The following is a 57,671-nucleotide window of genomic DNA, read 5'->3' on the forward strand; positions in this document are numbered from 1 at the left end:
CTTACGCACCAGCGGACGATGCTCGTCCAGCGCACGCGTCACCTCCGTGCCGCTCGCATACGGATGCTCGAACAAACCGAGCGCAAACTTCACACGCAACACACGGCGCACGGCCTCATCGACCACGCTCATCGGCACCTTGCCGCTCTTCACCAACGTCGGCAACTCCGCGTCATAGTAGTGCGACATCATGTCCACTTCCACGCCCGCTTCAAGCGCCTTCTTCGTTGCATCCGCTGCGGTCAGCGCAACGCCATGATGCGTCAACTCCATCACCGCGCTGTAGTCGCTGACCACGAAGCCATCGAAGCCCCATGTCTTCCTCAGCAGGTCCGTCATGATGTACGGATTCGCCGTCGAAGGCACACCGTTCAAGCTGTTGAACGCCGACATCATCGTCGCCGCTCCCTCCTGCACCGCCGCACGATACGGCGGCAGATACACCTGGTGCATACGGCTCAACGACATGTCCGTCGTGTTGTACTCACGTCCACCTTCGGCCGCTCCATACGCCGCGAAGTGCTTCACGCTCGCAGCGACATGCGAGGTGTCACCAAGGTTCGTGCCCTGATAGCCGTCAATGTAAGCACGCGCCATCGCCGAGCCAAGATACGGGTCTTCGCCCGCGCCTTCGACGATGCGGCCCCAGCGCGCATCGCGCGCCACGTCCACCATCGGCGAGTAGAACCAGCGAATGCCACCGGTCGTCGCCTCCGCTGCAGACATCGCAGAAAGATCGCGCACCAGTGCTGTGTCCCAAGTGGAGGCCAGACCCAGCGGCACCGGATAAATCGTGCGGTAGCCATGGATCACATCCGCGCCGAAGAGCAGCGGAATATGCAGACGCGACTTCTCCATCGCCGCCTGCTGATAGATGTGCGTCTTCTGCGCGCCAACGATATTCAGCATCGAACCGATGCCGCCGTTGCCCGCGAGCTTCAGAGGATCGATCCCCAGCTTCGCATCCGGGTTATCGGCCACCTGCTTGTTGTCCGCCGAAGGCAGCACGTTCTGCCCCATATCGTTGTACTGCACGAGCTGGCCGATCTTCTCTTCCAGCGTCATCTGCTTCAGCAACGCGTTCACGCGACGCTCAATCTCCGGCGACGCCAACTGCGCGTTCGCAGGCTTCACCTGCTGCGCGGCCAGAGACAACGAAACACACACCGCCGAGGTGGCCACGACTCCACGCCAATTCCACTTCATACCCGATACGCTCCTGAGAAATGAGACGCTTCACTCCCGGCACCTCGCGCAAGCGAGGCGAAGCCAGTTTGCAGCAATCTCCAACGCATAGCATTGTGAACGCTCCGACGTACATTAGGCAAACGTTTGCTCCAGATTGCCCGATCCCCCAAACGTTGCAGCCGCTTTGCCAGAAATTTGCAGCGCTTCACACCGCCTCTCGCTACTCTGTCCGCAGACACACCCGCAATCCCAATTCAACGAACAAAGAGGTCCTGTGAAACGCTGGTCCCTGCATGTCCTGTTGTCTTCTGTCGTGGCGATGTTCTTCTCTGCGCTCTCCGCGCAGAGCCAAACCGTTTACACCTTCCCCGATGACGGCTTCACGCCCGTCTACACCTTCATCAACTCAGCCACCAAAACGCTCGACATGACCATGTATGAGCTCGTCGATACCACCGCGCAGAATGATCTGATTGCGCTCGCACAAAAGGGCGTCGTCGTTCGCGTCATCCTCGACCAGAACCTCGAGAAGACCAAGAACACGCCCGCCTACAACGCGCTTACTGCCGCAGGCATTAGCGTTCACTGGGCCAACACCACCTATCACGCGACGCACCAGAAGACCATCACCGTCGACAAGACCACGTCGATGATCCTCAGCGCCAACCTCACAAGTCAGTACTACTCCGACACGCGAGACTTTGCCGTCGTCACGACAAACTCCTCGAACGTCTCGGCGATCGAAGCCACCTTCAACAAGGACTTCACCGACACCGCCTGGACACCCAGCAAGGCGTACTCGCTCATCTGGTCGCCGACCGACTCCGACGCCGATCTGCTTGCGATCATCAACAGCGCCAGCTACACGCTGACCGTGGAGACCGAAGAGATCAGCGCATCGGACATCGTCACGGCGCTCGAGAATGCAGCCAAGCGCGGCGTCGTCGTGAAGCTCATCATGACCAACGATGACAACCAGTACGCCTCGGAGTTCAACGCACTCACCGCCGCAGGCGTCAGCGTGCACACCTTCAAGGACAGCACCTCAGTTCTTTACATCCACGCCAAGGTGACCATCGCCGACGCTGGCTATAGCGGTGCACAGAACGTTTTCTGCGGATCGGAAAACTACTCCACGGCATCGCTCAAGGAGAACCGCGAACTCGGCATCGTGATGGCGACCAGCGCGCTCGTGACGAAGTTCAACAACGTGCTGCTGACTGATTACGCGAACTCGACAGTGTGGGTGCCGACAAGCTAGAGCCGTTGTAAATATTCAGTCGCAAATAGAAAGAACGGAGGCCGCCGATGATCGGGCGGCCTTCGTTCTCTACTTATGACTTACGACTTCCCACGTACGACTCTGCATCAATCCAAATCGAAATCCCGCAACGGCTTGCCCGTCAGCGGCGACTCCTTGGCCTTTTTCACGGCTTCGGCGAACTTCTTCGCCATCAGGTCGTCTTTGTTCTTCTCCGCGTGAACGGACTGCGCGAAGAGCGACTCACGACGAGCATCCTGTTCCTTCAGCGCGCGGGCCGCAGCGCCAAGATCGTCGAAGGTCTTCTTGCGCGGCGCGGCCGTGTGCGAGATCACCGAACGGCTTACCGGGTCAATCTTTAACATGCCACCACAGTCCGGGCACATCACTTCAAATGGCTGGTCACTCAATCCCATCGCACACTCTCCGAGAGCTAGTGTAGCTCTCTCGGTTTTTCCGCATCCGCATGTCGCCAAAAATCTCTATCAGGCACAAACGATGGGTCGGTCTACGCAGGGCACGAACTGTAGTTCAGGTCTGTGCGTGAATCACGAACGATCGCTCAATCTGTATCAATCACGAACGAACTCTCGATCCGTATAAATCACGAGCCTTCATTCAATCTGTGAGAATCACGAGCGATCACTCAATCTGTGAGAATCACGAACGGCCGTTCTATCTCCGCGAGAATCACGGACGGCCGTTCTATCTACGCGAGGTGCGAATGGTAGGTCGGGGCTTCAGCCCCGACATTTGAGTTTGGGTAAGAAAGCGGCTTCAGCCGCTGAGGTAGCGCCCGCCCCAGAGGGCCGCGCTACATCGCACAGCACTAGTAGCGACGATAGCCCTGCGGCACCGGCACGTATACGTAGCGGGGCGTCGAACGCAAAGCCCATACCAGCGCAAAGATCCAGCCGATCACCGTCCAGCCAAAAAACAGGTTGATGAGAAAGATCGCGAACTTATGCTGCGAGTCACGCAGCAACGCGATGATGGTCGGCAGAAAGTGGATCGCTCCAAACGGCAGAAGAAAGATTGCAAACAGAACGTGCATTACGTTCTCCTCTCAGCCATCTATACGCAGACTCGCGACGAACAGTTCCCTAGAGGAAAAGTACGCGATGCCCCGGACACTCCAGCCCGGCGTACTCGACGAGGGTGTCGAGCAGTGAGCCCTCGTCCTTCGCCAGGAACCACGCGCCCGCGAGTACGCGTTCCTGCAAGTGGCCGTCCGGTAGCAAATGCAGCATGATCGCTGCCGCGTGCTTGCGCAGCGAAGCTTCCTTCTGCAGCTCGAAGCTCGCCGCCATGCGGCGCAGACGGTTCATCTGGTACCGCATCTTGCTCGCCGAAACACCAGCAGCCTTCGCCAACTCGGCGTTCAGACCTTCAGCATATTCGGTCAGCGCGGTCAGCTCCGCGTCCATCGCATTGCCCACGGCGGCGAGCTTGCGCTTGGCCTCGATCGGCAGCGCGCGCGCGCCAAACTTCAGCGCCAGTGCATCCACCGTCTTCGCGTCCCACACGCCGCGCACATCGACTTCATGCTGCTCCATCACCTTCGCGATGGTGGGCTCGATTAGCGTCGCCGACAAGCGCGGCAGCACCGGCGTGATGCGTCCGAGCAACTGCTCGAAGACCACAGCGGACTGCGCAAAGTACGCAACCTCGGCCGGTCCGCCGACATAAGCGGCGGTCGGCAGAATTGTGTCCTGAAACACCGGACGCAGCAGCGCGTTCGGGCTGATGCGCTCGGGCTCAGCGGCGAGAATCGCGAGTAGGTCGGCGGTCGAATACGTCTTCGCGCCGGCCTTCCATTCATCACCACTGCGCTTCAGCGCCTGGCGGGCGCCGGTCTCGGCGTCAAGCAGGAAAAGCAGAGAATGCCCCGCCGCGACAAGCACCTGCGCGTGGAAGCCCTGCGACTCCAGCTCGCTCGTGCGCGTCAGCAGCGCAGCTTCCAACTCCGCAGCGTTTTCGATCGCGCCACGTAGCGCCTTCGCGCCCAGCGCATGAAACTCTCGTCCGGCCGCGTCCATCACGATCAGGCCGAACGGCGCGAACACCTTCGTCAGCAGCTTGCCGAAGGCCGACGCCAGCGTTTCGCCCGCGGCATAAGCCTCGCGCAGCGTGTCGGCAAACGGCCCCCACGCAAACAGGTCGCAGGCATAATCGAGGCGCGCATCCAGCGTTCCTTCCGCGTCGATGGGCAAACCACCCACCGGCACAGGACGCTCCGCCTTCAGGTCGAGCGAGATCGTTTCCACCTCAGTCTTCGTCAAAAACGCAGCCTGATCGACCTCCGCGAGATCATGGTCTTCGCTCGCCAGCCAGAACACCGGCACATGCTCTCGACCACTCGCTTCGGTCGCATCCTTCGCCTTACGAATCGCCGTCGAGGCCTTCAGCAGCGTGAGCAGCGGACCACCAAACAAACCTACCTGCTGGCCGGTCACCACGGTTGCCGCGCCTTCGCGCAGCTTCTCGATGTTGGCCAGCGCCGCTTCGCCCGCCGCAAACTTCGTCGCCTGGATCTTCAGCGCATCGGCAAGCGCCCCGCGGTGCTCCGCAGGCAGCGTGGGCGACTGCATCGCCCAATCATTTGTGAACGGTTTGGCCGGATACCACTCCGCGAGCGATTGACGCGCAGCATCATTCGTCGCGCCTTCACAAAAGGCACGGAAAAGCGCGCTCGTTCCTGGTACATGCGAAATGGGGAAACACTCAGCCGTCATCGTTACTAGTTTCTCATCCTGTCCACGTTTGGATGCACCCGATGCGGTCGCGATGCGAACATTTTCAGGGCCATCTAAGGGTGACGCATCGTTTACGGTATCTGCATGGCGAAAACATCGACTCCCCCCGCAAAGAAGCAGGCCAAGAAGACCGCGCGCAAGCCCGCAGCCGTTACCTCGAACGACAAACCGCTGGCAGGAAAGACCTTACGCGGCAAGGCCAAGGTGCTCTCCAGCAAGAATGTCTATCAGGGCAAGGTCTTCTGGGTAACGCGCGATGAAGTGCAGGAGCCCGGCGGCGTCACCGCCACGCGCGACGTCATTCGCCACAACGGCTCGGTCGTCATCCTGGCGGTGGACACGAAGTCGAACCCCAGAGACCCCGGCATTCTGCTCATCCGCCAGTACCGCCACGCCGCCGACCAGTTCCTGCTCGAACTCCCCGCCGGCCGCATCGAGAAGGGCGAGAAGCTCATCCCCGCCGCCAAGCGCGAGCTGATCGAAGAAACCGGCTACCGCGCCAAGAAATGGTCGGTCCACACGAAGTACTTCGCCAGCCCCGGCTTCCTCTCTGAGGCCATGCACATTCTGCTGGCCGAAGACCTTACGCTCGGCGAAGCCAAGCCCGAAGAAGACGAGAAGATCGAGCTGCACATGACTCCCCTGAGTGAAGTGCTGCGCCTCATCCATGCAGGCAAAATCCACGACGGCAAGACGCTCATCGGCGTGCTGCTCTACGCCTCGCTGCGTCGCAAATAAGGGTTCCAGCAGCTCGCGTACAACGACCTATTGGATTGTGCCAATTTTGTTGCCTCCAAAATTGGCATCCTGAAAACAATTAGCGTTTTCTTACATTGCCAAGCAACCAGATATGCCGAAACCCGTCATGCTTATGCACAGTGAGCGGCTTTGCCGCTTGCTGACACATAGCATGACGGGACAAGGCACTCCGATGGCGCAATACAAAGGCACGGTCAAGTGGTTTAACAACGCAAAAGGGTTTGGTTTCCTCGGCCGAACTGAAGGTCCGGACGTTTTCGTCCACTACAGCTCCATCCAAATGGACGGCTATCGCGGTCTGAAGGAAGGCGATGAGGTAGAGTTCGACATCATCCAGGGCGAAAAGGGCCCGCAAGCCGATCAGGTCATCGTGATCAAGGCCGATTAGTTCGCGATCCACATAGGTTTTGGCGAAAGCCCGGGAGCCGCATCCTACAATCACAGGATGCGCCGCTGCCGGGCTTTTGCCGCGTCTGCGCGCCGATGGAACTATGGACAACATCACGCTCGCACGCCTGCTCGACGAAACCGCTGCCCTGCTCGAAATCGACGCAGCCGATCCCTTCCGCATCCGCTCGTATCGCCGCGCCGCTGAGACGGTGGAGCAGCAGACCACGCCGCTCGAAACGCTGATCGGCCCCGATGGCGACGTGAAGCAGCTGCTCGCGATTCCCGGCATCGGCAAAGGTATGGCCGCCAACATTCGCGACCTCGCCGCCACCGGCACCATGCCTCTGCGCGAGGAGTTGCTGACCAAGTACCGAGCGTCGATGCTTGAGCTGCTACGCCTGCCCGGCATGGGCCCCAAGACCGTCGCGCTGCTCTACTCCGCGCTGCAGATCGAGAACATCGACCAGCTTGAAGAAGCCGCCAAGCGCGGTGACCTGCTGCCGCTCCCGCGCATGGGACAAAAGTTCACCGACAAGCTGCTGAAAGGCATCGAAGACTATCGCCGCAACGCTTCGCGCTTCCGCATCGACGACGCGCGCCAGCACGCCGAGCGCGTCAGCGAACTCATCCGCCAGTTCCCCGGCATCGAGACGATCACGCCCGCAGGCTCCCTTCGCCGTGGCAAGGAGAGCGTCGGCGATCTCGACCTGCTCGTCACCGGCCCAGCCTGCGAGCCCGATGTGGTCGCAGCAGCGGTCGAACACGTTGCCACGCTGCCGCTCATCGACAAGCTGCTCGCCCGCGGACAGAACAAGGTCAGCTTCAATCTGCGCAACGGCCTGCAGGTCGACGTGCGGCTGCTGCCTCGAGCAAGCTACGGCGCGGCGCTGCAGTATTTCACCGGCTCCAAACACCACAACGTCACCTTGCGTCAGCGCGCCATCAAGCGCGGCTACACGCTCAGCGAGTACGCGCTGATGCGGCTTGAGGACAACAAGATCATCGCCGCAGCCAGCGAAGAAGAGATCTACAACGCGCTCGAGCTCGACTACATCGCGCCCGAGCTGCGCGAGAACTGTGGCGAGATCGAAGCCGCTGCCAGACACGAACTGCCGAAGCTCATCACGCGCTCCGACATTCGTGGCGACTTGCACATGCACACCACCGAGTCCGACGGCTCAAACTCCATCCGCGAGATGGCTGAAGCCGCTATCGAACGCGGCCTCGAGTACATTGCAATCACCGATCACTCCAAGCTGCTCACCATGACCGGCGGCATGGATGACAAGCGCGCCATCGCTCACGCCGCTCGCATCCGCGCCGAAAGCAATCGTCTTGCGGAAGAGTTTGCCGCAAAGCGCGGCCCGCAGTGGGCGCGCTACGAACGCCGCCTGAAAGCTGGCGAACCGAATACGCACGAGCCGACAGTCCCCTTCCGCATCCTCGCAGGATGCGAGTGCGACATCCTGCTCGACGGCGCGATGGATCTCGAAAACGATACGTTGGCACAGCTCGACGTCATCGTGGCGAGCGTTCATTCAGGCTTCAACCAGACGCCGGAAGAAGTCACCGAACGCGTGCTGCGTGCCTGCGAGAATCCGTTCGTGCAGATCCTCGGCCACCCCACCGGCCGCAAGGTGCTGAAGCGCGAACCCTACAAGGTCGATGTGCCGAAGATGCTCGCCGCTGCTGCGAAGTACGGCATCGCCGTCGAGCACAACTCGAACCCCGCACGCAGCGATCTCAGCGATCTGCAGCTGCGTCAGGCCAAAGAGCTTGGCTGCAAAATCATCGTCAATACGGATGCGCACGCCATCGAAGAGCTCGACCAGATCGATAACGGCATCGTGCAGTTACGCCGCGCGTGGCTCAGCGCCGCCGACCTCATCAATACGCAGCCCATCGATGCGTTTCTCGCCGCGCTGCGCCCACGCCCTTAGCCTCGATTACGGAGTTTCCCGCATGGCCGCAACGCAGTTCGTCCAGGAAGAAAAGTCCTCACCGCTGAAGCCCGTCCTGATTGCCGTCGTCGCTCTCGCGCTCGCGGCCGTAGCCGTCTTTGCGCTGTATCCGAAGCGCTCTTCGCAGCTCACCGTCACGCACGCAGAGGTCTTCGCTCCGCACACGCAGACGAAGGACACAGCTCAGAGTTCCAATGTGAAGGTGCTCGATGCGCCGCCCGCGGTCGAAGACGACGTCTACGTGGCGACCACGCTGAAGCTCGACAACAAGCTTCATGTGCCGATGTATTTTTCTGGGGTAACAGCCACCGCAACGCTCGCCGACGGTCAGCAGGTAGACGCGACCGTCGTGCACTCCGATAGCGACCTGCGCAACGTGCAGCTCAGCTTCCCGCAGCTGCACGCCATGCTGCCGCATCCGCTGCATGACAGCGACGAAGCCCCCGCAGGCGGCGCGCTTGATGGCCAGGTGCTGCTACTCTTCGGCAACATTACCGGCGAGCAATGGAAAGCAAAACGGTCAGCGAGCCTGACGCTAAACCTCATGCATCAGGACCCGATGACCGTCGCTCTTCCCTAAGCTTTTACTTTGCCAGTGCAGCTTCCACGGCCGAGATCAACTCCGGCGACTCGGGCGTGATGCCCGAAGCAAAGCGTGCGACAACTTCGCCATCACGGCCGACAAGGAACTTCTCAAAGTTCCACAGCACCTCGGGTGCTTCCGTAGGACCGGGCAAACCGTTGTCCTTGGAGAAGGTCGCGAGCTGTCCGCGGAAGACGTCATCGTCGCCGGTGGCCTTGGGCTGTGCAGCCGTCAGCGCGGCGTATAGCGGAGCTTCTCTTCACCCACGACGGTGATCTTCTCGAAGATCGGAAACTGCACGCCGAAGTTCAGCTGGCAGAACGACGAAATCTCCGCGTTCGTGCCCGGCTCCTGCGCGCCAAAATCATTGGCTGGAAACGCCAGCACTTCAAACCCTTGCGCCTTATATTGCTCGTACATCTTCTCGAGGCCGTCGTACTGCTTCGTAAAGCCGCACTTGGAAGCCACGTTCGTTACCAGCAGGACTTTGCCCGCATACGCACCCAGCGAGGTGGTCTCGCCGGAGTTCAGGTTCACCGGAATATTGGCAATCGTCGACATGGTTTTAGTCTACGTCGCATCTTCGCGGCCCAGGTTGCGCAGGGGCAAAATCCCCCTGAATAGCACACATAACCCATTGCGCGTTTGACAGGTAGGCGTATCCTAATCAACGGTGCGTTTTACGCGCAGCCGAGGTTTAGCGAGGCCCATGAGCGTCTTTGACGTAGTTTTTGGCAAACCGCTGGCGACCAGTGCCGAGCATGATGAGCACATTGGCGTAGCGGCAGGAATCCCGATTTTCGGCCTAGACGGCCTCACCAGTGCAGCATACGGACCGGAAGCAGCCATGCAGCTTCTCGTGCCGCTAGGCATCGCCGGCGTATCGGCTTATCTTCTTCCCGTATTCAGCTGCATCCTGGTGTTGCTGGCGATCGTATATCTGTCCTACCGACAGACGATCGAAGCCTACCCGAACGGTGGCGGCTCCTACACCGTAGCCAGCGAGAACCTTGGCGATGGAGCTGGCCTTCTGGCTGCAGCCGCGCTGATGATCGACTACATCCTGACCGCTGCCGTGGGTATCTCTGCAGGCGTTACAGCGCTGGTCTCGGCCTCCGACGGCACACGCATCAGTCACACGATGCACCACTATCAGCTGGCGTTCTGCTTGCTGATCCTGATCATCATCGCCACCGTCAACATGCGCGGCATGAAGGAGTCTGGCTTCGCATTCATGCTGCCGACCTTCATCTTCGTCGGCACACTCGTCACCACCATTGCCTGGGCCGCCTACCAGTATTGGGCCACCGGCGGACATCCGGTTGCGGTCGCGCCTCCACCGCCGCCTGAAGTCGGCGTATCCACCTTCACCAAGGTCGGGCTCGTCTGGCTGCTTATGAAGACCTTTGCTTCGGGCTGCGCCGCGATGACCGGCGTCGAAGCCGTATCCAACGGCGTCACCGCCTTCCGCGAACCGCGTGCGAAGAAGGCCAACCAGACGCTGACGATCATCATCGGCATGTTGATCGTGATGCTCTACGGCCTCTCGTGGGTCGCGAAGATCTATCACGTTACGGCGATGAACCCCGACGCGCACAACTACCAGAACGTGCTCTCGATCGAGGTCGCCGCCGTCTTCGGTCGCGGTTGGTTCTACTTCCTCACGATGGGTGGCGTGCTCGCTGCGCTGTCGTTCTCTGCGAACACCGCGTTCGCCGACTTCCCCCGCATGGCTCGCGCCATCGCGCTGCGGGATTACCTGCCGCATGTCTTCATTCTGCGTGGTCGCCGCCTGCTCTTCTCGCACGGCATCTACGCGCTGACGGGCTTCACTGCGCTCATCCTCATCATCTTCAACGGCGTCACCGATCGCCTCATCCCGCTTTACGCCATCGGCGCGTTCCTCGCGTTTACGCTGTCGCAGGCGGGCATGGTGGTGCACTGGCTGCACACCAAGGACGCCAAGCACCGCTTCGTCAAACTCTTCTTCAACGGCCTCGGCGCTGTCGCTACGGGCATCACGCTGATCGTCGTGCTGGTGGCGAAGTTCACCTCTGGCGCGTGGGTAACGGCGCTGCTCGTGCCCTTCCTCATCATCATCATGACGACGATCAAGCGCCACTATCGTCGCGTGAAGCTTGAGACCGCAGACCCCACACCGCTGCGCCTCTCCGGCCTCGAAGACCCGATCGTCATCATCCCGATGGCGCGCTGGGACAAGATCAGCGAGAAGGCCATGCGCTTCGGCCTGCTGATGAGCGAGACCGTAAAGGTTGTGCACATCCACGGCGACGAGCAGGACGCGCTCGGCTGCGTCTGGGACAAGATGGTCGCGGACCCTGTCCGCGAAGCCAACCGTACACTGCCGGAACTCATCACCGTCAGCAGCAACTACCGCACGATCCTCTCGCCGCTTATGGACTACATCCTGAAGCTCGAGGACGAGAACCCCGGTCGCAAGATCGCCGTGCTCCTGCCTGAACTTGTTGTACGCCACTGGTGGGAGAACCTGCTGCACAACCAGCGTGTGCAGATTCTCAAGCTGCTCTTGTTGCTCAAAGGCAACCAGCGCATCGTGGTCGTCAACATCCCCTGGTATCTCTAAACAATCGTCCGCACACGCAAAGGCCGCTCATCACGAGCGGCCTTTGTTGTTTCGCCGTAGAACAGGGTGCCCCCTGTTTCGCTTCACCGACGGGCGGCTGGATCAACCAAGCTCTACCCTAGCGCGCTCATTCTCCGCGCCACCGCCACGATCCTCTGCACGGCCTCATCGACATCCGCATCAACCGCATCCCGTGTCAGCGAAAAGCGCAGGCTCGCACGCGCCTGCTTCGGCTCCATCCCCATCGCGAGCAACACATGCGAAGGCTCGGTCGCTCCCGACATGCATGCCGATCCAAAGCTCGCGGCGATCCCTTGCATATCCAACGCAATCAGCAGGGACTCCGCGTCCATCAAGCCGAAGCGAAGGTTCGTAGTGTTCGCCACACGCCGCGCGTCGACGCCGTTGATCTGCACATCGCTCAACGTTGCCACGATGCCCTGCTCCAGGCGATCACGCAACGCTGCCAGTTGAGCCGCGCCCTCACCCGCGAGCCACACAGCAGCAAGCTCGGCGGCCTTGCCCAACGCTACGATGCCCGGCACATTCTCCGTGCCCGCGCGGCGCTGTCGCTCCTGCGGGCCGCCATGTTGCACCGCTGCAAGCTGCACGCCCTTGCGCACAAACAACGCGCCGGTGCCCTGTGGCGCGTAGAGCTTGTGGCCAGAGATCGACAGCAGATCGACATTCTTGAACTCACCCGACATATCGAGCGAAAGCTTGCCTGCCGCTTGCACCGCGTCCGTGTGCACCAACACACCACGCTCTTTCGCGAGGCGCGCAATCTTGCCCACAGGCTGCACGACCCCGGTCTCGTTGTTTGCGAGCATGATGCTGACGAGCTTCGTCTCTGGCCGCATCGCTGCAGCGACATCTTCCGCCAGCACCGAGCCATCCGCCTTCGGCGCAACATACGTCACCGCGACGCCACGCTTCTCCAGAGCCTCAGCCGCGTAGAGCACCGCATGATGCTCGATCTGCGTAGTGACAAGATGCGCCGGTTCGTTGCGCTCAAGGAACGGATCAAGCACTCCACGCAGCGCAAGATTGTCGCTTTCCGTGCCGCCGGAGGTGAAGACAATCTCCTTCGCCGTCGCCTGCAATAAGCGCGCTACCTGCTCGCGCGCACGCTCCACCGCAGATCGCGCTCGCTGCCCTGCCGCATGAGCAGCACTCGGGTTTCCAGAGCGCTCCGCGAAGTATGGAAGCATCGCTTCCAGTACTTCAGGCGCGACCGGCGTCGTCGCATTGGCGTCAAGATAGATTGCCTTCATCGCAACACGCCTTCATCAAGTAACAGGCTGCGGCGACGCTTCGGACGGTTCGACTTCAGCGTAAACGTGATGCCCATTGAGACCGTATCGAGCTCCAAGCGCAGGCTGCGGTTGTAGTAGCTCTGCAGCGTCACATGCGAGTTCAATGGCACGACCAGCGAGTTCGTGAAGCCGTTGTCCTCACTCACGCTGCGCCCGGTCACAAAGGTGCGATCGGGATATCCAGGCCGCGACAAGGTCGTGTAAATCTTGCCATCGCCAAGCGGCAACTGCTCATACGCCACCGACTGAAAAACCATCCGCAACGGCAGAAACACTTGGCCGCCCACCGAGAAGTGCGCCAGCGGCCCGAGCGAGGTGTAGTCCTTCGTCACCAGCCGATTGAAGAGCGAGGATGAGTCGCCACCACCAAGGTCGAGCAGGAACCCACCACGCGATGATCGTGTCTCAAAGTGGTTGTTAATGTCGAAGGTCACGCGGCCGGTGCTGAGGCCATGGTCCACATCGCCTGTCGGCACGGTCATCGAAGGCGTCAGCGTGTAGCGAAACCATTTCGGCGAGAGATTCATATGCGCCGCCAGCACGAGATCACCCAGTTCGCCGCGATGAGGCCGCAAGTCGGTCGTGTAGGTGTCCTGCACCGGCTGCGGATTCGGCTGCCCCGGCGACGGTTGCTGTTGCCGCGTCGTCGTCACCTGGTCTGCCGCCAGGCGATAGAGGTACACCGCGATGTTCGCGTCGAAGCTATAGTGCGGCGACACCGCATACGAAACCGCAGGCGTATAGAGCGTGTACCAACCTGAAGACGAGTCATGCACAGAGGTGAACGTGCTCGCTACATTGAAGCCGCTGAGGCGCGCCTTCAGGCCCGGCACATTCGGCACCGGCGACGCCAGCAGACTCGGAAGATCGGGGTCGTCCTGCGGCAACTGTTCGCTCTTCTGCGCCAGCAGCGGCGCACAGCCGAGCAACAACACGAATTGGAGTCCACGCAGGCGCAATAGAAAAGGCTCGCATCCGATTGTATCGAGTGCGAGCCTTGATTTGCTGCGGCTTAAGCTTAGGCGCTGGGCTTCGGCGGCCATTCCTTCGCCTGCGACTGACGGCTCTTGATCTCGACATAAGGCGCCGGGTAAGCAGGTCCCGTGTAGTCGGCACGCGGACGGATCAAACGGTTGTCATCGTGCTGCTCGATCACATGCGCGCACCAGCCAGCGATGCGGCTCACCGCGAAGATCGGCGTGAACAGATCAATGTCGATTCCGAGCGTCGTGTACGTCGAAGCCGAGTAGAAATCAACGTTCGCGTTCAGCTTCTTCTCTTCCTTGACGAAGAGCTCGATCTTGCGCGACATCTCATACCACTTCGGATTCGCGTCCTTACCGAGGTCTTCGCTCATGCGGCGCAGATGCGTCGCACGCGGATCTTCCGTGGTGTACACGCGGTGCCCGAAGCCGGAGATCTTTTCCTTGTTCTCCAGCATGTGCTTCACGTGCTCTACCGGGTCCTCGCCAGCCTTGTCGATGTCATAGAGCAGGTGCATCACGGCCTCGTTGGCACCGCCGTGCAGCGGTCCCTTCAGCGCGCCGATCGCGCCAGTGATCGCCGAATGCATGTCCGACAACGTCGCCGCAATCACGCGCGCTGCGAAGGTGCTCGCGTTCAGCTCGTGGTCCGCGTGCAGGATCAGCGCAACATCCAGTGCCTTCGTTGCGGTCTCGCTCGGCTTCTCGCCGTTGAGCATCCAGAGGAAGTTCGCCGCATGGCTCAGCGACGTGTCGGGCAGAATCAGTTCCTTGCCCTTGCGGATGCGGTCGAACATCGCCACAATCATCGCGATCTGCGCAGTCAGGCGGAAGCTCTTGCGCACGTTCGCGGTGTGGAAGACCGACTTCTCATCCGGGTCGTAGATCGAGAGCAGCGACACCGCCGTGCGCAGCACCTCCATCGGAGCGGCGGTCTTCGGCACGCTGCGCAGGAACTCGATGACGTCGTCAGGAATCTGGCGTGCGGCCGCGAGCTGGTGCGAGAAATCCTTCAGCTCCGCCGTCGTCGGCAGCGCTGCATTCCACAGCAAAAAGGTGATCTCTTCGAAGTTCGACTTCTGAGCCAGCTCATGGATGTCGATACCGCGATACGAGAGAATGCCCTTCGCGCCGTCGATGAAACAAATCGACGACTCGTTGGCGATGACGTCTTGCAAGCCCTTAGCCATAACGAAATACGCTCCCTACGTGGCTTATTCCACGCAACGAGAAAATTATCGACACAGGCTATAAGCTTTGTCACTCACATCGCCCGATTATCGTTCACGATGTGCGGGTTTTGCTTATCGCGGGATAAATCTTTTCACTACCTGCGGCAGCCCCTTGCCTTCGAGCGCATCGGCCATCGCCACGGCGGTGCCCGGCGCGAGCAAGATGCCGTTCCGGAAATGTCCGCCGGCGATCCACTGCTGCGGCTTGCCCGGAAGCCCACCGATCACGGGCAGCAGGTCACTCGCAGTTGGCCGAAGCCCCGACCACACCTCGATCACTTCAGCATCACGTACCGCCGGCACAAGCTCTGAAGCCTGCTGCAACTGCCGCTTGATGGTCGCCTCATCGATGGTCGTATCAAAACCGACATCCTCCACGGTGGCACCGACGAGCGCTGTCCCGGCTTGCTCCCCGAAGTGCCGCGGAGCAATGTACATTGCCGCACTCCGATGAACGTCTTCCAGTGCGAGCCGCACACGCAACATCTGCCCCTTGCTCGGCTTGATCGCCGGAGCGCCTGCATACCAGGCGCCCGCAGCATGAACGATGCTCCTGGCAGAGATCGCGCCGCCGTCCGCGTCAAAGACACGAACCGCATCTGCATCATCCTCGACGCGAACGACGCGCGCACCACGAACGACGGTCACCCCGCTCTGCGGCACAGCCTGCTCGAGCGCGCGCATCAGCTCACGCGGATTCAACGACTGCTCCGCCAGTTCGATCACCCGATCATCATCGGTCCACTGCCGTGTGCGCTGTGTTTGAAACGGCACACACAAGCCCGAAAGCCCTTCCACGCGAGCGATGAACTCGTCATAGAGTCCTCGGCTCCAGCGTGAAAAATCATGCAGCGCTGTAGGGTTGTGCGGGTCATCGACCGCGAGCATGCCCGCAGCAGCCCACGAGGCCTGCCCTTCAGCACGCGTCGCCGACTGCTCGAGGACAACGACCTTCGCGCCGCGCCGTTGAAGCTCCAGCGCAAGCGAAAGCCCTATGATGCCCCCTCCGCAAATCACGATGTCCGTGGAGGCTGGCATCGCGGAAGATAGTTTTGGCATCACAGTAAACTCCGAACGAAATCCGTATCACTACAATTCTAGTTCGAGAGATTGAAACCTTCTGTTGCCCGGGAACGTTCCAAGGAGTGATCCTCCGGCCACACCATCCACCGCCGATCACATAGAAGGAGATCGTATGAACGAAGTTCGTGAAACCGTCGTGGAGCAGCGCACCCCGGGTTGGCTGGCGCCTGTTGCTGTTCTGGGTCTTGTCCTCGGGCTGGGCGCACTCATCTTCGCGCTCGTCGTACAGAACAAGCTCACCACGACCGAGCAGCAGGTTGCGGAAGCTAACAAAATCAATGCGTCCCTGCAGGAGAAGCTCGAAGACACCAACGCTCGCCTGAAGGCGCAGGGACAAGCTCTCGGCCAGTCGATGGGCCTTACTCAGAAGCAGCTTGAGGACAAGTCCGAACAGCTGCTGGCAGCGCAGAAAGCAAACTCCGCCGTGACGCAGAAGCTTGCGCATGACCAGGAGCAGACCGCCAAGGAAGTCGGAGCAGTGAAGACCGACGTCACCGCCGTGAAGACGGACGTGGGCGGCGTGAAGAACGACGTTGCGACGACGCAAGCGGACCTCGCCAACACCAAAACGCAGCTCACGCGCGTCGTCGGCGACCAGGGCGTAATGAGCGGACTCATCGCCACCAACCACGATGAACTCGAAGAGCTGAAGCGCCTGAATCAGCGCAACTACTACGAGTTCACGCTGCAGAAGGGTGGCCCGCTGCAACTCGTCGGCACCATCAAGCTTCAGCTCAAGAAGGTGGACGCGAAGAAGTCGAAGTTCACCCTCAACGTAAGCTCCGACGACAAGATCATCGAGAAGAAGGACAAGAACCTCGACGAGCCGATCCAGTTCTACTCCGGCAAGTCGCCGATGCTCTACGAGATCGTCGTGAACAGCGTGGGCAAGAACAGCGTCAGCGGCTACCTCAGCACGCCGAAGAACGCGCCGACGCCGATGAATGTTCCTTAGTCCCTCAACAGCCGATAAACGAAAGCCACGCCGTCATCGTACGGCGTGGCTTTTTGCTGCGCGTATGCTGGTTGTAACACTCTGCTCAAGCAGATGATTTTTCAGGAGTCCCACAATTCTTACGATGCAACGTCGATGGATTGCCCTTGCCTCTTGCGCGCTGTTTGCCGCGCCCGCCTTCGCGCAGCAACAGCCTATTCGCATCACTGCGGACTTCACCGACACCTCGCGTCATCTGTATCACGCTGAAGTCGATCTGCCCGTGAAGCCTGGCCCGAACACCTTCGTCACACCGAAGTGGATCCCCGGCAACCATCGCCCCACCGGCCCGGTTGAAAACATCACCGGCGTCGTCTTCACGGCGAACGGCAAGGTGCTGCCGTGGCGCCGCGATGATGTGGACCTCTACGAGTTCCACGTTGACGTCCCTGCCGGCGTTACATCGATCCACGCGCACCTCGACTGCATTGAAGGCGAGCATCTCTCCGATCGCCTCGCCATGCTCGAGTGGGAAAAGCTGCTGCTCTACCCCGCGCACAAGCCCGTCCGTGAGATCGCCATCCAGCCGACCATCGTTGTCCCCGCAGGCTGGGGCGTAGGCACCGCGCTCGTACCGGTCAAGCCCTTCGACGCAAACACCAAGCCCGGCGGCACCATTGAGTATCAGCCGACGAACGTCGAGCAGCTTGAAGACTCGCCCGTTCTCGCTGGCAAATACTTCCACGAGTACACGCTCGCGCCCGACGTGCAGCCCGCGCACTTCCTCGATGTAGCTTCGGACGAGCCGAACGATTTCAACCTGCCGCCCGCGACCGTCACGGCTGTCTCCAACCTCGTGCGCGAAGCAACTACCGCCTATGGTTCGCACCACTACAACCAGTACCACTTCCTGCTGACTCTCTCGGACGTAGCAGGCGGCGAAGGCCTCGAGCACGGTCAGTCTTCGGACAACGGAGTCGGCGAGAAGACATTCGTCAACCCCGCGATGAAGGTGCTTGAAGCCGACCTGCTCGCGCATGAGTTCACGCACTCGTGGAACGGCAAGTATCGTCGTCCGGACAAGCTCTATCAGCCGGACTTCGCCACCATGCAGCAGGGTGAACTGCTGTGGGTCTACGAAGGCATGACGCAGTACCTCGGCAACGTGCTCGCCGCACGCTCCGGCCTCAAGAACCAGGCGCAGTATCGCGATCTGCTCGCGATGTCGGCTGCAAACCTCGAGTACAAGTCGGGCCGCCAGTGGCGCTCCACCGACGACACCGCCGTCGCTGCCAGCATCCTTCGCTCGCAAGGCCCCGGCTGGGCCAACTGGCGTCGCGGCCAGGACTACTACCAAGAAGGCGAACTGCTCTGGCTCGACGCCGATACGCTCATCCGCGAGTTGACGAACGACCAGAAGTCGCTCACCGACTTCGAGCGCATCTTCCTCGGCAAGGGCGGCAACACCGGCCCGAACATCGTGGTCTACAACCGCGACGAACTCATCAAGGACCTCAACGAAGTCGTGAAGTACGACTGGGCGAAGTTCCTGCATGACCGCGTCGACCTCGTGAACCCGCACGCCGACCTCGATGGCATCACGCGCGGTGGCTACAAACTCGTCTTCACCGACAAGCCCTCGGACGTGGATAAACTCGCATCGCGTATGCGCGGCCCGTCGTTCTGGTACTCGCTCGGCATCAGCCTAAAGGCCGATGGAACGATCAACGATGTGCGCTGGGGCGCGTCCGGCGATAAGGCTCGCCTGGCTCCAGGTCAGAAGATCATCGCCGTCAACGGCGCGGTCTACTCACCCGACGCGCTGGTCGATGCGATCGACTCCACCAAGGGCAACACCGATGCGATCCACCTGCTCGTGCAGAGCCAGGGCTTCATCCGCTCGGTGGACCTCGACTACCACGACGGCGAGCGCTACCCCTCGCTGGTGCGCGATGACTCGAAGAAGGATTACCTCGACGAGATCACCACGCCGCTCGTGAAGAAGTAAACGCCACACAAACGAAACGGGCGAGGAGAAATCCTCGCCCGTTCGCTTTGACTCATAACTCGCTACTCAAAACTCATAGCTCGAACCAAACCCCAGCCACAACTCTCAGCGCTCGCGCTCCGCCTGCAGCACCACCTCGCGAACACGCTCGCTCATCACGCCTGCATCGTCACTCGCGACAAGCGACTCCATCGCACGGCCCACAAGCATCATCACCGGCGCCGGCCCGCACACAAGCTGCTCCAACGCATCGAGCCGGCAAGCCACAACACTTTGCTCTGGCCGCGCCGCGTTCGACACCGCGGCACATGGCACATCGAGCGCCACACCCGCCGCGCGAAGCTCTGCAGCAATGCGCGCCGTGTCGCGCCCCGGCATGTACACGACCAGCGTCGCGTCCTCCGGCAGAGGCCCGCTCCACACGGGCGCAGCATCCTTGCCTTCCGCATGATGCCCCGTCGCGAAGATCAGCTTCGACGCGCTCTTGCGATCGGTGAGCGGCAACGCAAGCTGCGCTCCCGCAGCCAGAGCCGCGGTCACGCCGGGCACGATCTCAAACGCCACATCTGCCGCACGCAGCGCCGTAAGCTCTTCACCCGCACGCCCAAAGACCAGCGGATCGCCGGACTTCAAACGCACAACGCTCTGTCCTGCACGCGCCGACTCGATCAGCAGCGAATGAATCCCCGCCTGCGTGATGCGCGGACGCCCGCAGCGCTTGCCCACACTCGTGATCAACGCACGCTCATTCACGAGCGCGAGCACCGCATCCGGCACAAGATCATCGTGAAAAACCACATCCGCCGTTTCGAGTAAGCGCAGCGCCTTCAGCGTCAGCAGCTCAGGATCACCCGGGCCCGCGCCGACGAGATACACCGTTCCCTTTTGCGCAGAGATCACTCCGTACCCCCGACAACCGGGTGCCCCACGTCCCGCTTCTGAGACGTGGATTCGCAAGATGCATCCGCTGCGATGAACCCATGCTCACGCATATGCTGCTGCGCACGCGCACGCGACGGGCACTCGGCAAAACCGCAGACCTCGCGAGAAGCCAGCTCATGCAACAACTGCTTGCGCGGCTCGCCAATCGGCTCAACGGCCGTTACCTCACGGCGCAAACGACCAAGCTCCATCAGCCATTCACCAAGATCGAGCGGCAGCGCTGCGTTCAACTCCTTGCGCAAACGCATCGCCAGCGCCGGCGACTCACCCGCCGTCGAGATCGCAATCTGCAACTCGCCGCGCTTCACGATCGACGGAAAGTAGAAGTCGCAGAACGGTGGATCATCGACGGCATTGCACAACACACCCTTCGCCGAAGCCTCATGAAACACCGCGCGATTCACCTCAGCGGTCGCGGTCCCCGCCACGCAGAGAAACGCACCATCGAGATCGCCTTCGCGATACGCGCGCTGCTCCCACACGATCTCGCCGGCTTCCGCCCAGGCCTGCACGCGCGGCAAAGCCTCGGGCGCAATCACGCGCACCGAAGCCTCCGCGTTCAGCAGGCTTTCGATCTTCGACTCCGCAATCGCACCCGCGCCCACAACGACGCAGGGCTTTGCCGTGAGCTTCAGAAACATGGGAAACAGGCTCATCGCGGGTCCTCTACGCGTCCGGCGCGTGGCCGGTGCCGACCTTCGTCATATCGCGTTCGATCGCTTCCATCTCCGCGCCGTTCAACTGCGCGCGCAGTTCGTCATCGCTCGTGCGACGGAAGTACGAACGCAACGACTCACCTTCGCCGCGGCCCTTCAGATAGCCACGCAGCAAACGCTCAATCGCCTCCGGGCAATCGGTCGCCGCAGCGCGATAGCCGATCTGGCGCGCGATGCCCGCATACTCGCCGCCCACAGAGCCGCCGACCATGAAGTAGAACGCATCGACCATCACGCCATCCTTCTTGATCTTCTTGCCCTCAAGGCCGATGTCCGCGATCCATCCCTGTCCGCACGAGTTCGTGCAGCCCGTCACATGCAGGCGGAACTGCTGATCAAACTCCGGCAGACGCTCCTCAAGCTCGCTCACAAGCCACTTGTTGAACGCCTTTGTCTCCGTGATCGCCAGCTTGCAGAACTCCGTGCCCGTGCACGCCACCGCGCCGCGGTAGAACGATTTCGGCTCTACCTGGAAACCGATCTTGCTCACGCCTTCGACCACTGTCTGCACGTTCGCACTCGGAATATTCACGAGGATCACGTTCTGGCCGATCGTTGTACGCAACTCGCCGTTGCCGTACTTCTCAGCAAGGTCCGCGAATGCGAGCATTTGCTCAGGATTCATGCGGCCGTTGATCACCGTCACACCCACCGAGTTCAAGCCCGCTTCACGCTGCGGATTCACGCCGACGTGATCGCGATACAGATCACCAGCCTCTGCGCCTTCGTCGCACGCGTCGAACTTATAGCCCATGCGCTCTTCAATCGCTGCAAGCATCGACTCTGCGGTCCAGCCATGCTTCATGAAGAGGTACTTGATGCGCGCACGTCCACGGTTCTCACGCAGCACGTCCTGCTCGCGATAGATCTCGCAAACAGCCTTCACCGCTTCATAAGCCTTGTCCTGCGGGATGAACGCGTTCATGCGCACCGAGATGTGCGGCTCGGTCGAGAGGCCGCCGCCGATGCGCAGCGAGTAGCCGATCTCTTCCTTGCCGTCCTTCACGCGCTTCAGCGCGGTCAGCGCCACGTCGTTGATCTCCGGGTACGAGCACCAGATTGGGCAGCCCGTCACTGTTACCTTGAACTTACGCGGCAGGTTCACAAACTCAGGATTGCCGGTGAGCTCCTTGCTTATCTTGTCCGCCAGTGGCGAGGCATCGAGCAGCTCGTGGCCATCGAGACCAGCCATCGGGCAGCCCGTCACGTTACGCACTACGTCGCCGCAAGCGCCCTTCGGCGAGAGACCGATCGCCGTGAGGCGCTCGACGATCTCCGGCAGCGACTCGATCGTCAGCCAATGCAACTGAATGCACTGGCGCGTCGTCACGTCGGCGATGCCGCGCGCATGCTTCTGCGTGATATCTGCGATCTCGCGCAACTGCGCGCTGGTCAGCTTGCCGTTCACGATACCGATACGCATCATGAAGTAGTCGCTGACGAGGCCCTCACCGCCCTTGCCGCCGGTCACACCAACGCCATCGCCCTGCGTGTACACGCCCCACCACTTGAAGTACGTTCCGCTCCACTCGGCAGCAACGCTAGCGCGGCCTGCCTTCGCGTAGCCTTCGACGTCGCTCCAGCTATCCCAGGGGTTCTTCTCGCGCTTCAGGCGCTCGACCTTCTGTGCCTTCGTTTCCTTCACAACCGGCGCTGCTGCCGCGGAGGTTGAAGCTTCGTTCGTATCAGCCAAGGTGGTTCTCCAAAGTGGATCTCAAAGTCAAAAATCAAAGGCCCACGAAGCATTGGCTCGTGGGCACTCCAGTCGAAGGTGTCGCGCGACTCAGCGACGCGCAGCCATCCCCGCCCGGAGCGAGGGACAACACGACGAAAGCTGGAAGTGGTTTTGCATGCTGAGGTGAGTTTACTACCTGTCAGCCAAGCGGCGCAAACCTGTCAAACAGGTTTGCGCTCACGCTTGACTACAGTTTTGCCTTCAGCGGCACGCCGGTCTCGGCATACGGGGCCTCGGCGGTCTGCGCGTCGGTCTTCAAAATCTGGTGATGCAGGCAGTACAGCGCAAGCTCCAGACGATCACTCACGCCCAGCTTGTCATACACCTTGCGCAGGTAGTTCTTGATCACCTGTTCGGTGGTGCCAATCTGGTAGGCGATTTCCTTGTTGCGCATGCCGCGCGTGATGCACGCGATGATGGCGAGTTCCTTCTCGCTCAACTTCGGCTGCGTCTTCGGGTTGGTCAGCGCCTGCGCCTGCGCGCGGTACGCTTCGATCACCCAGGAGATCGACTGGTTGTCGATCCACGTTTCGCCCGCAGAGATCTTGCGCACGCACTTGATCAGCAGGTCCGGCGAGATGGAACGCGGCACCACGCCACGCACACCGCGGCGATAGAGTTCGACCGTGTTGTTTTCATCCGACTCCGTTACCTGGACGATCAGCTTCGAGTCCGGCGCGCGCTTCACCAGCTGCGGGATCGCGTCTACGGTACCGGCAATCAACTGCCCTTCGAGCAGCACCACGTCCGTGGGGTAACGCTGCAACGCAGCGTAGAGATTTTCCAGCGTTTCAGCTTGTGCAACGACGCGGATGTCATCTTCCAGGGCGAAGATCTTGCGGATGCCCACGCGGTAGATGGCTTGCGAATCCGCGAGAATTACACGGATGCCCGCATCTGCTGCTTCGGCCTGGTTTCCGTTATGTTCTTCACTCATGAATGCTCAGCCTTCAAAGAATATTCGTCGATCACGGCGCCAGCCTTCGTCACACCATCACGCTCCACGAGCCTTACGATGCGACCGATGCAGTACACGACCACGTCTTCTTTTCCACCCATGATCGCAGCCGGCATCAGAATCCGGAACTCCACTTTCGTGTCTACCGCGGGTAGCTGATTGGCCACAAACAATACACCATTTGCGGAGACATCTTCCGTCATTGCCTCATAGGTACGGTCCCCCGCATGCAGCGTCACTGCAAGCCTGAGGGGAAAGCGAACTGAAGATCGTACAGGCTCGTTGCCGAGTATGTCTGTGGAGGTCAAATTACGACTCCTTGCGGCCAGCGACGAGATGGGGGAATCTGGCCCGGATATATGTCATTGTATTGTAGCTCTGGATACTTTGGACAAAGAAGATTGCCGTAACACGATGTAACGTCTCGATTTAGGACAACCGTCACGAGGTGTTACAACGGCTTCGGGAAGAACACAGCCGAGGCCCCCACCCACGACTGCTCCCGGTTGTGATCCACGCCCATCATCAGCCCGCGCCCCAGCCTCGCGAGCGCAATCATCGGCGTCATCGCCCCGGCCTCCGGCCAGACGTAGAGCACCCGGACCTCCGCCTGCGTGGGTCCAGCCGGCGTCGCAATCACGGGCACAAAAGACTGCCGCTCCTGCACGAGATATTGGTGACGCTGCTCACTCGGGATCGCAAACAGCTCCTCGTCGCTTGGTGCAAACGTGATGCCCTTGCCCGCAAACGAATAGAGCGGCTTCAGCACCCAGCGCTCGCGCTCGGCAGGCAGACGTTCGCGGCCTTTGCCACTCAGAAAGTCGTCGAGGAAAACCGCCGACGGCACCGTCTCGTGCTCCAGATACGGAAGCGAAAATTTGCTGATCTCAAAGTACGCGTTCGGATGCCCGGCCCACTCCACCTCGAGCTCTTCGCGATAGTCGAACGGCAGCGCAATCTGCTTGCGAACGATCTCGTCGACGATGGCCCGGTTGTAGATGCGCTCGATCCGAACAAGCTCGCCATCGCGACGATAGAACAGCCGCTTGCCCTGCTTCACCACCTTCGCGAGATCGACGATCGCAATCCCCAGTCGCTCCGCATGAACACGGAAGTCCGGCAACGTCTTCTGCGACTCCGGCTCGACCTCGAGCAACGCCACGTGCTGCGGTTCGTGCTGGCCGACGATCACCTCTCGCAGCATCTGCCAATACTTCGCCTCCTCGCCGCAGAGAAACGCTCGCAGCGAGGCCTCAAGCTGATAAGCCTCGCGATACGCCTCTGCCAACATCGGCTGAAAGCCAAACACGGACGGAAACGCCTGCATCTCAACGAGCTTCGGTACGAAGCCACCGTTGCCGTCAGCGATCAAGCCAAAGTCCACGGCCATGAAGCTCGGATGCGTCGGCTCGCCTGGGACGCGAAACGCCTCAGGCACAGCGGCACGCGCGCGCTGCATGTATTCACGGTTGGTTACGAGCTGCGTGGTCAACGCGATGCCCGCATCGACCATGCGCTGTAGCAGTGCGTGTGGCAGAAACATCGGCGTCTCCGCAACGCGGTACGGCATCGGCCCGCGCGTCTTCGTCTCGACCAGGGCGATGAGCTGCTCATACTTCTCCGGCGAGAAGCTTGCGTTGAACTGGCGTCGCAGATCTTCGATCACGCTGCTCTCCTCACGCTTCGATCAGGAACTTGCCATCACGCATGATCTGCTCTTCGCCGCTTTCATTGCCGAGCCATATGTTGAAGCCCAGCCCCACCACATCGATGTGTGTCGACGACTTCCACGGTGCACCGGTGTGCGCTCCATACGGGTCGCCGAACGCAATGTGGATGCCGGGAAATTTCTCGTCTTGCAGGATGTTGCCGATCACCTGCGTCACGCCGATGTTCGTGCCGATCGCGAACTCGCCCACGCGGTCCGAGTTTTCATCCGTATGCGTGTACGCCCAGAACTCCTGCTCCAGCCGCTTGTTCGAGCACTGCACCGTAACGATGCGGTTCTTCTCGATCACGATACGCAGCGGCTCGTCGCGCAGGATGCCATAGCGTGCGCAGAGAAAATCGCCCACGACACCGTCGACCACGAAGACGCCGTTCACCTCTCCCGGCGCCGTGAAACACTCACCGCCCGGCAGGTTTCCCCACTTCTCCGTGGAGATGATGCCCGACGTCTTGAACCACTTGTAGCTCGGCTCCAACGCCACATGCAGGTTCGTCCCAGCGACAGTGGTTGCGCGCACGTGGGAAGAAGCGCGCACCTTCTCCAACACCTTTTGGCTCAATCGATCCACCGCCAGAAAGTCCGCGCGCATTCCCTGCATCATGACGTCCGGCGTGATGTTCACCATGTGCGCGTGGCGCATCTTGCGGCGGTTCACCACGTCGGTCATCTGCATGCGCGAGCGCAACTCGTTGGACTGCACCTGCACAGCGAAGATGCTCACCGCGCTCGTCTCCATATCGTCGAGCACCGCTTGCGGCATCGCCTGCAGAGGCCGCTGCGCCAGCTCTTCCAACACGAAGCCGGACCACGCACAGCCACGGGCTTCGAGCTCCGCCGCGAGCGACGCAGCGATCTCCCTGGTCGCTTCATCGGTGATCAGCGTAACCTTCTCGCTCGACTGAATGCGTAAACACGTGTGCACCGCATTGTGCGCGCCCTCGCGGAACTCCGCCCGAAACTTCTCGCTTCTCAGATCAGTGGCCAACGATATCCCTCACAGCCCCGCACGCGTTTCGGCGGCCATGTAATCCACTACCGCACGCAGATCGCCGGTCTCACGCCACACGCGAAGCTGACGGTCCGCTCCCGAACCCGTCTGCATGATGTGGCGCACATGCTCGACTTCCTTGCGGCAACCTAACTCATCCGGCGTGTCGTCGAGGAACGCGAGATACTCCTCGATCAACTCACGCTCGGGCACCTCCGTCTGCTTGCCAAAGTCGATCAACTTGCCATCGAGCCCATAACGCACCGCGCGAAATTTGTTCTCCATGATCAGCGCGCGCGAGTAGCGACGGAAGTCGAGGTTCGATGCCTGCAGCTTCCATAGCTTCGCTGCCGTGGCTTGAATCAACGCCGCAATGGCGATCGTCTCCTCCGCGCGCAGCGGTATATCGCACACGCGCACCTCCACCGTGTTGAAGAACGGATGCGGTCGTACGTCCCACCAGATCTTCTTCGCGTTGTCGATGCAGTTGGTCTTGATCAAAAGGTTCACGTAGCTCTCGAACTCCGAGTAATCCGCGAACCAGTCCGGCAAATTCGTGCGGGGAAAGTTTTCGAATACCTTCGCGCGATAGCTCTTGTAACCCGTCTCCATACCGAGCCAGAAGGGCGAGTTCGTACTGAGCGCAAGAATGTGCGGCAGAAAATATCGCAGCGAATTCATGATGCGAATCGCAGAGTCTCGGTCCTCGATGCCCACATGCACATGCAGGCCGAAGATGAGGTTCGACCGCGCTACGAGCTGCAGATCTTCGACGACCTTGTCATAGCGCGGGTCAGGATAAATCTCCTGCGAACGCCAGTCCGCGAACGGATGCGTGGCCCCTGCGACAAGCAGCAGACCATTCTCTTCCGCCAGCCGGATCATATTGCGCCGCAGGTCGTAGATGTCCTCACGGGCCTCGCTGATATTGCGGCAGACACGCGTGCCGACCTCGATCACCGACTGGTGCATCTCGGCCTTCACACGCTCTTCAAGACGCATCTTCCCTTCCGCCAGCATCTCCGTCTGGATATGCGAGCGCAGGTCGCGCGTCTCAGGATCAATCGTCTGATACTCCTCTTCAATGCCCAGCGAAAACGTTGGCTTCACGAGCCCTCTTTCATGCCTCGAGGAGATGAAATTCGAATCCTACGCCGTGCCCTTTCAAACCTTCTTCCAGTTTTCCGATAAATTCTTCAGCCTCTTCATCCGGCTGCGTCGTTACATACAAACGAATCATGACCGGCTTCCACGCCGACTCCGGAAAATCTGCCGCAAGCTGGCCCGAATCCCAATACGCGAGGTACACATTCACGCGCTCCTGCAGCGCATCGAGCCCCGCATCCTCGCCCCACGGCTCGGTATGCACCATGCCGAGAATCACATTGCCCTGCGGATCAAACGCGACGAGATCCACTGTCTCGCGCGTGCCTTCTGTGACTTCACTCGTATCGCTCATCACTTCACTTTCTTCGTCGCGACGGTCTTTGCAGTAACGGTCTTTGCAGCGACGGCCTTTGTTGCCGCTTTCTTCACCGCAGGCTTCACAGCAGTATCGCCGCTCAGGAACTTCGACCAGTGGAACGCGCTCGACTGCTTCGTCGTCGCCTTGGCCTTCTTCACCGCAAGCTTTGCCACCTTGTCCACGATCCACTCGAAGTTCGTCTCACCCACCGAGTAGCGATCCGCATCCGGCGCCGGATTCATGAAGTCGATCGCATATGGCACACCATCCTCCACCGCAAACTCTACCGTGTTCAAGTCGTAGCCCAACGCGCGACAGAGCTTCAACGCATCCGCCTCCACGCGCTGCAACAACGCAGGGTCGTACTCCGGCGGATCGAGTACGTAGCGATGCTCATGCGGCTGACGCGGATCGTACGGCATGATCAGCACGTCCTCCTGCCCGACCACGTAGCAGCGGAAGTACTCCTTGAAGCCCACGGCGGCCTGCAGCGTCATCGTCAGGTCGCGCGTCTGGTCGTACGCAGCGAAGAACTCTTCCGGCGTGCGCACATGAAAGACATCGCGCCAACCACCACCATCATGCGGCTTCAGGAACGCCGGGAACTTGATGTGGTCGAAGATCGCATCCCAGTTCAGCGGGTACTCAAGATTGCGTACGCTCTGCTCGTTGATCTCCGGCGGAAAGTTCTTGTGCGGCAACAGCAACGTGCGCGGCACAGCGACTCCCAGCTTCGTCGCCAGCGAGTAGTTGAAGAACTTGTCATCCGCACTCCACCAGAACGGATTGTTAATCACCTGCGTTCCCGTCAGCACAGCGTTCTTCAGGTACGCGCGATAGAACGGCATGTCATGCGAGATGCGATCGACGATCACCGCATACGGACACGGCTTGGCCATCTCCACCGCGCCCATCTTCACGAACTCCGCCGTAATGCCGTCGATGCCGTACGAGTTGATGCGCTCCACCAGCGCTCCGGGAAAGGTGTTCTCCATGCCGAACAACACGCCAATCTTCTTCACCGCTCTTACCGCCATTCGCTTCCTCCCGCTGCTCAGAGATACACATGCGCCATGCGCTGCCACCAGGGCCAGTCATGCCGCGCGTTGTCGCCCCACACGTCCAGCCGCACAGGGATGCCCTTGGCGCGCAGCTCTGCAGCCATGCGCTCGTTGTCGTTCCAACACTGATCGTGAATGCCCGTCGCCAATACGTACGTGTTGCGGCGCAGCTGCTCGAGATAGCCGTGGTCGGTGATATTCGGCACGTAATCCAGCGGCAGGTTGAAGTAGCAGTTGTCGTCATAGTGCTCGTCCAGAAAACCGAGCCCCCGCAGATCGAACGCTCCGCTCATCGAGAGCGCCCCGGTGAACAGATCCGGATGCTTCAACGCAATATTCAGCGCGTGATACCCGCCAAACGAACAGCCCACCGCCGCAAGGTGAGGGCTGCGATTCTTTTGTCGCACCAGCGGCAACACGTCGCGCAGAATGTAGTGCTCGTAGCTCACATGCCGCGCCGCGCGCCAGTCCGCACCTACGCCGTCGTTGTACCAGCTCTCGCAGTCCACCGAGTCCACGCAGAAAAGCTGCAGGCGGCCTTGCGCAATTTTGTCGGCCACGGCTTTCACCATGCCCTGATCTTCAAACTCGAAGAAGCGCCCGCACGACGTCGGAAATACGATCGCCGGCAGGCCATCATGGCCGAAGACCAGCATCTCCATATCGCGGCCCAGGTCGCCCGACCACCAGCGATGATATTCGCGGTTCATAGCTTTGCCCTCTGATACTCTGAGCGCAAGCAGCCGTCCTCTGGTTGTGTCGAAGCCTTGGAGATCGTACCCACACCCACCTCCGTTCGTCTGCCCTTTGACGGCGCGCCGCTCGATGCGACGCCCTCGCTGGACCACCCCACCTACCCCGAAGAACGCGAGCTCGACGCCAACCCCCGCTATCGCATCCTGCGCGACTTCGAGTCCCGCTACCTGCCCGATGCGCGCGACATCCGCATCTACTTGCCCGAAGCATACCTCAGCGAACCGACGCGCCGGTTCCCGGTTTTCTATCTGCACGACGGGCAGAACCTCTTCGACGGTCGACTGAGCTATGTCGCCGGCAAGACCTGGCAGGCCAACAGCACCGCCGACCGCCTCACCCGCGAAGGTCGCATCGAGCCCGTCATCCTCGTCGGGCTCGACAACACCGGCACGCACCGCATGGCCGACTACACGCCGACGCGCGACAAGGAGTACGGCGGCGGCGAAGGTCCGCTCTACGGCCGCCTGCTCGTCGACGAGCTCAAACCGCTGATCGACAGCGCGCTCCGCACCCTGCCCGACGCCGCCAACACCGGCCTCGGCGGCTCCTCCCTCGGCGGCCTCATCTCGCTTTTCCTCGGGCTGCAGCATCCGACCGTCTTCGGCAAGCTCGCCGTGCTTTCCCCCAGCGTCTGGTGGGACAACCGCGCACTGCTCAACTCCGTCGGCGCGCCCAAACGCACCATCCTCTCGCGCTTCCAGTCGCTGCCCGCGCCTCCACCAGCGGCGCCTCGCGCACGCATCTGGCTCGACATGGGGATGGCCGAGGGTCTGCGCCACCTGCGTGACTGCGATCTGCTGGCCAAGCGGTTAGTCACGCGCGGCTGGAAGCCCGGTCAAGACCTCGAATACCTGCGCGTGCCCGGTGGGCTGCACAACGAAGAAGCCTGGGCCGCGCGCTTTGATCAGGTGCTCGAGTTCCTCTTCCCGGGCGCGCTATAACGCGCTCTCCATCTCGCTTCGGGGCCCCCGGCGGCCGGATTTCTCCGCAAAACCACGCTTTTGAGCAGCATTTTCTTGCTATTCCCCCGAAAAACGGCGAAAATAATCAGGTTCGGCTTATTTAGGTCTGCCGTCGCTTCTGGCTTCACGCCGCGAATCGGCATCGTCCCTTACGAACAAAAATCCAAAAAGAGGAAGTACCCCCATGTTGATGATTCGCCTGGCGCGCGTTGGCGCCCGCAAGCAGCCCCACTACCGCATCGTTGTAATCGAGAAGGACCGCGCACGCAACGGCCGTTCGATCGAAGTGGTTGGCACCTACAATCCCCGCACCGAGCCCGCAACCGTTCTGCTCAAGACCGACCGCATCGCCTACTGGACTTCGAAGGGCGCACAGATGTCGGAGATCGTTGCGAAGCTCGCTGCAAAGTATGTTCCGCCGACCACTGAAGAAACCGTAGCCTAAAGTAACACCCTCTGGTAACCTACCCAAAGTAACTCGAGAGAGGTTCCGTGTGCCTAAAGAGTTCGCCCAGCGCACGGGACTCTCGCGTATTCTCCTGAAAAAGGCGTCCCGGATGATTCCGCGACGTTTCCATACATCGGTAAAGTTTTTAGCTGCATCCAAACATGTATAGGGGACGTCGTTGAGTTGGAGGACCCCTCCGCGAAGGTGAGTACGCAGGGCCTTCGCATCACAAACTTTCCCGGAACAAGGGAATGATTTGCATTGAGCCTATTTCTCCTGAGGTGTACCGAGTGAGTGTTGGTGAACAGACTCCGAGCGCTGACAGCGTCTCCGAGATCAAAAATTTAATGACCGAGGTAGCTCGTGCCTTGGTTGATGATTCCGCAGTTGTCCGCATCGACGTTTTCGAGGAGAACGACACAACCGTGCTCCGTCTCTTCGTCGCGCCTGCAGATGTCGGCAAGGTGATTGGTAAGCAGGGACGCACGGCTCGTTCCCTTCGCACCATCCTCTCCGCCGCCAGCATGAAGGTGCAGCATCGGTTTGCGCTCGACATTGTGGAAGCGGACGCCATGGGCGCCACCGAAGCCTAGTTTCGGTTCACCTAAGTTGGATGAAGCCTCTGCCCAGCGGCAGGGGCTTTTTCTTTTGCAGAACGTGAGAAGTACACTGAACGCTGTGACCGAGACTACGACCACCGAGTGGATTGCCATCGCCGCCATCCTGCGCCCGCAGGGGCGCCGCGGCGAGGTGCTCGCAGAGCTGCTCACCGACCTCGACGAAATGTTCGAGGATGGCCGCGAGGTACGCCTCGCGAAGACCGAAACCGCAGCGGCCAACGGCGCCGTGCGCACGCTGGAGTCGCACTTCTTCCCTACCGGCCGCAACGTCGGTCGCGTCGTGGTGAAGCTTTCCGGCTGCGAGTCCATCAACGACGCCGAGCTCCTCGCAGGCCAACAACTTTTCGTTCCCACAGAAGAACTGCCTGAGCTCGAAGAAGGCACCTGGCTCGTACGGGATCTCGTAGGCTGCCAGCTCTTCGATCAAGGCAAAGCCGTCGGCGAAATCGTCGATGTGCAGTTCGCCGTCGGCTCCGATGGCCGATCGCGCCTGGACGACGCTCCCGCGCTGCTCGAAATTCAGCCCCCCGCGAAGGAAGGCGAAGAGCCAGAAGCCGACACGCAACTGGTGCCGCTGGTGAATGCGTGGATTGAAGCCGTCGACCTCGACGCCAAGTCCGTCCGCATGAGCTTGCCCGAGGGCCTGCTCGAGCTATAACCATGCGCTTCGACATCCTCACCATCTTTCCGGAGTTCTTCGGCGACTTCTTCCGCCACGGCGTGCTGCAGCGCGCCTTCCGCAACGGCATTGCTGAAGCGCACACGCACGACCTCCGCCTGTTCACGCACGACCGCCACCGCACGGTGGATGATCGACCTTTCGGCGGCGGCGAAGGCATGGTGCTGAAGGCGCAGCCGATCCTCGAAGCCGCAGCGGTGCTGGGCATCACGCCGAAATCCGAGCGCGACCTCACGCGCGAGTCCGTCATCCTGCTCTCGGCTTCGGGCAAGAAGTACACGCAGGCAACGGCGCGCGAACTGGCCACGCTGGAACGCGTGACGCTGATCTGCGGACGCTACGAGGGCGTGGATGAACGCATCGCTGAGCTGCTCTGCGACCGCGAGCTCTGCCTCGGCGACTATGTGCTGACCGGCGGCGAGCTGCCCGCGGCGATGATCATCGACTCGACCGTTCGCCTGCTGCCCGGCGTGCTGGGCCACGAAGACTCCAACCGCTTTGAAAGTTTTGGCGAGGGCGACACCGGCGCGACGCACAACGACGCCGACGGAGTTCCCCGCTCTACGCACGGCGCAGGCGGTCTGCTCGATTATCCGCACTACACGCGACCGGCCGATCTGGCCGGAGCGAAGATTCCCGACGCGCTTTCCAGCGGCGACCACGTGGCCATCCGGCGCTGGCGACGCGAGGCAGCGTTAGCGAAAACCGCACGAAATCGCCCCGATTTGCTCGAAACGGCGGACCTTAGCGATAAAGACCGCGCTTTTCTAGCAGAAATTGACTATCTCAAGCAGGACAATTCTTAGCACTGTTGACAATTTGTGCTACACTAAGTCCTGCGATTACTAAGCAAGGAACCCGTATCATGTCCATCAATCCCATCATGCAGAAGCTGGCTGAGCAGTTCCAGCGCACCGATCTTCCCGAGTTTGCCCCCGGCGACACCGTTCGCGTGCAGGTGAAGATCAAGGAAGGCGAAAAAGAGCGCCTCCAGGCTTTTGAAGGTCTCGTTATCGCGTGCCGTAAGGGACCGCAGGGTTCCTTCACCGTTCGCAAGATGAGCTTCGGCCAGGGCGTCGAGCGCATCTTCCCCTACAATTCCAAGGTTGTCGACAAGGTCGAGAAGATCCGCTCGTTCCGCGTCCGCCGCGCAAAGCTCTTCTACATCCGCGAGCTCCGTGGCAAGGCTGCCCGCCTGAAGGAAGTTGCGCGCACCGCGTAAGCTTCTTTCAGCTATCAAGCTACAACCGGCGACCTTCGGGTCGCCGGTTTGCTTTGGTTGTGACGCGATCCGCCGTCGTCGAATCCCTCCAGCTTTGTCATCCTTTGCAATGCGAAGAATGATAAAGCCTTTTGTTGGGATGTAGTTGAAGAACAGAAGTACTGGAAGCAGATGCTAAGCTTCGACGCCTTCCGCGACCACCGGATCCACCGCTTCCAGGCCGAACTGCCCTTCCCACTTCGCTACGACCACCGATGCCAGGCAGTTGCCGACGACGTTCACCATGGTGCGAGCCATGTCCATCAGCGCGTCGATGCCGAGGATCACAAAGATCGGCGCTTCGGGCAGGTTGAACGTCGCGGCCGTGGCAAGCAGCACGACGAGCGTTGCGCGCGGCACGCCCGCGACACCCTTGCTCGTGAGAACGAGCGTCGCCATCATCACCAACTGCTGGCCGATCGACAGATGCACCCCCGCGGCCTGCGCCACGAAGATGCTGGCCACCGCAAGATAGAGCGTTGAACCATCGAGGTTGAAGCTGTATCCAGCCGGGATGACGAAAGCCACGATGCGGCGCGGCACGCCGAGAGCTTCCATCTGCTCCATCGCGCGCGGCAGTGCGGCTTCGCTGGTCGCCGTCGCAAACGCGATGGTGGCGGGCTCTGCGACCGCTGCGATGAAACGCGCGACCGGTACACGGAAGGACAGCGCCGCAGGCAACAGCACCGCTACGGCGAAGATCGCCAGCGCGCCGTAGAGCGTCAGCAGCAACTTGCCAAGGTTGACCAGCACGCCGAGTCCCATACCGCCGACGGTGTAAGCCATCGCCGCGCCAACGCCGATCGGCGCGAAGAACATGACGACGTTCGTGAAACGGAACATGACCTCCGCAAGGCTCTCGCAGAGGCGCATCACGGGCGCGCGCTTCTCCTCGCTCAGCGTGGCGAGCGCGATGGCGAAGATGATCGCGAAGACGGCCACCTGCAGGATTTGCCCGTCCGCAATGCTCTTCGCCAGGTTCTCCGGGAACATATGCAGCAGCACATCGTTCCAGTGCTGCGCGGCAGGATGCGTGATCGCCGCCGCAGAGGCCGCAGCGTTTGCCGGGAAGGTCAGTCCAACGCCAGCCTTCGTTACGTTAATCGCGATGAGGCCCACGGCGAGCGCGAGTGTCGTGACGACCTCGAAGTACACCAGCGCCTTCACGCCCATGCGGCCGACGCTCTTGATGTCACCGTGGCCTGCAATGCCGACCACCAGCGTCGCGAGGATCAACGGTGCCACGATCGTCTTGATGAGGCGCAGGAAGATGTCAGAGAAGACCTTCAACTGCGTCGCCACATGCGGCGCGTCGAAGCCGAGTTCGGCGCCAGCGACCATGGCCACGAAGATCCACGGCGTCAAGCTCTTGCGGCGGATGCCGAACCAGCACAGGCTGAGCACGCCGATCCAGCGCACGAGCACACCCGCGGTATGTAAGGGTGTCTGCGCGCCTGCGGCGGCGTGTAGTGACACAAATTGCAGCGCGGCCCCGAGGCCAAGCGCGATCACACCCACGGCGATGGCCGTGAAATCTTTTCTTCCCATTCGTTTCGACATGCTGCAGCCGAGAATATCAGTCCTGCAATCCGGACGCGAGGCTCTTACAATCCTTGCCATGCGCCGCCTCGCTTTCGCCTTCGCTCTCTGCACCCTCAGCACGGCTTCGTTCGCTCAACTACTGCAGCCGGGCGCTGGCTCCAACGCCGCTCCGCATCCGCTGGCCGATCCGACCATGACGCCGGGCGAGACGACCCTGCTCAAGCTCGAAGCACAGTTTTCTGCCGACGTAGAAGCGCATGGCGGTGCTGCATTCTCACGCTGGTTCGCCGAGGACGGCATCGAGCTCCCCAACGGGAAGGCGCCGATCGTGGGTCATGCCGCCGTCTCCACCGCAACGCAGTGGGATCCGAAGCAGTATCAGCTCACGTGGAAGGCCGATGGCGCGCGTATGAATCCGGGCGGGGAGAGCGGCTTCACCTGGGGCCACTACGTCGGTCGCTCGCACGATGCCGCCGGCCAGCCCATCGAGCGCGAAGGCCGATACATTACGGTGTGGAAGCGCGTCCAGAACGAATGGAAGGTGGCGCTCGATGCCTCTGCCGAGGATGCGCCTGCAACCGACTGTTGCACTCTTCCACAGAAGTAGAGGCTGTTTACCAGCATCTAAACAAGAGATGACTGCTGTTTTAATAGCGACAAAAGCATCGCGTCCCGGAATGGTTGCCCCAACTCTAAGAAATACATAAGGTTAGACCCATTATGGGACAAGGTTACTTTAGGTGACTATCGTCCGGGCGGTTTGCGAAGAAAGTGGGACTGTAGTTTGACAGCCCCATGACTATGCTGATTCTTGGAAAATGATGTCGACCACTCAGGAGACCGAGGAAGCCCGCCTCGCAGCGTTGGAGCATTACGCTCTCGACGAGTTGCCACATGACCCTGCCTACGACGATATTGCTCGTCTGGCGGCGGCTGTGACCAACTCACCGATTGCCTACGTCTCTGTGCTCGAACCCGGCGGCGTGCGCATACTGGGCGCACATGGCTTCGAGCCTGAGGCCGAGGTCGCCCGCGACACGCTTCCCTGCGAACTCACCGTCGATGCCGACGGCGTTTATCAGATACCCGACGCGCGTCGTGACCCTGACTACGGCATGAATGGCATCCCGTTCGCCGGCCGCAGCTTCCGCTTCTATGGCGGCGCTCCGGTGCTGACGCCACACTCCATCTCGATCGGCTGCCTTGCGGTGCTGGACACCACGGCACGCCGTCTTTCGCCCTCGCAGATCGACTCGCTCGAGAGCCTCTCTCACATGGTGACGACGCGCCTTGAGCTTTCCGTGCGCGTGCGCCAGCGTGACACCGCCACTCGTGCTCGTCAACGCGTGGAAACAGCGCTCACCATGGAGCGTAACTTCGTTTCGGCCGTGCTCGACACCGTCGGTGCGCTCGTGGTCGTGTTCGACACCGCAGGCCGCATCGTGCGCTTCAACCGCGCCTGCGAAATCATCTCGGGCTATAACTCTTCGGAGCTGCTCGGCAAATATGCCTGGGAGCGCCTGATCCCCGAAGAGGATGTTCCCAGCTATATCGAGAGCTTTGAGCGCATCCGCAACGGCGATTTTCCTACGGCTTACGAAAACTTCTGGACCGCTGCTGACGGCACGCGCCGCCGCATCTCGTGGTCAGCCACTGCGCTCGTCGACACACTCGGCGAGGTCGCCTTCATCATCGCGACGGGCATCGACGTCACCGTGCAGCGCGTGGCCGAGAGCTCCATTCGCGAGTCGGAAGCGAAGTATCGCCAGATCGTCGAAGGCTCGCTGGGCATGGTCTGCACGCACGACCTCGACGGCGTGATCCTCTCGATCAACGACTTCGGTGCGCAGCTCGGCGGTCGCCGCGTGGAAGAGGTCATTGGCCGTCCGCTCACTTCGCTGATGGACCCGTTCTACGTCCACGAGATGGAGCAGTACCTGAAGGAACTGCTGCGCGACGGCGAGTCGTCAGGCCTGCTGCACCTGCAACGTCCTGATGGATCGATGCGCGTGGTGGCCTACCGCAACCGTCTGGTGGAACCGAAGGACGCGCCGCGCTACGTGCTCGGCTTCGGCGTCGACATTACCGAGCAGATCCGCGCAGAGGACCAACTCCGGTCTCTCATCCGCCAGTCGAACTCCGTGCTGGAGTCGGTCGGCGACGGTATCTACGGCATCGACCTCCAGGGGCGCTGCACCATCGTCAACAACGTAGCCGCGCAGATGCTCGGCTACCGCCCTGAAGAAATGATCGGCCGCAACATGCACGAACTAATCCACCACTCGCGTGTTGACGGGACATATTACCCGTCCAACGAGTGCCCGGTTGAAGGCTCCTTGAAAAACAGAAACTCCATGCGCGTCGCCAACGAAGTCTTCTGGCGTAAAGACGGCTCCTGCTTCCCTGTCGAATACGTTGCGCGCCCGCTGATCGAAGCGATCGACCCTGCTATCTCGCAGGTGGAAACCGCTGCGGCGAACGACACGCTCGCGCTGCAGTCGTCCACCGGCGTACAGATTACGCCGCTGCACACGGCCACCTCCGGCGCACCTGCAAACCCGCGCGCGCAGGCACGCGCGGTAGGAGTCGTCGTCGCCTTTACCGATATCTCTGAGCGCAATCAGCTCGACCGCATGAAGGACGAGTTCATCTCCACGGTGTCGCATGAGCTGCGCACACCGCTGACGTCGCTGCGCGCAGCGCTGGGCCTCATCGGCGGCGGCGCGCTGCAGGACCGCCCCGAGAAGATGAAGCAGATGATGGACATCGCCATCGGCAACACCGATCGCCTCGTCCGCCTCGTCAACGACATCCTCGATCTCGAGCGCATCGGCTCCGGTAAGGCAGAGCTCCACGCGATTCAGTGCAACATCTCCGAGCTCTTCGACCGCGCCACGCAGCTACTGCAGGCTACCGCGCACAAGGCCAACGTGCGCTTCCGCATGGAGCCCAATGACGTGACCGTGTGGGCTGACCCCGACCGCATCTTGCAGACGCTGACGAACCTGCTCTCGAACGCAGTGAAGTTCTCGCCCGCAGCGGCGAACCTCCCCAGCGAGATTCGACTGACGGCCAGCTACATCTCGCCTGATGAAGCCCTCATCGAGATCGAAGACCACGGCCGCGGCATTCCCGTGGACAAGCTGCAGCAGATCTTTGAGCGCTTCAAGCAGGTAGACGCCTCCGACTCGCGCGCGATGGGTGGCACAGGCCTCGGCCTCGCCATCTGCCGCTCCATCGTGCACCAGCACGGCGGACACATCTGGGCCACCAGCGTGCTCGGCGAAGGCTCAACCTTCCACTTCACGCTGCCCACGCATCCGCACGGACATATCCGCTAAGGCTGCTGCGGGTCTTCGGCAACACGCTTCATCTGCGCCAGGCCGCGTTCAAAGTCCGGTCCAATCATCGCGTCCATGTTCTTGAAGACGCACATCACCTTCGACATGAAGTTCAAGGGGCCGCTCATGATCCACGTCACCTGTGTGCCGTCGGTCTGCGGCGTCAACTGATACTCCACCTTCGCGTCGCTCTCGAACGGCTTGATGAAGTGCAGATCGAGCGTCGTGTCATACGGCGTGGCGGTCAGCACCTTCATGTTGCCTTCGCCGGCCTTCGAGTTCCCGACCCAGGCAACCGTCGCTCCCACGCCGACCGGCGGACCGGAGAACGTCTCCTTCATGTTCGGGTCGAGGTGCTGCCACGGCGACCACAGCGCGAAGTGATGCATGTCCTGCAGCAGCGGATTGATCTTGTCCGCGCTCGCGTGAATCTTGGTCGTGCGCTCGACGCGGTATGAATCCGGCTTACGCGAAGCCAGCATCAGGACGACTCCCACAAACACAATCAGCAGAACCACCAGCCAACCAAACACTCGACGCATGTGCGACCATTTCTCCCGGGTGAGTTTGCTGACCAGTGTCGGCGAAGTCGGTGCGATGCACAAGAGAAATGAATGTCGTGTTCCATCGAGCGCGAATGTATTTACATTGATACTTTCGCTACGCTGCGGCATCCTATCTGCATGAGCACGCCTGTCACCCCCATCGGTCCCAACGTCCGCATCGGCCACGTCCATTTGAAGGTCGCCAACCTTGAGCGCGCGATCGCGTTTTACTCTGGCGTGCTGGGCTTCGAACTCACGGTGAAGTACGGTGACTCGGCAGCATTTCTTTCGGCGGGCGGCTATCACCATCACATCGGCCTGAACACGTGGGAGAGCCTCAACGGCCCGCCCGCGCCGATGGGGACGACCGGGCTGTATCACACGGCGATCCTCTATCCCACGCGCGCCGAGCTTGCCGACGCGCTGCGCCGCGTGGTGAAAGCTGGCGTCGGCCTTGAAGGCGCCTCCGACCACGGCGTCAGCGAGGCGATCTATCTCCGCGACCCCGACGGCAACGGCGTCGAGCTCTACTGGGACCGCCCGCGCGAGCAGTGGCCGCTTGACGCCCAGGGCAACCTGACGATGTTCACCCGTCCGCTCGACCTGCACGCTTTGATCAAAGAGTAGCTTTCACACGCGATCGCGCGCGCTGCAGCTACACTCATGCCATGCGATCTGCGCTGGCTTCTCTCACTCTAACGCTCGCCCTCGCCTGCGGCCTTTCCGCCGTTGCGCAGGAGCTGATCAAGCCTTCCGACACCGGCATCCGCTCCAGCTTCGACGCGCCGAACGTAGTGCTTCGCCCGAAGCATCTCGAAGGAGCGCCGATCCTGCTCTGGATGCCGGGCACGAACGGCGAGCCGTCGTTCACCGTGCCGTTTCTGAAGACGATCGCCGCGCAAGGTTATCGCGTCATCGGCATGGAGTACGACGACACCCCAGCCGTCTCGCAAATCTGCCCCCGCATCCCGGACTCAAACTGCGCAGCGGCCTTCCGCTCGATGCGCGTCTATGGACCTAACCTCCACGGGGGACCGAGCGCTGACACCAAGGCCTCGCCCGTCGAGAACCCTGTGCAGGAGAGCATTTCTGCGCGCCTCGTCGCGCTGCTGCATGAGCTCGACAAGCGCCACCCCAACGAAGGCTGGGCCGAGTACCTCGACGGCGAGCAGCCGAAGTGGTCGCGCATCGCTGTCTCCGGGCAGTCGCAGGGCGCGGGCATGGCGGCGTTCATCGCCAAGCAGCACGAGGTGCCACGCGTCATCCTCTTCTCCAGCCCGCTCGACTTCCAGGGCAACCTGCGCAATCCGCGCTTCGCTCCCTGGCTACGCGACAAGAGCGTCACGCCGCTCGACCGCTGGTACGCCGTGCGCAACTCGCGCGAGCCCTTCAACGACGCGCTCACCAAAAGCTATCCCCTGCTCGGCGTACCGGCCGACCATATCCGCGTCTTCTCGCTTGATCTGCCTCCGCAGGCCAACGCCGCAAACCCGATGGTCTACCACGGCATCAACATCCACGACATGCGCTACCTGCCTGAGTGGCAGTTCCTCTTCGGCAACGTCAACCCGAACTGACATCCCGCGGCCGACGCGGCGCAAACCCTGAGCGCGACACGCGGAGCCGCCTGCCACCGCGTCACCAGCGGCGATTTATCATAGAGACATGCCGTACACCGTCGCTGCCCTCTACAAGTTCGTCACCGTCGAAGACCCCGCCGCTCTGCGCGAAGCGCTGGCCGCGAGCTTCGTCGAAGGCGAGCTGCTGGGCACGATCCTCATCGCCACGGAAGGCGTAAACGGCACAGTCGCTGCAGCGGATCCCGCCGTCATCGATCGCCTGCTCGCGTTCCTGCACGAGCGCCTCGGGCTCGACCGCGCGGAGGTCAAGTTCTCCAGCGCCGACGACGCGCCCTTCGGCCGATTGAAGTTCAAGGTGAAGAACGCGGTGCTCACCTTCCGTGGCGTGGAGGTGGACCCGAACCGCCCCGGCACCTACGTGGAGGCGGCCGACTGGAACGCGCTGCTCGCCGACCCCGAGGTCCTCCTCGTGGACACGCGCAACGACTACGAGGTGGAGGCCGGCACCTTTCAGGGCGCCATCGACCCGCACCTCACCAAGTTCTCGGAGTTCGTCGACTACACACGCGAGCACCTGGACGCGACCAAGCACAAGAAGGTGGCGATGTTCTGCACCGGCGGCATCCGCTGCGAAAAGGCCTCAGCCTACCTGCTGCAACAGGGCTTCGAGAACGTCTACCACCTACGCGGCGGCATCCTGAAATACCTCGAAGACATCCCCACCTCCGACAGCCTCTGGCAAGGCGATTGCTTCGTCTTCGATCGGCGACGCGGTGTGGGACATGATCATTTTGAGGAAGGCGAATAGCTGCTCAGCAACCGCTGAAGGTGTCATTCTTGATAAGTCTTACACCAAGCTGAGTTCGCTTCTAACTCGGCTTCAAGATCATCAAGAGATAGATTGCAATCATACTGCTTCATCGAGCGCTCAAGCTCAAGCAGCGTTTTGAACGCCAAGATGCGATCAAACGGCACATGCCCATTTGCTTGGCTGCGCCACACGTATCTGAATCCGGCGATTGATGCAGCAACCTGATCGAGCTTGGCCACGGTTTCAGTCGTTGTTATCACGCCGCCTCCGCTCATTTTCTTCAAGCTTTTTACGAATCTCTTCGGGCATTGAGTCCATAGCAATCGAACGATTCGATTTTGTCGAATCGCTAAACGAACTGCGAAATTCCATGGAAGGACGCGGGAACCGATGGGCCCCGCAACGATTTGAGCCGGGGCGGGCTTCCTGATCGCATCCAGGATGTGTACAACGCATGCTGTCCTCTCCTAATTAGGTTTCGATATTACATGCAAGATGATGATTGACATTGCAAGCAAAGCCACAAACAATAGCGCCTGAGCTACGGACAAAAAGTTAGCCTTCCTTTTGTTCACCGCGGCTTGAAGACCTAACACGTCGCTCCATAATTCAATTATGTCGTTCTTCGTATTTACAACTATGGATTTGCTCAAGCTCGTAGTTGGTAGGCCACAAATGTCGTTAACATATGTCCTGATTATCTCGAAATCAGGAATCTTCGCTTGAGGAATTACCCTGTTCGCCGCGAGCGCACAGAGGATGCTGGCAAGGACTGCTCCAAAGGCAAGCAGAAGTAGATAACGATATGTGCCTTCGACTTGTACAGAAGATCCCCCCTTCACAAAAACGAATCCCGCACTCAGAGCTATGCCGCAGATGGTGACGACTCTTTGCGCCTTATCTTCGATGGCGGAGTTGATGCGATTATTTTCACGGAAGATTTCTACGGCATGACTCAACAAAGAGGATAAGAGTTCCTCGCGGATCGCTGTAGCTTTCTCTGACGAGAGCATACGGCACTATACCTCGTGATGCTGTGGGATCGGCATCTCATTCCTAGTCATGTGACATGTCGTCATATACTTCTCCCATGAAACACCTCCGCTCTCTCCTCACCGTCGCGCTTTGTGCTGCTCTTTCTGCTCCTGCTTGGGCTTGGGGACGAACGGGGCATCGGTTGGTGGCCGAGGTCGCTTGGGACCACATGACGCCCGAGGCCAAAGCGCAGGTGCAGGCGTTGCTGGGCAAGGAGAGCATGGCCGACATCGCTTCGTGGGCCGATGCGTATCTCGCGGGCAATCGCCAGACCATGCAGTGGCACTTCGTGAATATTCCGCCGGGCGCGACCTATAACCGTGATCGCGACTGCCAGGTGCAGCCCGGGGTGACGCTCGGCTCCAAGGCCGACAAGTGGCGCGACTGCGTGGTCGATCGCATTCCCTACAACCTGGAGCGCGTGGGCGATACGTCGCTCGACACCGCCGACCGTGCCGTGGCGCTGAAGTTTCTCGTGCACTTTGTGGGCGATGAGCATCAGCCGTATCACGCGTATGGGCTGGGCCGCGGCGCCAACGATATCCCCGTCACCTTCTTTGGCGAGGAGAAGAGCAAGTGGGGCCATCATGAGCTGCATGAGGTGTGGGACGATGGCCTGATCGACCATGCGCACCGCGACGACGCGCAGTGGCTGGCGATGCTCGAAAAGCAGATCGCCGACAAGCATCTGGAAGCGGGCGACGGCGACTCGGTGACGTGGGCGACGGAGTCGCAGGCGATCGGCGGCGAGGCGCTCGTGCTGCCCGGCGCCAACATCGATCAGGCGTACGCCGACAAGTATCTGCCGGTGATCGAGACGCGGTTGGAGCTTGCGGGGCTGCGGCTCGCCAAGCTGCTCAACGCGAGCTTCGCGGCGAAGAAGAAGGCTGCAACAGCAAATGACGACGGCAGGCCATGATGGCCTGCCGTCTTGTTTGCTGCGCGCAGCTTAGCGTGCGGCCGAAGCTACGATCACGCTTGCGATGACGCCGGTGGCTGCTGCAGCGAGGACGTAGTTGCCGTCCACCTGACGCCACTGGTATCCGCGCGGCGGAGCCGAGAGATGGTGCGAGCGGTAGTCCACCTGTGCCCCGCGGTTCCAGTCGTTCTGCTGGATGTGGCCGCCCTTCTTCCAATCATTGTGCTGCACGTAACCACCGTGGTTGCCGCCGTGATCGTCATGGCCGCCGCCGTGGTCGTCGTGACCGGGGCCTTGCGCCAACGCAGCAAACGGTGCGACAGCCAGCATCGCGGAAAGTACAAAGCTAGAGGTCTTCGTGAGTTTCATCTTGTCTCCTTCGTACCGATCCAGCGGCACTCGAGGGTTGGATGCAAGACGTGTCTAAGAAACAGAGGATTGTTACCAATCGTTACAAAGAGAAGAGGCGGACTCTTTCGAGTCCGCCTCTTCGGGTTACGAGGAACCGCGTTACTCCGCGGCCATCTCTTCCTGTTCGCCTTCCATGCGCATCTGCTCGAGCTCGCGCTCTTCGGCTTCGTGCGCTTCCTGCACTTCGGCCTGGATCTGAGCAGCCGCTTCTTCGAGCTCCGGAGAGAGCGCGACATTGCGGTAGTACTCCATACCCGTACCGGCAGGGATCAGACGACCCACGATGACGTTTTCCTTCAGGCCGCGGAGCGTATCCATGGCGCCGTTGATGGACGCCTCGGTGAGTACGCGCGTGGTTTCCTGGAACGACGCCGCCGAGATGAAGCTGTCGGTGGAGAGCGATGCCTTCGTGATACCGAGCAGCAGCGGACGACCGATCGACGGACGACCGCCATCCATCAGCACGCGCTGGTTCTCAGCGTTGAAGCGGAAGCGATCCACCTGCTGCTCGAGCAGGAAGTTGGTGTCGCCCACTTCTTCGATCTTCACCCAACGCATCATCTGACGAACGATCGTTTCGATGTGCTTATCGGAGATCGACACGCCCTGCAAGCGGTAGACTTCCTGGATTTCGTTGACCAGGTAAATCTGCAGCTCGCGCTCGCCCAACACTTCGAGGATGTCGTGCGGGTTACGCGGTCCGTCGATGAGAGCATCGCCGGCGCGAACGCGCTCGCCTTCCTGAACGTTGACGTACACACCACGCGGTACCGAGTACTCGTCTTCCGTTCCGCTATCCGACGTGACGTAGACCTTACGCTGGCCCTTCGATACGTCGCCGAAGCGAACGATACCGTCGAGCTTGGCGATGATCGCCGGATCACGCGGCTTACGCGCTTCGAAGAGTTCCACAACGCGCGGCAGACCGCCCGTGATGTCCTTCGTACGCGTCGTTTCGCGCGGAATCTTCGCGAGCACATCGCCCGGCGAAAGCTCGTCGCCATCCTGAACCATGAGATGAGCGCGGTTCGGCATAAGGTAACGCTTCGTGCCTGCTGCACCCTTCACGAGGATCATCGGCTGACGCTTTTCGTCCGGCGAGTCAGCAACCACGAGACGCGAAAGACCAGTAACTTCATCGGTCTCTTCGTGCAGCGTGACGCCTTCCTGCAGGTCCTTGAACTGCACGGTGCCTTCGATTTCGGTGAGGATCGAGAAGGTGTAGGGGTCCCACTCGCCGATCACGTCGCCGAGCTTGACTTCCTGACCATCTTCCACCTTCAGCTTCGCACCGTAAACGATGGCGTAGCGCTCCTTCTCACGGCCCTTCTCGTCGATGATCGCGATGGATCCCGAGCGGTTGAAGGCCACCAGGCCGCCGTCCTTGGAGCGAACGGTTGCGAGGTTGATGAAGTGAATGCGACCAGCGTTCTTGGCTTCGAGATGCGAGGCATCGGCCACACGCGAAGCCGTTCCACCTACGTGGAAGGTACGCATGGTGAGCTGCGTGCCGGGCTCGCCGATGGACTGCGCAGCGATAACGCCGACAGCTTCACCGAGCTCGACCATCTTGCCCGAACCGAGGTTACGACCGTAGCAACGGATGCAGCAGCCGCGCTTGGATTCGCAGGTGAGCACCGAGCGGATCTTCACCTTCTCGATACCCGCAGCCTGGATCGCTGCTGCCTTATCTTCGTCGATCTCGTCGTTGATCTCGACGATCGTCTTGCCTTCGAAGTCCTTGAGCTTCTCGAGCGTCACGCGGCCGATGATACGGTCACGCAGCGGTTCGATGATCTCACCGGCTTCGATGATCGGCATGACGTAGATGCCTTCAACCGTGCCGCAATCGAGCTCGGAGATGATGACATCCTGCGCCACGTCGACCAGACGACGGGTGAGGTAACCCGAGTCAGCGGTCTTCAGCGCGGTATCAGCAAGACCCTTACGAGCACCGTGCGTCGAGATGAAGTACTCGAGAACGGTCAGGCCTTCGCGGAAGTTCGCCTTGATCGGCGATTCGATGATTTCGCCCGAGGGCTTGGCCATCAGTCCGCGCATACCGGAGAGCTGACGAATCTGCTGCTTGGAACCACGAGCGCCCGAGTCCGCCATGATGTAGATCGGGTTCATGGTGCCTTCCTTGTCGGCACGCTTCATGTTGTTGAACATTTCGTCGGCGACGCGGTCGGTGATGCCAGACCACAGCTGCGTGACCTTGTTGGAGCGTTCGAGGTTGGTGATCGAACCTTCCAGGTACTGCTGCTGCAGCGTGATGACCTGCTTCTCAGCGTCTGCCACCGTCGTGTACTTCGACGCCGGGATGACCATGTCATCCAGACCGACCGAGAGACCCGAGCGGGTAGCGTACTGGAAGCCCAGCTCCTTGAGGCGATCGAGCGTGTGCACGGTCGTCTCCAGACCCAGGTTCAGGTACAGGTAGTTGATGAGCTGACCGATGCCCTTCTTCTTCAGCAGGCCGTTCACATACGGCATACCTTCCGGCAGGCGGTCGTTCAGGATCGCGCGACCAACGGTCGTGTTGATGAACTGCTTGTTGAACTCGACCGGTTCGGTGTGCGTGAGGTCCTGATCGTCGTAGGCCGTGGTCATGTCGAGCACAGGGCCGGTGTAGCGCAGACGAATCGGCGTCAGCGTCTCCACCTGCTTGGCTTCGAGCGCCATCAGCACTTCTTCGATGTTCGCGAACACACGGCCTTCACCCTTCGCGTTCACCTTCGCGCGCGTCAGGTAGTAGATGCCGAGCACGAGATCCTGCGTCGGGACCGAGATCGGCTGACCCGATGCCGGCGAGAGGATGTTGTGCGAAGCCAGCATCAGCACCGAAGCTTCGATCTGCGCTTCAGGGCTCAGCGGGATGTGCACAGCCATCTGGTCACCGTCGAAGTCGGCATTGAACGCCGTGCAGACGAGCGGGTGAATCTTGATGGCCTTACCTTCCACGAGCACGGGCTCAAACGCCTGGATACCCAGACGGTGAAGCGTCGGAGCGCGGTTCAGCAGTACCGGATGGTCCTTGATGACTTCTTCAAGGATGTCCCAAACGATCGACTCCTGCTGCTCCACCATCTCCTTGGCCTGCTTGATGGTCGTGCAGTGGCCCGTCTGCTCGAGACGGTGATAGATGAACGGCTTGAAGAGCTCGAGCGCCATCTTCTTGGGGAGACCGCACTGGTGCAGCTTCAGCTCAGGACCGACCACGATCACCGAACGACCGGAATAGTCCACGCGCTTGCCGAGCAGGTTCTGACGGAAGCGGCCCTGCTTGCCCTTGAGGGTGTCAGAGAGCGACTTCAGCGGACGGTTGTTCGCGCCACGCAGCACGCGGCCACGACGGCCGTTGTCGAACAGCGCGTCCACAGCTTCCTGCAGCATGCGCTTTTCGTTACGCACGATGACCTCAGGCGCATGGAGGTCCATGAGCTTCTTGAGGCGGTTGTTACGGTTGATCACGCGGCGGTACAGATCGTTGAGATCCGAGGTCGCGAAGCGGCCACCGTCCAGCGGCACGAGCGGGCGAAGCTCGGGCGGGATCACGGGGATCACGTCGAGGATCATCCACTGCGGCTTGTTGTCGGACTTGCGGAACGCCTCAACCACCTTCAGGCGCTTGGAGTACTTGAGCTTCTTCTGCAGCGAAGTCTCGGTCTTCATGCGCTCGCGAAGCTCGATGGCGAGCTCCTGCGTTTCAACGCGCTTGAGAAGCTCCTTGATCGCTTCAGCACCCATCATGGCCTTGAAGCCGGACGGGCGGTACTGCTGGTCGAGCTCGCGGAAGCGGTTCTCGTCCTTGATGACTTCGCGCTCCTTCACAGGAGCGTCGCCCGGATCGACGACCACGTACGACTCGAAGTAGAGAACAGCTTCGAGCTCACGCAGCGAGATGTCGAGCAGGTGGCCGATACGCGAGGGCAGGCCCTTGAAGAACCACACGTGCGAGCAGGGCGAAGCCAGCTCGATGTGGCCGAGGCGCTCACGACGAACCTTGGACAAGGTGACTTCAACGCCGCACTTGTCGCAGATCACGCCGCGGTGCTTCATGCGCTTGTACTTGCCGCAGAGGCATTCCCAGTCGGTGATCGGTCCGAAGATGCGCGCGCAGAAGAGGCCGTCACGTTCGGGCTTGAACGTGCGGTAGTTGATGGTTTCCGGCTTCGTGACTTCACCATGCGACCACGAGCGAATCTTCTCGGGGCTGGCGAGCTGGATCTTGATCGAGTCGAAGTCGGCGATCGGTCCTTGCGTTTCAAAAGGGCTGGAGCGGAACATGAGTTTTTCTCTCCGTTGCAGTGCGTTGCTCGATGCCAACTTTGTCCATCGCTCTGTCATGCACTCAGAGCCTGTTGCGAGCTTCGCTGCTGTCTTGCTGCTGGTTACGGGCGGTGCGATCTTCTGCGGCCGCAAATCTCTTCAGTCATCGCCGTTGCCTCTGCTCTTCCCTGCCGTTACACAAGCTCAGGAAGAAGCAGAGGCTGGCGGATTCAGTTAGTCGGCGACTGCCAGCTCGGGAACCGTGTTCAGGTCCTCTTCGCTGACCGCTGCACTGCCCTTGACGAGTTCCACGTCCAGGCAGAGCGACTGCAGTTCGCGGATCAACACGTTGAACGACTCCGGTACACCCGGCTCGATCGCCGCCTCGCCCTTGACGATGGCCTCGTAGATCTTCGTACGGCCAAAGACGTCATCCGACTTCGCGGTGAGCAGTTCCTGCAGGATGTAAGCCGCACCGTATGCTTCGAGCGCCCAGACTTCCATTTCGCCGAAGCGCTGGCCGCCGAACTGCGCCTTACCACCCAGCGGCTGCTGCGTGATGAGCGAGTACGGTCCGATCGAACGAGCGTGGATCTTGTCGTCGACAAGGTGAGACAGCTTGAGCATGTAGATGTAGCCAACCGTGACAGGCTGCTCGAACTCATCGCCGGTCATACCGTCGATCAGCGGGCTCTTGCCCGAGCTCGGAAGTCCAGCCGCTGCGAGCAGCGCCTTGATTTCCGTTTCCTGTGCACCGTCGAACACCGCCGTGCCGAACCAGATGCCGCGCTTCATGCCTGCAGCCACGCGCAGAGTCTGCTCGTCGTCGAGGGCAAGAAGCTGGTTGAGAGCAGCCGTGTTCTTGAACTGCTCCTTGAAGATCTCGCGAACCTCATTGGCTTCCTGTGCCTGTGCGGCCAGGGCAGCCACCTTCACGCCGAGCTCATGAGCAGCCCAGCCAAGGTGAGTTTCGAGAATCTGACCGACGTTCATACGCGAAGGCACGCCCAGCGGATTCAGCACGATCTCCACCGGAGTTCCATCCGGCAGGTACGGCATATCTTCTTCCGGCAGAATGCGCGCGATCACACCCTTGTTACCGTGACGGCCTGCCATCTTATCGCCGACCGAGAGCTTACGCTTCATCGCGATGTACACCTTCACCATCTTGATCACGCCAGGCGAGAGCTCATCGCCCTTGCCCATCTTCGCGATCTTTTCGTTGGTGATCTTGCGGAGTACGTCGATCTGACGCGAGGTCATCTCTTCGATCTCGTCGATCTGCTCGTTCACGCGCGGATCCTTGTCGGCGTAGCGAATACGCTTCAGGTTACGCGTCGAGATCAGTTCGATCTGCTCACGGGTGAGCACATCGTCCTTCGAGAGCAGCTTCTTGTTGGTGCGCTCGTCGTGCAGGTCAGCCAGCACAGCCTTGCCACCCAGAATGCCGTCAAGACGCTTCAAACGCTCGTCCGTCAGGATTCGGATTTCGTCAGCAAGGTTGCGCTCGAGACGCTCGATCTGCTCCTGCTCGATCTGCAGCGCGCGCTGGTCCTTTTCCTGCCCCTTGCGCGAGAAGATGCGAACATCAACGACCGTGCCTTCGATGCCCGGAGGGCACGTCAGCGAAGCGTCGCGTACATCGCCGGCCTTTTCACCGAAGATGGCGCGGAGCAGCTTCTCTTCCGGCGTAAGCTGCGTTTCGCCCTTCGGCGTCACCTTACCCACGAGGATGTCGTTGTGGCTGATCTTGGCACCGATGCGGATGATGCCCGACTCGTCCAGATCACGCAGCGCGTGCTCGGAGACGTTCGGAATATCACGCGTGATTTCTTCCGGTCCCAGCTTCGTGTCGCGTGCTTCGATCTCGAACTCCTCGATGTGGATCGAGGTGTAGTAGTCCTCGCGGACCAGCTTTTCCGAGATGAGGATCGCGTCCTCGAAGTTGTAACCGCGCCACGGCATGAAGGCCACCAGCACGTTACGGCCAAGGCCAAGCTCGCCCTGCTCCGTGCAAGGACCATCGGCCAGAACCTGCCCCTTCAGCACGCGGTCGCCACGGCGGACGATCGGCTTCTGGTTGATGCAGGTGTTCTGGTTGGAGCGCTTGAACTTCGTCAGCGAGTAGATGTCCGAACCGACCTCACGCGAAAGCTGCGTGGGGTGGTGCTCGCCTTCGACGCGCACGATGATGCGCTCGGAGTCGACCGAGTCCACGATGCCGTTACGCTTGGCAAGAATCACAGCACCCGAATCGCGAGCCGTGACGCCTTCCATACCCGTACCGACGAACGGAGCCTCTGCAACCAGCAGCGGCACCGACTGACGCTGCATGTTCGCACCCATCAGGGCGCGGTTTGCGTCGTCATGCTCGAGGAACGGAACCAGTGACGCAGCCACCGAAACCAGCTGCTTCGGCGAAACGTCCATGTAGTCGATCTCAGCCTGCGGCACGAGCACGAAGTCACCCGTGCGACGCGCGTTGACCAGAGCTTCGGTCATGTGACCGTTCTCATCCAGCGTGATGTTCGCCTGAGCGATCGTGTGGCGATCTTCTTCCCATGCCGAGAGGTAGAAGCTGAACGGCTCGAACTCTGCCGCGCGCTTGCTTTCCTTCTTCAGCTTCTTGTTCAACTCCACCGACTCGCTGATCTCCAGCGTGTCGCCCTGGCGAAGACCGGACTCACCGGCGTTCGTCACAGCGACGTAGTCGAGTACGCGGCCTTCCTTCACCTTGCGGTAAGGCGACTCGATGAAGCCGTACTCGTTGATGCGTGCAAAGCACGACAGCGACGAGATAAGACCGATGTTCGGTCCTTCAGGCGTTTCGATCGGGCAGATACGGCCGTAGTGCGTCGGGTGAACGTCGCGGACTTCGAAGCCAGCGCGCTCACGCGAAAGACCACCAGGTCCAAGGGCCGACAGACGACGCTTGTGCGTGATTTCCGACAAGGGGTTCGTCTGGTCCATGAACTGCGAGAGCTGCGACGAACCGAAGAACTCGCGGATCGCAGCCATCACCGGCTTGGCGTTGATGAGGTCGTGCGGCATCGCCGTCGACATCTCCTGGTACACGCTCATCTTTTCCTTGATGGCGCGCTCCATGCGCACGAGACCGATGCGGAACTGGTTCTCCATCAACTCGCCCACCGCGCGAACGCGGCGGTTGCCGAGATGATCGATGTCGTCCACAACGCCGATGTTCTTACGCAGCTTGAGCAGGTAACGGATCGTGCCGTAGAAGTCTTCCGGCGTCAGCGTGCGGTGATCGAGGCCAGCGGAATCCTGGTTCTCGTACAGCTTGATGTTGAACTTGAGACGGCCCACGCGCGAGAAGTCGTACTTGCGCGGATCGAAGAACATGCCTTCGAAGAGAGCGGTCGCAGTGTCCAGCGTCGGCGGGTCACCCGGACGCAGCTTGCGGTAGATTTCGATCAGCGCCTCTTCGGGCTTGCGCACGGAGTCGCGACGCAGCGTGTTGGCAATGATGCCGCCCACGTCGTCCTTCTCCGGGAAGAAGACTTCCAGCGAAGTCACACCCGACTGCAGGATCTTGTGCAGCTTGTCGGCCGAGAGCTCCTGGTTGGCTTCGTACAGCAACTCGCCCGTCGTCATGTCCACGACGTCGGCTGCGGTCATCGCGCCTTCAAACTCCGAGTTCTCGACTTCGACCGAGGTCACGCCGCTGGCGCGCAGGGCCTTCAGCGCCGAAGCACCGATCTTCTTGCCGCTCGCCACCACTTCCTTGCCGTCCACCACGAGCGCCGACGTCGAACGCGTGCCCACAATGTTGGTCGCCTTGTCTTCCGACGAGATCGACCACGACAGCTTGCCGTCCTTCACGTTGACCGTGTCTACCGTGTAGAACGTCTTGAGGATTTCTTCGTCCGTACGCAGACCGAGCGCGCGCAGGAAGATCGTTCCGAGGAACTTACGCTTGCGATCGATGCGGACGTACAGGATGTTCTTCTGGTCGTACTCGAACTCCACCCACGAACCACGGTAGGGGATGATCTTTCCGAGGAAGTAGGTACGGTTGTTCGCCGTCTCGAAGAAGACGCCGGGCGAACGGTGCAACTGCGACACGATGACGCGCTCGGTGCCGTTCACGATGAACGTACCGTTGGCCGACATCAAGGGGATGTCGCCGAAGAAGACTTCCTGCTCCTTCATGTCGCGCAGGGTCTTCACGCCCGTCTCCGGGTCCTTGTCGTAGATCTTCAGGCGGATGGTGACCTTCAGCGGAGCCGAGTAGGTCATGCCGCGCTCTTCGCACTCTGCCTGGTCGTACTTCAACTGCAGACCCACCGGGTCACCGCACTTGGTGCAGAAATCCGGCGTGTTCTTGTTGTACGTTCCGCAGAACTTGCAAAGCACATCGCCCGGGTGGAACGGGTCGGTGATCACCATGTGGCCGCACGAAACGCAAGCCGTACGGAGATGGTTCAGGCCCTTGAGGAAGCCGCACTTGCACTCCCAGTTGCCGATCGTGTAATCGACGAACTCGAGCTCAGAGACGTTGCGGAAATCAGTGATCGGGAAGACGGACGTAAAGACCGACTGGAGGCCGTTATCTTCGCGCTCCTGCGGGAGCTTGTCCATCTGAAGGAAGCGCTCGTACGAACGGCGCTGCACCTCGATGAGGTTTGGAATCTGAATGCTGGTAGGAATCTTCGAAAAATCAAGACGGCTGCGAATCGGTCGCAGTTCCTGCTTGGTGGTCGAGTCGGACATGAGCTCTCCTGTTACTTGTCTCGAGGAAGCCGTGAGACCGAAAACCGGCATCACAGCTTAGGACTTCTTTGCGCCCTCCCGGTCCAGTCGCTCCTCGCGGCGACTGATCCTCAGCGCGTTGCTACAACCCTCGCGAAGCATTCTGCGAGGTCAAACTTGCGCTCCCGTAGGAGCTGAAATTCGGTTCAAACAGCGGGAATAACAGTGGAAACGCCAAAAGCTCTCGTATGGACAGAACGTCCCGAGAGCGCCGGTATAGACCGTTGCACTAGATTTTGGTCAACAACTGAAATCACGCCGCCTCTGAAAGCTTGGCCGAGCTTTCAAGAATTGCGCTGGATGCTGGGTGTTGCACTACACGGGCCCGCCGCTCGAACCGAGTAGTGACCGATCCCCTAACCTGTTCCGCATTACCAGGATGGACCGGGGTGTTGCTAAGAAGGACGTTCGCTTGCTTGAAACCGATGCGCGCTGCAAGAAAGTGCAGGCGCGAAGTTCTCCATGAAAGAGAATACCGCACACTTTGCACGAATGCAAGTGCACCTGGAAACGCGCAGAAAAGGCAGAGCCGAAGCCCTGCCTTTTCCGGAAGTTTTCCGCCCCGAGGGGCGAAGAACTACTTGAGTTCGACTGCTGCGATGCCTTCGAACTTCTTCGCCAGTGCCTGCGCGTCGTCCTTCGAGATGTTCTCCTTCAGGGGCTTGGGAGCACCGTCAACCAGGTCCTTCGCTTCCTTCAGGCCAAGACCGGTCACTTCGCGAACAGCCTTGATGGTGTTGATCTTGTTTGCGCCAGCTTCCTTGAGGATGACCGTGAACTCGGTCTTCTCTTCAGCTGCTGCTGCTGCGCCGCCGCCAGCTGCCGGAGCTGCTGCTACGGTTGCTGCTGCTGCCGAAACGCCAAGGCGCTCTTCGAGCTTCTTTACGAGCTCAGCTGCCTCGAGGAGGCTGAGCGAAACGATCTGATCTTCCAACTGCTGGATGTCTGCCATTGTTATTCTCCGTTACTGCAAAGTTTGGTACTGATGTTTTGCTTTCCCCGGCATTCTTCCGCCGAGGTTGCCGCCTTCCCTGTCCTGAGGTTCCGTTGCGCCAGACATGCGCCCCCAGGAAGTTCCGAACAGCGAAACTTGTTTAGCCTTCTGCCGGTGCGGTGTCCGCCGCTTCGCCAGCCTGCGAGGCCGTCGAGTTTTCCGGTTCTGCTGCACCCGAAGGCTGCTCGCCAGCGGCGGCCTCTTCGACGTGTGCTTCCGCTACCGCAGCCGGTGCCGCGCCGCCGAACTTGTTCTGCTCGACTGCCTGGTTGACCACCACTGCAAGGTTGCGGCCGGTCGCGTTGATGACCGTCGCGAGGCGGGTAGCAGGTGCGTTGATGAGGAACAGCAGCTTCGAGAAGAGCTCTTCCTTACCCGGCATGTTCGCCAGAGCCTTCACTTCGTCCACGTTGATGACCTTGCCATCAACGATGCCGAGCTTGAAGGTGAACTCTGCGTTGTCCTTTACCCAGTCAGCAAGGGCCTTCGCCAGTGCAACCGGATCGCCGTCGGTGTACGCCACCGAAGAAACACCCTTGAGGCCCTGCAGAGCTGCCTCAACCTTGGTGCCCTTCGACGAGTGTGCCGCGAGCTTGTTCTTCACCACGTGGTAGTGGCCGCCTGCATTGCGGACCACCTTACGGAGCTCGAAATCCTTCGACGCGGTCAGGCCCTTGAAGGTGCCGATGATCGCCGAGGTCGAGCTTTCCAGTTCCTGCGCGAGGAACTGGACTTTCTCATTCTTTTTCGCCTTGGTCAATGCCATGGTTGTTAACCTCTAGCTACTAGCTCTTCGCTACTAGCTCAATCTGTGTCGCTCTTCCCTTGCGGCTGGAGCGGAAATCCTTGTCCGGGCGATGCATTGCTAAAAGCTAGAAGCTAGAAGCTAGCGGCTCACCTTTACGCCTTTGCGGCAACTTCTGCGGTCGCGGCTTCGAGCTCAACGCCCGGGCCCATCGTCGACGACAGCACGATGCGCTTCACGTACTTACCCTTGGCAGCCGAAGGCTTCGCCTTCACCACAGCCGAGATCACGCTCAAAGCATTTTCCTGGATCTTCTCGATCGGGAAGCTCAGCTTGCCCACGGGAACGTGAACCAGAGCGGTCTTGTCAGCGCGGAACTCCACCTTACCAGCCTTGATCTCAGCGATCGCAGCAGCAACATCGGTGGTCACGGTGCCGGTCTTCGGGTTCGGCATCAGGCCGCGGGGACCGAGCACCTTACCGAGCTTACCGACCGAACGCATCATGTCCGGGGTCGAGATCAGAGCGTCGAAGTCGGTCCAACCTTCCTTCTGAATCTTCTCGACGAGGTCTTCACCACCGACGAACTCTGCGCCGGCAGCTTCAGCAGCCTTGAGGTTGTCGCCCGAAGCGATCACCGCAACTACCTTCGCCTTACCGCCCAGACCGTGGGGGAGAACCACCGTGCCACGAACCATCTGGTCAGCGTGGCGGGTATCGACACCGAGACGGAGCGTCAGATCGACGGTCTCGTCAAACTTGGCAAACTTTGCCTTCTGCAGCAGCGGAATCGCTTCACCGATCGCGTAAGGACGCTGTTCGACAAGCGCGCGCGCAGCGGCGACATTCTTGGAAACTTTACGGGCCATGAACTCTCTCTTCTAATCCGTCTTCCACCCCGAATCTCCTACTCACGACTGGCGTCGGCGGAACATGCGGTGCACTGCATGGGCGTGGTTGCGACAGGGTGCCTGCATGGAAATACGCAGACAACCCTCTAAGTATGAACCATGGCGGTAATCACGTCAAGCAAACTGCATATTCTTCCTCAGTAACGATAGGATGGTGCGACATGCCCACCCCTGTTGAGATTCCACACGCCCGGCGATGGTTTTGGCTCGCCCTTGGCTTCTGCACGCTGCTGATCCTGCTCTGCACCGTTCCGTACCACTTTCCGGTTCGCCCGACGGCCTCTTTCTCCTACCTGTTCGGCTATAACAATCGCGTTGCCGTCGCGTTGGTGGCATTGGGAATTCTAGGCACGTTGGCATTCGGGCCGTCCCTCCCCGCCCCTACGACACCAGCGAGCGGGAAGCTCGCCTCGCGCACGATCCTCTTCGCCTCGATTGGCACTGCGCTGATCTGCGTCTTTTTCTACATACTGACGCGCCAACTGAATGGCTTCGATGAATCGATCTATCTGATCGACCGCGTCTGGCACGCCGCACAGGGACAACGCCCCTACGTGGACTTCGAGTATGCGTACGGAGCGGCTTTCCTGTACGGCCCCGCGCTCCTCATCCGTGGCCTCGGGCTTCCGCTTGCGGATGCCTATTGCCTTTTCTGGACGCTCGTCTCAATCGTCGGCGTTCTTATGCTCGCGCAGGTGGTGCGCTGGAGCACGGAGGGTCGCTCCTCGCATCCGACCGCCGTTTTACTCATCCTGTGGGCTGCCAACATTCCGGGCATGCTCACGACGGGGATCAACTACTCACTACTGCGCTTTGTGAGCCCCTGTTTTTTTGCGCTGCTCACCTTCCGCGCTCTTCAGGGAGCCAGCCCAAACCGTTGGCGTAACGCAGCCCTCGGCGCAGTAGGAAGCATGGCGCTCCTGCTGCTGATCTCGCCAGAACTCGCCATCGCCTTCGCTATAGGCACGGTCGCATTTTATCTGTGGAGCCTCTACCTGTCTCCAGAGCGCGAAGCGGGAGCGTGGGCTCTCGCGCTCCTGCTGGGAGACGGGTGCCTTGCTGCTCTCGCCAACCATCTTCATGCGTTCGACACCCTGAAAGCCTTCAGCCAGGGTGGCATGAACTTCCCCATCAATGCGAATCTCTTCACGTTGCTTTTCCTGCTGGCGGTGGCGATCGCCGCGTGCTACACGGCTACGGGGCTGCGGAACAGGACCCCGGACGCATGGATCATGCTCGCGGCGGTTTCTTTCCCCGCGATTCCTGCAGCGCTCGGCCGCTTCGATCCCCCTCACCTGTGGAACAACCCCTATGGTGTCATCCTCGTGGCGCTCCTTGTGGCAGCCAGCTTTCGGTCTAGCTGGAGAATCGTGGCACCGGTGGCCGCAGTGATCCTGGCTCTTTTGCCGTGCGTGGTTTCTTTCAACATTCAACGCGCCAATCTCGGGAAGGCGGCAATTCTCTTCGGTCTCGCATGGGAGCCCAAGAGCCCGGAAATCAGCGCCTTTGATCGCTGGGCGTTGCGTCGCATCGGCAAGGAACTCGGCCCTGCGGTGGCGCTGCAGAAGCTGGAAAACTACAAGGCATTCACTCACGCCACCGCGCCGACGCCCGCGAAAGCCTTCGGGCTGCCAGCCAACACCCTCTTCGAAGCACCCTACACGTATTCACCTTCGCGCTTCGGAGTGACCCATGCGCAGGAACTGCGTGACGGATACTTCTTCGGCATCCTGAACGCCGTGACGATCGACGAGTTGAAGCAGAAGATCGCCGAGATGGAGGGGCATCCCGACGCAGTTCTGCTGCTCCTGCCGGACCAGATCGGCGACTGCGCTTTCTCTGAGGACGGCCCGCGCCATTCCATCAACATCATCCTGCTGACGCGCTACACAGCTCCGCTCCGTCATCGGGACCCCGCGGAGGCCAACTTATGCCGTTACATCCGGGACCACTACCAGCTTTCAGAGCCGGCAGCGCCAGAACATTACGGGTACGAACTCTGGAGACGCAGGCCTTAAATCTTTCCGCAATTTGAAATTGACAAGTGCCAACGCCGAGGCTAATCTCAAATCCAGCGAGGCGAAGAAATGGCGAATAACGCGAGCCGCCAACCCGAACAACTGGTTCTCGGTGACCTATTCCCCATTCTTCCCTCGGCGCGCCCTTCCGGTATCGCCAAGCTCGCTGAAGCGGCCCGTCACGCCGATGACGGGCACCTGATCGAGTTTCGCGCCATGCAGGCCAAGTCGCTGATGAACTTCACCACCTCGCGTCGCATGGGATGGACGACCTGGTCGATCAACCCGTACCGCGGCTGCGAGTTTGGCTGCAAGTACTGTTATGCCCGCTACACGCATCAGTTTCTCCAGCCGGAGACGGTGGCCGCCGTCCCGCCTGGAACCTATGCGGAGCC

General features: G+C 60.7%; 54 protein-coding genes (2 of these 54 running past the window's edge). 23 read left to right on the plus strand and 31 right to left on the minus strand.

All coding sequences use genetic code 11. From position 1 onward, the window contains the following. A protein-coding gene (locus OHL11_RS10505; protein ID WP_263371467.1) for a glycoside hydrolase family 3 N-terminal domain-containing protein crosses the window boundary here: on the minus strand, positions 1-1,206 show its 5' portion. 1,116 nt of this gene lie to the left of the window's left edge; only the first 1,206 of its 2,322 coding nucleotides appear in the window; the start codon lies at positions 1,204-1,206; its stop codon lies off the left edge, out of view. A gap of 256 nt (positions 1,207-1,462) precedes the next feature. On the opposite strand from OHL11_RS10505, the gene OHL11_RS10510 reads away from it, so the two are divergent. Next, positions 1,463-2,449 (plus strand): phospholipase D-like domain-containing protein, encoded by a 987-nt coding sequence (locus OHL11_RS10510; protein ID WP_263371468.1) that lies wholly within the window; start codon positions 1,463-1,465, stop codon positions 2,447-2,449. 107 nt (positions 2,450-2,556) lie between these two features. Here the strand turns inward: OHL11_RS10510 and OHL11_RS10515 are convergent, their stop codons facing one another. The 3 genes from OHL11_RS10515 to bshC all read right to left on the minus strand — a co-directional run bounded on the left by OHL11_RS10515 (position 2,557) and on the right by bshC (position 5,184). Continuing rightward, on the minus strand, positions 2,557-2,814 hold the full coding sequence (locus OHL11_RS10515) for a hypothetical protein (protein WP_263371469.1): 258 nt from the start codon (positions 2,812-2,814) through the stop codon (positions 2,557-2,559). 464 nt (positions 2,815-3,278) lie between these two features. Beyond that, positions 3,279-3,503: a superinfection immunity protein gene (locus OHL11_RS10520; protein ID WP_263371470.1), complete on the minus strand. Its 225-nt coding sequence runs from the start codon at positions 3,501-3,503 to the stop codon at positions 3,279-3,281. A 49-nt stretch (positions 3,504-3,552) separates the two neighbouring features. Next, the gene (bshC, locus tag OHL11_RS10525) at positions 3,553-5,184 is read right to left on the minus strand and encodes a bacillithiol biosynthesis cysteine-adding enzyme BshC (protein ID WP_263371471.1); all 1,632 of its coding nucleotides are present in this window, start codon (positions 5,182-5,184) and stop codon (positions 3,553-3,555) included. Between the two features lie 105 nt (positions 5,185-5,289). Between bshC and OHL11_RS10530 the strand changes: the two genes are divergently transcribed. The 4 genes from OHL11_RS10530 (at position 5,290) to OHL11_RS10545 (ending at position 8,895) form a co-directional block, all read left to right on the plus strand. Then, entirely contained in the window at positions 5,290-5,943 is a 654-nt protein-coding gene (locus OHL11_RS10530; RefSeq protein ID WP_263371472.1) for an NUDIX hydrolase, read from the plus strand. A gap of 193 nt (positions 5,944-6,136) precedes the next feature. Continuing rightward, positions 6,137-6,352 (plus strand): cold-shock protein, encoded by a 216-nt coding sequence (locus OHL11_RS10535; protein ID WP_263372060.1) that lies wholly within the window; start codon positions 6,137-6,139, stop codon positions 6,350-6,352. A 103-nt stretch (positions 6,353-6,455) separates the two neighbouring features. Then, a complete protein-coding gene (locus OHL11_RS10540) occupies positions 6,456-8,294 on the plus strand; it encodes a PHP domain-containing protein (protein WP_263371473.1) in 1,839 nt (612 codons plus the stop codon). A 22-nt stretch (positions 8,295-8,316) separates the two neighbouring features. Then, positions 8,317-8,895 (plus strand): hypothetical protein, encoded by a 579-nt coding sequence (locus OHL11_RS10545; RefSeq protein WP_263371474.1) that lies wholly within the window; start codon positions 8,317-8,319, stop codon positions 8,893-8,895. A gap of 4 nt (positions 8,896-8,899) precedes the next feature. On the opposite strand, the gene OHL11_RS17430 is transcribed toward OHL11_RS10545, so the two are convergent. Both OHL11_RS17430 and OHL11_RS17435 read right to left on the minus strand, forming a co-directional pair. After that, positions 8,900-9,052, minus strand: coding sequence for a hypothetical protein (locus OHL11_RS17430; protein ID WP_263372083.1), 153 nt, complete (start codon positions 9,050-9,052; stop codon positions 8,900-8,902). Positions 9,053-9,129: 77 nt separating this feature from the next. Then, the gene (locus OHL11_RS17435) at positions 9,130-9,459 is read right to left on the minus strand and encodes a glutathione peroxidase (RefSeq protein WP_317890644.1); all 330 of its coding nucleotides are present in this window, start codon (positions 9,457-9,459) and stop codon (positions 9,130-9,132) included. Between the two features lie 148 nt (positions 9,460-9,607). On the opposite strand from OHL11_RS17435, the gene OHL11_RS10560 reads away from it, so the two are divergent. Beyond that, a complete protein-coding gene (locus OHL11_RS10560) occupies positions 9,608-11,503 on the plus strand; it encodes an APC family permease (RefSeq protein ID WP_263371475.1) in 1,896 nt (631 codons plus the stop codon). Positions 11,504-11,616: 113 nt separating this feature from the next. Here the strand turns inward: OHL11_RS10560 and OHL11_RS10565 are convergent, their stop codons facing one another. The 4 genes from OHL11_RS10565 to OHL11_RS10580 all read right to left on the minus strand — a co-directional run bounded on the left by OHL11_RS10565 (position 11,617) and on the right by OHL11_RS10580 (position 16,093). Further along, positions 11,617-12,777 (minus strand): cysteine desulfurase family protein, encoded by a 1,161-nt coding sequence (locus OHL11_RS10565; RefSeq protein WP_263371476.1) that lies wholly within the window; start codon positions 12,775-12,777, stop codon positions 11,617-11,619. Next, a complete protein-coding gene (locus OHL11_RS10570; protein WP_263371477.1) occupies positions 12,774-13,754 on the minus strand; it encodes a hypothetical protein in 981 nt (326 codons plus the stop codon). The genes OHL11_RS10565 and OHL11_RS10570 overlap by 4 nt, the downstream gene beginning before the upstream one ends. A gap of 83 nt (positions 13,755-13,837) precedes the next feature. Beyond that, positions 13,838-14,992, minus strand: a complete 1,155-nt coding sequence (locus OHL11_RS10575; protein WP_263371478.1) for a citrate synthase — start codon at positions 14,990-14,992, stop codon at positions 13,838-13,840. Between the two features lie 114 nt (positions 14,993-15,106). Beyond that, a complete protein-coding gene (locus OHL11_RS10580; protein ID WP_263371479.1) occupies positions 15,107-16,093 on the minus strand; it encodes an FAD-dependent oxidoreductase in 987 nt (328 codons plus the stop codon). A gap of 136 nt (positions 16,094-16,229) precedes the next feature. Between OHL11_RS10580 and OHL11_RS10585 the strand changes: the two genes are divergently transcribed. Further along, positions 16,230-17,072, plus strand: coding sequence for a hypothetical protein (locus OHL11_RS10585; RefSeq protein ID WP_263371480.1), 843 nt, complete (start codon positions 16,230-16,232; stop codon positions 17,070-17,072). Between the two features lie 124 nt (positions 17,073-17,196). After that, on the plus strand, positions 17,197-19,059 hold the full coding sequence (locus tag OHL11_RS10590; RefSeq protein WP_263371481.1) for a M61 family metallopeptidase: 1,863 nt from the start codon (positions 17,197-17,199) through the stop codon (positions 19,057-19,059). Positions 19,060-19,164: 105 nt separating this feature from the next. Here the strand turns inward: OHL11_RS10590 and cobA are convergent, their stop codons facing one another. The 11 genes from cobA to OHL11_RS10645 all read right to left on the minus strand — a co-directional run bounded on the left by cobA (position 19,165) and on the right by OHL11_RS10645 (position 29,363). Further along, positions 19,165-19,959 carry a uroporphyrinogen-III C-methyltransferase gene (gene cobA, locus OHL11_RS10595; RefSeq protein ID WP_263371482.1) on the minus strand — a complete coding sequence of 265 codons (795 nt, stop codon included), beginning with the start codon at positions 19,957-19,959 and terminating at the stop codon, positions 19,165-19,167. Continuing rightward, positions 19,956-20,657 (minus strand): precorrin-2 dehydrogenase/sirohydrochlorin ferrochelatase family protein, encoded by a 702-nt coding sequence (locus OHL11_RS10600; protein ID WP_263371483.1) that lies wholly within the window; start codon positions 20,655-20,657, stop codon positions 19,956-19,958. Before OHL11_RS10600 ends, cobA begins: the two co-directional genes overlap by 4 nt. A gap of 10 nt (positions 20,658-20,667) precedes the next feature. After that, complete coding sequence (locus OHL11_RS10605; protein WP_263371484.1) at positions 20,668-22,410, minus strand: nitrite/sulfite reductase; 1,743 nt, start codon at positions 22,408-22,410, stop codon at positions 20,668-20,670. Positions 22,411-22,639: 229 nt separating this feature from the next. Then, complete coding sequence (locus tag OHL11_RS10610) at positions 22,640-23,389, minus strand: LuxR C-terminal-related transcriptional regulator (RefSeq protein WP_263371485.1); 750 nt, start codon at positions 23,387-23,389, stop codon at positions 22,640-22,642. Next, entirely contained in the window at positions 23,386-23,718 is a 333-nt protein-coding gene (locus OHL11_RS10615) for a PilZ domain-containing protein (protein ID WP_263371486.1), read from the minus strand. The genes OHL11_RS10610 and OHL11_RS10615 overlap by 4 nt, the downstream gene beginning before the upstream one ends. A 143-nt stretch (positions 23,719-23,861) precedes the next feature. Further along, the gene (locus OHL11_RS10620) at positions 23,862-25,076 is read right to left on the minus strand and encodes a hypothetical protein (protein ID WP_263371487.1); all 1,215 of its coding nucleotides are present in this window, start codon (positions 25,074-25,076) and stop codon (positions 23,862-23,864) included. Positions 25,077-25,086: 10 nt separating this feature from the next. Next, entirely contained in the window at positions 25,087-26,124 is a 1,038-nt protein-coding gene (locus tag OHL11_RS10625) for an aminopeptidase (protein ID WP_263371488.1), read from the minus strand. Positions 26,125-26,133: 9 nt separating this feature from the next. After that, positions 26,134-27,237 carry a carboxylate-amine ligase gene (locus OHL11_RS10630; RefSeq protein ID WP_263371489.1) on the minus strand — a complete coding sequence of 368 codons (1,104 nt, stop codon included), beginning with the start codon at positions 27,235-27,237 and terminating at the stop codon, positions 26,134-26,136. 10 nt (positions 27,238-27,247) lie between these two features. After that, on the minus strand, positions 27,248-27,586 hold the full coding sequence (locus tag OHL11_RS10635; protein WP_263371490.1) for a DUF6572 domain-containing protein: 339 nt from the start codon (positions 27,584-27,586) through the stop codon (positions 27,248-27,250). Beyond that, positions 27,586-28,629 (minus strand): ATP-grasp domain-containing protein, encoded by a 1,044-nt coding sequence (locus OHL11_RS10640; protein ID WP_317890645.1) that lies wholly within the window; start codon positions 28,627-28,629, stop codon positions 27,586-27,588. Before OHL11_RS10640 ends, OHL11_RS10635 begins: the two co-directional genes overlap by 1 nt. A 17-nt stretch (positions 28,630-28,646) precedes the next feature. Continuing rightward, complete coding sequence (locus OHL11_RS10645) at positions 28,647-29,363, minus strand: esterase family protein (protein ID WP_263371491.1); 717 nt, start codon at positions 29,361-29,363, stop codon at positions 28,647-28,649. Between the two features lie 57 nt (positions 29,364-29,420). On the opposite strand from OHL11_RS10645, the gene OHL11_RS10650 reads away from it, so the two are divergent. From OHL11_RS10650 to rplS, 6 genes are all read left to right on the plus strand, one after another. Further along, entirely contained in the window at positions 29,421-30,350 is a 930-nt protein-coding gene (locus tag OHL11_RS10650) for an alpha/beta hydrolase (protein ID WP_263371492.1), read from the plus strand. A 205-nt stretch (positions 30,351-30,555) separates the two neighbouring features. Further along, positions 30,556-30,816, plus strand: coding sequence for a 30S ribosomal protein S16 (rpsP, locus tag OHL11_RS10655; protein ID WP_263371493.1), 261 nt, complete (start codon positions 30,556-30,558; stop codon positions 30,814-30,816). 254 nt (positions 30,817-31,070) lie between these two features. Continuing rightward, positions 31,071-31,412: a KH domain-containing protein gene (locus tag OHL11_RS10660; protein ID WP_263371494.1), complete on the plus strand. Its 342-nt coding sequence runs from the start codon at positions 31,071-31,073 to the stop codon at positions 31,410-31,412. A gap of 85 nt (positions 31,413-31,497) precedes the next feature. Then, the gene (rimM, locus tag OHL11_RS10665) at positions 31,498-32,097 is read left to right on the plus strand and encodes a ribosome maturation factor RimM (RefSeq protein ID WP_263371495.1); all 600 of its coding nucleotides are present in this window, start codon (positions 31,498-31,500) and stop codon (positions 32,095-32,097) included. Positions 32,098-32,099: 2 nt separating this feature from the next. Continuing rightward, positions 32,100-32,924 carry a tRNA (guanosine(37)-N1)-methyltransferase TrmD gene (trmD, locus tag OHL11_RS10670; protein ID WP_263371496.1) on the plus strand — a complete coding sequence of 275 codons (825 nt, stop codon included), beginning with the start codon at positions 32,100-32,102 and terminating at the stop codon, positions 32,922-32,924. 59 nt (positions 32,925-32,983) lie between these two features. Continuing rightward, a complete protein-coding gene (gene rplS, locus OHL11_RS10675; protein WP_390234327.1) occupies positions 32,984-33,340 on the plus strand; it encodes a 50S ribosomal protein L19 in 357 nt (118 codons plus the stop codon). Positions 33,341-33,514: 174 nt separating this feature from the next. On the opposite strand, the gene OHL11_RS10680 is transcribed toward rplS, so the two are convergent. Continuing rightward, a complete protein-coding gene (locus tag OHL11_RS10680; RefSeq protein WP_263371497.1) occupies positions 33,515-34,927 on the minus strand; it encodes a dicarboxylate/amino acid:cation symporter in 1,413 nt (470 codons plus the stop codon). A gap of 70 nt (positions 34,928-34,997) precedes the next feature. On the opposite strand from OHL11_RS10680, the gene OHL11_RS10685 reads away from it, so the two are divergent. Together OHL11_RS10685 and OHL11_RS10690 are read left to right on the plus strand one after the other, a co-directional pair. Next, complete coding sequence (locus OHL11_RS10685) at positions 34,998-35,528, plus strand: YybH family protein (RefSeq protein ID WP_263371498.1); 531 nt, start codon at positions 34,998-35,000, stop codon at positions 35,526-35,528. A gap of 214 nt (positions 35,529-35,742) precedes the next feature. Beyond that, positions 35,743-38,262 carry a PAS domain S-box protein gene (locus OHL11_RS10690; RefSeq protein WP_263371499.1) on the plus strand — a complete coding sequence of 840 codons (2,520 nt, stop codon included), beginning with the start codon at positions 35,743-35,745 and terminating at the stop codon, positions 38,260-38,262. Here OHL11_RS10690 and OHL11_RS10695 read toward each other — a convergent pair. Then, on the minus strand, positions 38,259-38,804 hold the full coding sequence (locus OHL11_RS10695; protein ID WP_263371500.1) for an SRPBCC family protein: 546 nt from the start codon (positions 38,802-38,804) through the stop codon (positions 38,259-38,261). The genes OHL11_RS10690 and OHL11_RS10695 overlap by 4 nt on opposite strands. 72 nt (positions 38,805-38,876) lie before the next feature. Between OHL11_RS10695 and OHL11_RS10700 the strand changes: the two genes are divergently transcribed. The 3 genes from OHL11_RS10700 to trhO all read left to right on the plus strand — a co-directional run bounded on the left by OHL11_RS10700 (position 38,877) and on the right by trhO (position 41,195). Continuing rightward, positions 38,877-39,434: a VOC family protein gene (locus tag OHL11_RS10700; RefSeq protein ID WP_263371501.1), complete on the plus strand. Its 558-nt coding sequence runs from the start codon at positions 38,877-38,879 to the stop codon at positions 39,432-39,434. 41 nt (positions 39,435-39,475) lie between these two features. Next, entirely contained in the window at positions 39,476-40,384 is a 909-nt protein-coding gene (locus OHL11_RS10705; protein WP_263371502.1) for a BPSS1187 family protein, read from the plus strand. 88 nt (positions 40,385-40,472) lie between these two features. Continuing rightward, positions 40,473-41,195: an oxygen-dependent tRNA uridine(34) hydroxylase TrhO gene (gene trhO / locus OHL11_RS10710; protein WP_263371503.1), complete on the plus strand. Its 723-nt coding sequence runs from the start codon at positions 40,473-40,475 to the stop codon at positions 41,193-41,195. Between the two features lie 23 nt (positions 41,196-41,218). Here trhO and OHL11_RS10715 read toward each other — a convergent pair whose 3' ends face one another. Then, the gene (locus tag OHL11_RS10715) at positions 41,219-41,482 is read right to left on the minus strand and encodes a hypothetical protein (protein ID WP_263371504.1); all 264 of its coding nucleotides are present in this window, start codon (positions 41,480-41,482) and stop codon (positions 41,219-41,221) included. Between the two features lie 183 nt (positions 41,483-41,665). After that, the gene (locus OHL11_RS10720; RefSeq protein WP_263371505.1) at positions 41,666-42,211 is read right to left on the minus strand and encodes a hypothetical protein; all 546 of its coding nucleotides are present in this window, start codon (positions 42,209-42,211) and stop codon (positions 41,666-41,668) included. A 77-nt stretch (positions 42,212-42,288) separates the two neighbouring features. On the opposite strand from OHL11_RS10720, the gene OHL11_RS10725 reads away from it, so the two are divergent. Then, positions 42,289-43,152 (plus strand): S1/P1 nuclease, encoded by an 864-nt coding sequence (locus OHL11_RS10725; protein ID WP_263371506.1) that lies wholly within the window; start codon positions 42,289-42,291, stop codon positions 43,150-43,152. A gap of 30 nt (positions 43,153-43,182) precedes the next feature. Here the strand turns inward: OHL11_RS10725 and OHL11_RS10730 are convergent, their stop codons facing one another. After that, positions 43,183-43,521 (minus strand): RcnB family protein, encoded by a 339-nt coding sequence (locus OHL11_RS10730; protein ID WP_263371507.1) that lies wholly within the window; start codon positions 43,519-43,521, stop codon positions 43,183-43,185. A 141-nt stretch (positions 43,522-43,662) separates the two neighbouring features. Further along, positions 43,663-47,853 (minus strand): DNA-directed RNA polymerase subunit beta', encoded by a 4,191-nt coding sequence (gene rpoC, locus OHL11_RS10735; RefSeq protein ID WP_263371508.1) that lies wholly within the window; start codon positions 47,851-47,853, stop codon positions 43,663-43,665. Between rpoC and OHL11_RS10740 the strand changes: the two genes are divergently transcribed. Then, positions 47,852-48,073, plus strand: coding sequence for a hypothetical protein (locus OHL11_RS10740; RefSeq protein WP_263371509.1), 222 nt, complete (start codon positions 47,852-47,854; stop codon positions 48,071-48,073). The genes rpoC and OHL11_RS10740 overlap by 2 nt on opposite strands. Here OHL11_RS10740 and rpoB read toward each other — a convergent pair. The 4 genes from rpoB to rplA all read right to left on the minus strand — a co-directional run bounded on the left by rpoB (position 48,070) and on the right by rplA (position 55,216). Further along, complete coding sequence (gene rpoB, locus OHL11_RS10745; protein ID WP_263371510.1) at positions 48,070-52,569, minus strand: DNA-directed RNA polymerase subunit beta; 4,500 nt, start codon at positions 52,567-52,569, stop codon at positions 48,070-48,072. The two genes, OHL11_RS10740 and rpoB, sit on opposite strands and share 4 nt — an antisense overlap. A 616-nt stretch (positions 52,570-53,185) precedes the next feature. Beyond that, the gene (gene rplL, locus OHL11_RS10750) at positions 53,186-53,560 is read right to left on the minus strand and encodes a 50S ribosomal protein L7/L12 (RefSeq protein WP_390234345.1); all 375 of its coding nucleotides are present in this window, start codon (positions 53,558-53,560) and stop codon (positions 53,186-53,188) included. Between the two features lie 142 nt (positions 53,561-53,702). Then, positions 53,703-54,368: a 50S ribosomal protein L10 gene (gene rplJ, locus OHL11_RS10755; RefSeq protein ID WP_263371511.1), complete on the minus strand. Its 666-nt coding sequence runs from the start codon at positions 54,366-54,368 to the stop codon at positions 53,703-53,705. Between the two features lie 134 nt (positions 54,369-54,502). After that, positions 54,503-55,216 (minus strand): 50S ribosomal protein L1, encoded by a 714-nt coding sequence (rplA, locus tag OHL11_RS10760; RefSeq protein WP_263371512.1) that lies wholly within the window; start codon positions 55,214-55,216, stop codon positions 54,503-54,505. Positions 55,217-55,419: 203 nt separating this feature from the next. Here rplA and OHL11_RS10765 point away from each other — a divergent pair, with 203 nt between their 5' ends. Next, positions 55,420-57,276 (plus strand): hypothetical protein, encoded by a 1,857-nt coding sequence (locus OHL11_RS10765; protein ID WP_263371513.1) that lies wholly within the window; start codon positions 55,420-55,422, stop codon positions 57,274-57,276. A 69-nt stretch (positions 57,277-57,345) separates the two neighbouring features. After that, a protein-coding gene (locus OHL11_RS10770) for an SPL family radical SAM protein (RefSeq protein WP_263371514.1) crosses the window boundary here: on the plus strand, positions 57,346-57,671 show its beginning. Its footprint extends 769 nt past the window's final position; only the first 326 of its 1,095 coding nucleotides appear in the window; it begins with the start codon at positions 57,346-57,348; the stop codon falls past the right edge of the window.

It is taken from the genome of Granulicella cerasi (assembly GCF_025685575.1).
Classification (GTDB): Bacteria; Acidobacteriota; Terriglobia; order Terriglobales; family Acidobacteriaceae; genus Granulicella; species Granulicella cerasi.

Bases quoted from the DNA above. Each gene is read 5' to 3' on its own strand.
- OHL11_RS10515 (WP_263371469.1), bottom strand. From the start codon at position 2,814: ATGTTAAAGATTGACCCGGTAAGCCGTTCGGTGATCTCGCACACGGCC.
- OHL11_RS10520 (WP_263371470.1), bottom strand. From the start codon at position 3,503: ATGCACGTTCTGTTTGCAATCTTTCTTCTGCCGTTTGGAGCGATCCAC.
- bshC (WP_263371471.1), bottom strand. From the start codon at position 5,184: ATGACGGCTGAGTGTTTCCCCATTTCGCATGTACCAGGAACGAGCGCG.
- OHL11_RS10530 (WP_263371472.1), top strand. From the start codon at position 5,290: ATGGCGAAAACATCGACTCCCCCCGCAAAGAAGCAGGCCAAGAAGACC.
- OHL11_RS10535 (WP_263372060.1), top strand. From the start codon at position 6,137: ATGGCGCAATACAAAGGCACGGTCAAGTGGTTTAACAACGCAAAAGGG.
- OHL11_RS10540 (WP_263371473.1), top strand. From the start codon at position 6,456: ATGGACAACATCACGCTCGCACGCCTGCTCGACGAAACCGCTGCCCTG.
- OHL11_RS10545 (WP_263371474.1), top strand. From the start codon at position 8,317: ATGGCCGCAACGCAGTTCGTCCAGGAAGAAAAGTCCTCACCGCTGAAG.
- OHL11_RS17435 (WP_317890644.1), bottom strand. From the start codon at position 9,459: ATGTCGACGATTGCCAATATTCCGGTGAACCTGAACTCCGGCGAGACC.
- OHL11_RS10560 (WP_263371475.1), top strand. From the start codon at position 9,608: ATGAGCGTCTTTGACGTAGTTTTTGGCAAACCGCTGGCGACCAGTGCC.
- OHL11_RS10565 (WP_263371476.1), bottom strand. From the start codon at position 12,777: ATGAAGGCAATCTATCTTGACGCCAATGCGACGACGCCGGTCGCGCCT.
- OHL11_RS10575 (WP_263371478.1), bottom strand. From the start codon at position 14,992: ATGGCTAAGGGCTTGCAAGACGTCATCGCCAACGAGTCGTCGATTTGT.
- OHL11_RS10580 (WP_263371479.1), bottom strand. From the start codon at position 16,093: ATGCCAAAACTATCTTCCGCGATGCCAGCCTCCACGGACATCGTGATT.
- OHL11_RS10585 (WP_263371480.1), top strand. From the start codon at position 16,230: ATGAACGAAGTTCGTGAAACCGTCGTGGAGCAGCGCACCCCGGGTTGG.
- OHL11_RS10590 (WP_263371481.1), top strand. From the start codon at position 17,197: ATGCAACGTCGATGGATTGCCCTTGCCTCTTGCGCGCTGTTTGCCGCG.
- OHL11_RS10600 (WP_263371483.1), bottom strand. From the start codon at position 20,657: ATGAGCCTGTTTCCCATGTTTCTGAAGCTCACGGCAAAGCCCTGCGTC.
- OHL11_RS10610 (WP_263371485.1), bottom strand. From the start codon at position 23,389: ATGAGTGAAGAACATAACGGAAACCAGGCCGAAGCAGCAGATGCGGGC.
- OHL11_RS10635 (WP_263371490.1), bottom strand. From the start codon at position 27,586: ATGAGCGATACGAGTGAAGTCACAGAAGGCACGCGCGAGACAGTGGAT.
- OHL11_RS10640 (WP_317890645.1), bottom strand. From the start codon at position 28,629: ATGGCGGTAAGAGCGGTGAAGAAGATTGGCGTGTTGTTCGGCATGGAG.
- OHL11_RS10645 (WP_263371491.1), bottom strand. From the start codon at position 29,363: ATGAACCGCGAATATCATCGCTGGTGGTCGGGCGACCTGGGCCGCGAT.
- rpsP (WP_263371493.1), top strand. From the start codon at position 30,556: ATGTTGATGATTCGCCTGGCGCGCGTTGGCGCCCGCAAGCAGCCCCAC.
- OHL11_RS10660 (WP_263371494.1), top strand. From the start codon at position 31,071: ATGATTTGCATTGAGCCTATTTCTCCTGAGGTGTACCGAGTGAGTGTT.
- trmD (WP_263371496.1), top strand. From the start codon at position 32,100: ATGCGCTTCGACATCCTCACCATCTTTCCGGAGTTCTTCGGCGACTTC.
- rplS (WP_390234327.1), top strand. From the start codon at position 32,984: ATGTCCATCAATCCCATCATGCAGAAGCTGGCTGAGCAGTTCCAGCGC.
- OHL11_RS10680 (WP_263371497.1), bottom strand. From the start codon at position 34,927: ATGGGAAGAAAAGATTTCACGGCCATCGCCGTGGGTGTGATCGCGCTT.
- OHL11_RS10685 (WP_263371498.1), top strand. From the start codon at position 34,998: ATGCGCCGCCTCGCTTTCGCCTTCGCTCTCTGCACCCTCAGCACGGCT.
- OHL11_RS10690 (WP_263371499.1), top strand. From the start codon at position 35,743: ATGTCGACCACTCAGGAGACCGAGGAAGCCCGCCTCGCAGCGTTGGAG.
- OHL11_RS10695 (WP_263371500.1), bottom strand. From the start codon at position 38,804: ATGCGTCGAGTGTTTGGTTGGCTGGTGGTTCTGCTGATTGTGTTTGTG.
- OHL11_RS10700 (WP_263371501.1), top strand. From the start codon at position 38,877: ATGTCGTGTTCCATCGAGCGCGAATGTATTTACATTGATACTTTCGCT.
- OHL11_RS10705 (WP_263371502.1), top strand. From the start codon at position 39,476: ATGCGATCTGCGCTGGCTTCTCTCACTCTAACGCTCGCCCTCGCCTGC.
- trhO (WP_263371503.1), top strand. From the start codon at position 40,473: ATGCCGTACACCGTCGCTGCCCTCTACAAGTTCGTCACCGTCGAAGAC.
- OHL11_RS10720 (WP_263371505.1), bottom strand. From the start codon at position 42,211: ATGCTCTCGTCAGAGAAAGCTACAGCGATCCGCGAGGAACTCTTATCC.
- OHL11_RS10725 (WP_263371506.1), top strand. From the start codon at position 42,289: ATGAAACACCTCCGCTCTCTCCTCACCGTCGCGCTTTGTGCTGCTCTT.
- OHL11_RS10730 (WP_263371507.1), bottom strand. From the start codon at position 43,521: ATGAAACTCACGAAGACCTCTAGCTTTGTACTTTCCGCGATGCTGGCT.
- OHL11_RS10740 (WP_263371509.1), top strand. From the start codon at position 47,852: ATGAGTTTTTCTCTCCGTTGCAGTGCGTTGCTCGATGCCAACTTTGTC.
- rpoC (WP_263371508.1), bottom strand. From the start codon at position 47,853: ATGTTCCGCTCCAGCCCTTTTGAAACGCAAGGACCGATCGCCGACTTC.
- rpoB (WP_263371510.1), bottom strand. From the start codon at position 52,569: ATGTCCGACTCGACCACCAAGCAGGAACTGCGACCGATTCGCAGCCGT.
- rplL (WP_390234345.1), bottom strand. From the start codon at position 53,560: ATGGCAGACATCCAGCAGTTGGAAGATCAGATCGTTTCGCTCAGCCTC.
- rplJ (WP_263371511.1), bottom strand. From the start codon at position 54,368: ATGGCATTGACCAAGGCGAAAAAGAATGAGAAAGTCCAGTTCCTCGCG.
- rplA (WP_263371512.1), bottom strand. From the start codon at position 55,216: ATGGCCCGTAAAGTTTCCAAGAATGTCGCCGCTGCGCGCGCGCTTGTC.
- OHL11_RS10765 (WP_263371513.1), top strand. From the start codon at position 55,420: ATGCCCACCCCTGTTGAGATTCCACACGCCCGGCGATGGTTTTGGCTC.